We start from the raw sequence: 57,671 nt of genomic DNA, 5'->3' as shown, positions 1-57,671 counted from the left end.
CGGACACGCGCTGGACCTCCGCCAGAGCCTGCTGGCCCTGGGCCTGCTGCTGCAGCCGGTGATCAGTCAGGGGGCCCACCGGCTGGGTCGGATGCTGCGCTTGCCCTTGTGCCGAGACCCGGCCTTGCGGCCCGAAGTGGTGGGCTTCTGGATGTCGCTGTGTGCGGGCTTTCTCACCCGCGGCGCAGCCGAGCTGGCCTTGTGTCTGCCACAGGGGGGGCAGGAGCCACCCGAGCTGTGGCTGGGGTTCCAGGGGGCCCACCCTGGCAGCTTGTTGACCGTGCTCGACCCCGGCACCCATGCCGACCAGGCCGTGAGCCTGACCGACGCCGAATGGGTGGAAGACAACGTGAACACCGATTGGGGGCTGCGCAAGCTGTCGACCTACCTGCAGGATCCGAACCTGCCTTTGCAACAATGCCTGGAAACCTTCCAGGAAGTCTTTCTGGGGGTGTGAGCCATGGGACGATCCGTTCGCCTGGGCGCAGGTCGCGGGGCTGTGCGGCTGGCCTGCCAGGGCCTGCTGCGTGCATGTTTGGGAATGGGCATGGCGGCCGCATGGCACGGGCCTGTGTGGGCGCAAGTGGGGGCGCAGGTGGGGGCGCAGGTGGCCGTACAGCCGTCCGCCCAGGCACCTGCTGCGCCAGGGGCGCCGGCCCAGGTGCAGGGCGCCGGGCAGGTGGTGGTGCGGGGCACCGTGCCGGACGAAAGCACGCGCCAGGCCATCCTGAGCCGTGTGCGCGCGGCGTATGGCGCGCAGCGGGTGGTGGACGAACTCGGTGTGGGGCAGGTGGTGGCGCCGCCTCAATGGAAGGAGCATGTCGACCGACTGCTGCTGGCCGACCTCAAGCAGGTCAGCAAGGGGCAACTCAGCATCCGGGGCAACACGGTCGAATTGCAGGGCGAGGTGGGCAACGAGGCCGTGCGCCAGCAACTGGCCAGCAACATGGCCACTTCACTGAACCCCACGTACACGGTGCGCAACGGATTGCAGGTGGCCAGCCGCGCGCAGGACCTGGTCGATCAGGCCCTGGCCAATCGCATCGTCGAATTCGAGGCGGGCAGTGCGGTGATCACGCCCCGTGGGCAGGCCATCGTTGACGAAATGGCCCTGGCCCTGGCGGGCCTCAAGGGCAAACGGTTCGAGGTGATCGGCCACACCGATGCCGACGGGCACCGTGCGGGCAACCTGGCGCTCTCGCAGCAGCGAGCGCAAGCCGTGAAAGACCTGCTGGTGGCTCGGCAGGTGCCTGCCGATGCCATCACCACCCTGGGGGCCGGCCCTGACCGACCGGTGGCCACCAATGCCACGCCGGAAGGGCGCGCCCGCAACCGCCGCATCGAGTTCAGGGTGCTGCCCTGACGGTGGCCGCCACCCCGGGCTGTGCGGGGCGGAAGGCCCCCCACAGGGCGGTGCGCGGAGGCGCGGTCAGTACGGTGGCGGCGCTTCCGGCTCGATGCCCAGCAGCTCTTGCAGGTGGGCCATCGACCCCTGGTCTTTCACCACGCGGCGCAGCCACTCGTGCAGCGGCATTTCTGCCCAGGCCACGGCCTTGTCGGCCAGGTAGGCCACGGGGCTGTGCGGCTCGGTGCGCTTGAAGAAGGCCGACACCTCACGCAACTGCTGCAGTGCCTGGGCGCGCGACTGCACGGGCACTGGGCCACGGGCGCCAGCACCTGGGGCCGCGAGGTCCCAGGCCGAGGGCGTCGCACCGACAGCGTCACCCGCAGTGGCCGGGGAGGGCTGACTTTCCACAGCCGAGGCGGCTGCCGGGTCTGTGCCCACGCCCATGTCGCGGGCCAGGCGTTCGAACTCGTCCAGCCAGGTGGCCAGGGCCTCCTTGGCTGGCACGAAGCTGGGACCATCGGCTCCCAGGTGCTCGTCGATCAGGTGCTGCCAGGCCAGCAGCGAGGCCTGTGCCTCACGGGCTCCGGTGAGTTGTTCGGCCAGCCAGTCGCGGGGGGTGTCGCGCAGTGCACGCATGAACTGCTCGACCGTGAGCCTGTCGTTGCCAGTGGGCTCGTTGCCGCCGGCGGGCGGACGCTGCGCCTGTTGCCAGGCCCGCAGGTCATGGCGTCCGCCCTGTCGCCCTCGGGTGATGGGCAAGGTGGGCAGCAGTTGCACCATGCGCTGCAGCAGCCAGGCCACATTGCCGGCGCGCTGTGCCTGGTCGCCGTCGTCGGCTTGCGGGTGCAGATCAGCCCAGTAGCGATCGGTCAGTTGCTGGCAGGTTTGCAGGCCCAGGGCCAGGCCCGGCAGGCCACGCGTCAGCATCAGTCCCTCGGTGAGCCACATGGCCAGACGGAGGTCTTTGGTGCGTTCGTTGAGCAACTGGCGCGTGGCATTGACCACACCGGGCCAGTCGGCTACTTTCAGGGTGGTCACCCATTCACCCTGGTCGAGCGTGGGGTCGTCTTCCCTGCGCAATTCGGCGATCTGATCGAATTCTGGGGAGAAGGTCATGTCTTCGCCACATGGCGAAGGGCCCGGCACGGGGGCCAGCAGCGTGTCGAGGTTCATGATGCCCTGGTGTGTGTCTGTGGCAAGTGAGCCTCGCCTGTGGGGCAGGATCATCCCACGACTGGGCCGGTGTCGTCGGGTCGGGCCCCATCCCCCTTGCGGGCGATGACGGGTGATCTGGCGCCCTGGCTCTTTTGATCCGCATCAAATAATTAAATGAGATTGATTCGCAATTGCAACAAGTGCTAGACTGCTGCCATGTCCTCGCGTTTGCTTCACAACCCCAGCCTTCGCCTGCCGCTGGACGCGCCCTCTGATCTGCGTCCTGTGCACCGTGGGGTGCTGGCCGCTTCCGTGCTGGTGCTGCACGGCCTGGGTGCCTGGGCCTGGTCCCACTGGCAGGTCGAGCCGCCTGCGGTGGTGGACACCTCGCCCTTGATGGTGTCCATGATCGCGCCCGAGGCGCCCCAGCGTGTGGCGCCCACCCCGGCGCCGGCCCCGGAGCCCGTCAAGACCCGGCCGGTGGCTGCGCCTTCGGTCACGGTGGCTCGCAGTCCTGCGCCTTCGCCCGCGGCATGGCTGGCTCCGCCGGTGCCTGCCCCTGCCCCTGTCAGCCAGGACGCTCCCCGTGAGGCCGCGCCGGTGGCGCAGGCGGCCGCGCCAGTGGCGGCACCGGTTGCGCCTGTGGCCGACGCACCGCCGCCGCCCCCGCAGCCTCCCAAGCAGATCCAGGCCTCGGCTGTTCGCTACCTGGTGGCGCCTCAGCATGTGTACCCCGAGACCTCACGCCGCCTGGGCGAGTCCGGGCGTGTCAGCCTGAAGGTGCTGGTCGATGAAAAGGGGCGCGCTGTGGACGTGCAGATCACCCAATCGTCGGGCTACACCCGACTGGACCAATCGGCGGTGTCGGCCATGCGCCAGGCCCGCTTCCAGCCTTATCTCGAAAACGGTGTGCCCCGGTCGGTGTGGGCGCCCGCCACGATCACTTACGACTTGCAGGATTGAACGACATGAACGACGTGACCTCTGCGGCCTCGGCCGCCTCGATGCCCGCGCTGGATGCCGCTGCGTCGGCCCCCGTGGCCGTGCAGGCCGCCAGTGCCGTCAGCACTGCGCCTGAACTGGGCTTTGCGCATTTCATCAGCCAGACCGATGCCGTGGGCCAGGGCCTGTTTGGCATCCTGGTGGTCATGTCGATCATCTCGTGGGGCCTGATCGTCACCCGCGGCGTGGCCTTGTACCTGCGCCAGAAGCGCTCGCGTGCCTTCCTCGATTTCTTCTGGAACGCCACCTCACTCGAGGCCGTGCAGCAGGAGATCCAGACCCACGGCGTGCAGGAGCCCTTTGCGCACCTCACGGCCCATGCCATGAACGCCCAGGCGCACCACGCCCGTTATGGCGCGGCCAAGCTGGAAGAAGCCGGTTCGGCGCAAGACTTCCTGACCCGCACCATCAAGAAGGTGCTGGACGAAGAGACCATGCGCATGGAAAGCGGCCTGACGGTGCTGGCCACCATTGGCGCCACGGCACCTTTCGTCGGCCTGTTCGGCACGGTGTGGGGCGTGTATCACGCGCTGCTGGCCATCGGCGCCACGGGCTCGGGCTCGCTGGACAAGGTGGCAGGCCCGGTGGGTGAGGCCCTGATCATGACCGGCGTGGGCCTGGCCGTGGCCATCCCCGCCGTGATGGCCTACAACTGGCTGACCCGCAGCAACCGCGTGTGGGGCGCCCGTCTGGACGCCTTCGCGTTCGAGCTGTTCACCTTCCTGAGCACCGGCCACTCGATGAAGTCGGGTGAGGCGGCCAAGGGCGCTGCCGTGGTGTCGCTCAACACCCAGACCCGCAACTGAACCCGAGGTGACCCATGGCCTTTGCCAGTTTTGACAACAAGGGATCGTCGGCCCCGGTGGCCGAGATCAACATGGTGCCGCTGATCGACGTCATGCTGGTGCTGCTGGTGATCTTCATCGTGACCGCTCCGCTGCTGAGCCATTCGGTCAAGCTGGAGCTGCCCAAGGCGTCGGCCCAGCCCGTGACGGTCAAGGCCGAGAAGATCGATTTTTCGATCGACGCCGCTGGTGTGCGCTACTGGAACGGCCAGGCCATCGGGCGTGATGAAGCCGCCGCGCGCTTTGCCGAAGAGGGCCGCAAGCCGGTGCAGCCAGAGATCCACCTGCGTGCAGACCAGGCTGTGGCCTACAAGCTGGTGGCCGAGACCCTGGCCGATGCTTCCAAGGCGGGTTTGAGCAAGATAGGTTTCGTAACAGATCCGTCGGCAGTTTCTGGCGCCCAGTGAATCTGCTGCCTAGGGTTTTTGCTAGCATGGAAGCCATCTGAAAAATACCTGGGAGGCTGCCTTGACTCGTTCGTCTCTTTCCTCTTTTGTCTGGGTTCGCAAGTCCACACTCGCCTTGGTGATGGTAGCCAGCCCCGTGGCATGGGCTTCCGATGGCACCGAAGCATTCGAGGCCAAGGTGCTGGAGCTGATCAATGCCCAGCGCATGCTCGCTGGCCTGCAAGCTTTGTGGCAAGACACCAGCCTGCAAGCGGCCGCTGACGCGCACTCGCTGGACATGGCAGCCAACAATTGCTTTTCTCATGACAGTTGCAACGGCACTTCGTTTGCAACGCGTGTGAGGGGCTACTACAGCGCCAACACCTCTCTGGGTGAAATCATTGCCGCAGGCTACGCCACACCGGAGGCTGTGGTCGCAGGCTGGATGAACAGCCCTGGCCACCGAGCCAACATCCTGGGTGATGCTTACAAGGTGGCAGGGGTGGGCCTGGTCAATGGCACGGCCAACAGCAGTTACCGCACGTACTGGACGGTCGATTTTGGTGGAGCCACCACCAGCACGTCTGTTCAGCCGGTGCTGGTTCCGGAAGCCAGTTCCTGGGTCATGATGGCCATGGGCCTGGTCGGCATCGCCGCTGTGCGTCGGGCCCGATCGGCCTGATCAAAGTCGCCAGGCAATGCCTGGGGCAAGCCGCTAACATGCTGCCCCATGACGCAACCCACGCACACGCCAGCATTGGCGCCACAGGCCCTCGAAGGCCTCAAGGTCATTGAACTGGGGCAACTGATCGCAGGGCCTTTCGCCGGCAAGACCCTGGCCGATTTCGGGGCCGAGGTCATCAAGATCGAACCGCCCGCGGCCGATGGCACTGCAGGCGGCGACCCGCTGCGTCAGTGGCGCATGCTGCACAACGGCCTGAGCGTGTGGTGGCAGTTCCAGAGCCGCAACAAGAAAAGCGTCACGCTCGACCTGCGCACCGAAGCGGGCCGCGCCATCGTGCGCGAACTGATCGACCAGGCCGATGTGGTCATCGAGAACTTCAAACCTGGCACGCTCGAGAAATGGGGCATGGGCTACGAGGCCCTGAGCCAGACCAACCCGGGCCTGATCATGCTGCGCATCAGCGGCTACGGGCAGACCGGCCCTTACCGTGAGCGCCCCGGGTTCGCCGTGGTGGCCGAAGCCATGGGGGGCATGCGCTACCTCAACGCCGAGCCGGGTCGCACCCCGGTGCGCGCGGGTGTGAGCCTGGGGGACACCCTGGCCGGCCTGCATGGCGCCATCGGCGTGCTGCTGGCCTTGCAGGCCCGACAGCGCAGCATCAGCCCTGAAGCACCCAAGGGCCTGGGGCAGGTGATCGATGTGGCCCTGTACGAGGCCGTGTTCAACTGCATGGAAAGCCTGCTGCCCGAGTACAGCGCCTTCGGGGCTGTGCGTCAGCCGGCCGGTTCGGCCTTGCCTGGCATCGCGCCCAGCAACGCCTACCCGTGTGCCGACGGCATGGTGGTGATCGGCGGCAACGGTGATTCGATTTTCAAGCGCCTGATGCAGGCCATCGGCCGCGATGACCTGGCCAACGATGCGGAACTGGCCCACAACCCCGGCCGCGTGCGGCGCGTGGCCGAGATCGACGAGGCCATTGGCGCCTGGACGGCACAGCACCCGGTGGACCACGTGGTGCAGGTGCTCAACGACGCCAGCGTGCCGGTGGGCCGCATCTACTCGGCCAAGGACATCGCCGAAGACCCCCACTACCGGGCCCGCGAGATGATCGTGCCCGTGACCACCCACGATGGCCTGACCGTCGAGGTGCCTGGCATCATCCCCAAGCTGAGCCGCACGCCAGGGGCCATCACCCGCCGCGGGCCCATGCTGGGCGAAGACAACGACGAGGTGCTGGGCCCTTCGGCGCGCTGACGCGCGTCAGCGCGTGGCGCCGGGTGCTTGTCGGCGCAGGTCCACGAAGGCCTGGTACCACCACGAGCGCATGCCGATCAGCAGTGTATAGGGCAGTTTGCGGTGGTCGGGCAATCGCTGGTCGAGGGCATGTTGCCGGGAGAAATCCTCGGCCGTGCGATGCAGCCGTTCCAGCAGCGATTGCGCATGTTCCGGCGCGAGCGAGCCATGCACCAGCAGCATCAGTTCGTCTTCCCCGCCAAAGCCGCCTGACAGGTACTCGGGGGCCACCTCTTCGCGGAAGAAGGCCATCACAGGCCCATGCGGGCGCCATCGGAATGTTTTGGACAACTGCAACTGATAGCGGTTCAGCGGTTTGAGCCGGATCACCCCCAGCCGATCGAGCTGGGTCAGGCAGGCGATGCATTCGGCCTCGGTCAGGCGGTAGGTGGCCACGATCTGTTCGAAGGTCCACTGGCTCAGGCAGCAGGTGGCCACGAGCAACAGTCGCTTGTCTTTGACCACGGCCTTTTCCTGCGCCAATGTCAGTTCGCGCCGCAGGGGTTGGGCCTCGGCCACCTGCCGCGCCAGGTCAGCGAAGTCGATCTTCAGAACCCGGCAGATGTCATCGATGCGAGACAGCGGCATGTCGCCCTTGGCGAAGATGCGCTTGATGCTGGATTCGGCCAGGCCCAGTGCGATGGCCAGACCAGCGTAAGTCATGCCCGCGGCCTTGAGTTCGCCCTTCAGGGCCTGGATCAGTGCGTCGCTGCTGCTCATGGTGCATTCCTCTATGCGGTATCGAAAAACGATACCAGAAGTGCATGGAAGTGGAACTTCGTATTGTTCTGTTGCTTGTGACGGGTCGTCTCCACACAATCGGCCGCATGTTCAACAACGGAGTTCCCCATGAACTCGACGAATGGTTCACCTTTGGCTCGCCGTGACACCCGAGGCTGGCGCATCCAGGTCTGGGTGTCTTTTGCGCTGGCGGCGTTTCTCAGTGCCACGGGCTTGTTCTGGCTGCCAGGCTCTTTGATCGAGCGCGCCTTCATGCTGATGGCCTACGTCTTCAGCCTGTCTTCGGTGTTTGTGCTGTCCCGCCATGTGCGCGATCAAGCCATTGGCGTGGCGCAGGTGCCGATGTGGGGCGCGGTGGTCTGGGCAGGTTTCTGTTCGGCCTTGTGCCTGACCGCCTGGGGCCTTTGGAGCATGCCCATCAGCCCTGACCACAAGGCTTACCTGATGGTGTGCTGGTTGTTCATGGTGGCGCAGGCTTTCACCTTGGCCAAGACCCTCCGTGATGCACACGAAGACAGTGTTCAGCGGCCTGCAACGCTGAATGCGCTTCATGCCTCTGGCATGAGCGAACGCAACCCTGACCTGGTCTGAGGAGGCCCGTGATGACGATTCCGATGAATGCTGTTCGAGGGGGCATGTCTCGATCGGTGATGCCCTGGTTCGCTGCCTTCAGTGTGGGACTGGCGAGCATGTTGTGTGTCAACACTGCGAGGGCTCACGCGCCGCAGCCTTCCGAGGCCAGTGCCTTGTCGGTGCTGCCGGTGGCGATGTCTGTGGGTGCCTCAGGCCTGATGGTGGTCGGCACGGCGGCCTTTTCGGTGGTGGCCATCCAGGCCACGGCCGAAGGCGTGGTCTGGGTGCTGGAGCGCGCCAGCGACGGGGCTCGCACCTCGGTGCGGTGGGCGGCTTCGTCTGCCGGCGTGGCGTCGGTGGCCGTGGGCACCACGCTGATGGTCACCGCGGTGTCGGCAGGCTGGGTGGTCAGCACCGCGGGCGAGGTGATCGCGCTGGTGCCCAATGCCCTGGGCCGTGCACTGCTGCACCATGAAGAGGTGCAGCGATGAGCCGCAGTGCCTGGAAGCATGCTGGGTGTGTGACCTGGGTCATCGCACTGGCGTGTGCGCTGCCTGCTGCTCATGCGGGGCGTGGCTGCCAGGCAGAGCGCCCGACAGTGGCTGCGGTGCAGCAAGGCCTGGGCCTGGCCGAGCGCACCGTGAAACAGCTCGACGCCAGTGGTGCGCAGGTGGTGGTGCTGGCGCGTGCTGGGCAAGACCTGCGCGCACATGGCTTGCGCTATTCGCACCTGGGCTTGGCGTACAAGGCGCCCGACGGCTGGCGCGTCCTGCACAAGCTTAACGACTGTGGCTCGGCCCAGTCGGCGATCTACCGGCAAGGTGTGGGTGATTTCTTCCTGGACACGCCCTACGAGCATGTGGCGGCGGTGGTGGTGCCGTCTCCGTTGCTGCAGCAGCGCCTGATGCCGGTGCTGCGAGATCCAGGCAGTCGCACGCATCTGCACACCCGGGCCTACAGCATGGTTGCTCATCCCTGGGCTGTGCGTTACCAGCAGAGCAACCAGTGGGCCATCGAGTTGATCGCCTCGGTGATGTCCCCCGATGTGACCGACCGGGCTTCGGCGCAGCGCTGGCTGAAGCAGGCAGGGTATCGGCCCAGCGAGCTTCGTGTGTCGATGTGGAGCCGATTGGGCGCCAGAATGACGATGGCCAACGTGGCCTTCGACGACCACCCCAATGAACTGCGCTACAGCGGGCGCATTCAGACCGTGACCGTCGATTCCGTCTTCACCTGGTTGCAACAAAGCGGGCTGGCTGAGGCCGAGTGGGTGGTGCGGTGAGGGCTGGCCAAGCAGGTTTTGAGGTCCAATCGTGGCTCAAATGACGGAGGATGCTTGTGGTGAATGAATCGGAGGCCCATGCAGGGCAGTTCAGCCTGTTGAGGCAGCGGCGTTTCCTGCCCTTCTTCCTGGCCCAGTTTCTGGGCGCGGCCAACGACAACCTGTTCAAGTTCGCGTTCACCGTGCTGGTGACCTATCAACTTCAGGTGAGCTGGTTGGCACCCCAAATGGCCGGTCTGGTGATCGGTGCCTTGTTCATCCTGCCCTTTGTGCTGTTTTCAGCCATGGCCGGGCAGTGGGCAGACAAGTACGACAAGGCCTTCATCATGCGCAGCGTCAAGCTCATGGAGGTCGCGATCATGGCGCTGGCAGCGTTGGGCTTCTGGTTCAGCGCGGTGCCCTTGCTGTTGGGCTGTGTGTTCCTGATGGGGTTGCACTCCACGTTCTTCGGGCCCGTGAAGTATGCGTACCTGCCGCAGCACTTGCGCGAACATGAACTGACCGGGGGCAATGGCCTGGTGGAGATGGGCACCTTCGTGGCCATCCTGCTGGGCAATGTGGTGGGCGGCCTGCTGATGGGCATGCCAGAAGTCGGTGGGCATTGGGTCGCGGCCTCTTGCCTGGGGGTGGCCTTGGCTGGTTGGGCGTCGGCCCGCGCCATCCCTGCGTCGCCTTCATCCGACCCGGGCCTGCGGCTCAACTGGAACCCGGTGTCCGAGACCTGGCGCAACCTGAAGCTGGCCTGGCAGTACCCCAGTGTGTTCCGCTCCCTGCTGGGCATCTCCTGGATGTGGTTCTTTGGCGCGGTGTTCCTGGCCCAGTTCCCGTCGTTCGCACGCGATGTGCTGCATGGCAACGAGCAGGTGGCGTCCTTGTTGCTGGTGGTCTTTTCGGTCGGCATCGCCATCGGTTCGCTGCTTTGCGAAACCTTTTCGCGTCGGCATGTCGAAATCGGCCTGGTGCCCATCGGGGCGGTGGGCATGTCGGTGTTCGCCTTCGACCTGTACCTGGCGGCGTCTGCCCTGCCTCCGTTCTCGGGGGGCGAGCGTTTCACCGTGAGCACTTTTGTGGCCGAGCATGCGCACTGGCGCGTCATGGCCGACCTGGCCTTGCTGGCCTTCAGTGCCGGCTTGTACAGCGTGCCCATGTACGCCCTGATCCAGCTGCGGGCGCAGCCCAGCCACCGGGCCCGCATCATCGCGGCCAACAACATCCTCAACGCGCTGTTCATGATCGTCAGCAGCCTGTTGGCCGGCGCCATGCTCGGCGCAGGTTTCAGCATCCCCGAGGTCTTCGGCGCCACGGCCGTGCTGAACGTGCTGGTGGTGGGCTATGTGTTCTGGCTCATGCCCGAATACATCGTTCGCCTGGTGATGCTGTTCGTGACCCGCTGCGTGTATCGCTTGCGGGTGAGGGGTGACATGCACATCCCCACCGACGGGGCCGCCATCGTGGTGTGCAACCACGTGAGTTTCGTGGACGCCGTGATCCTGGGCGTGATCAGCCCGCGCCCCATGGTGTTCATCATGGACCACCGCATCTTCCAGAACCCCTGGCTGGGCTGGTTCTTCCGGCTGTGCAAGGCCATTCCGATCGCGCCCCAGAAGGAAGACCCTGTGGCCTACGAACAGGCCTTCGTGCGGGCCCGCCAGGTGCTGGTCGATGGCGACCTGCTGTGCCTGTTCCCCGAAGGCGGCATCACGCGTGACGGGCAGATGGCGCCGTTCAAGGGCGGCATCATGAAGATCCTGGAGACGCACCCCGTGCCGGTGGTGCCGGCGGCGCTGCACAACCTGTGGGGCTCGTTCTTCTCCCGGGTGGACGGCGTGGCCATGCGCAAGCCTTTCCGCCGCGGCGCATTCAACCCGGTGGGCGTGGTGGTGGGTGAGCCCCTGCCGGCGGCCGATGTCACCCCCGAGGTCTTGCAAGGGCGCGTGCAGGCCCTGCTGGACCAACCCATGCCCTGACCTTGCCATCGTCTTGCCATGAGCACCGCCCCTGCTTCCCAGTTCGCGCTGATGCGTCAGCCGCGTTATGCCCCGTTCTACTGGGTGTGCTTCCTGGGCACCTTCAACGACAACCTGCTCAAGTTCGCCATCACCCTGATGCTGACCTATCAGCTGACGGTGCCCTGGCTGCCGCCCGAACAGGTGGGCCCCTTGCTGGGCGCCCTGTTCACGGTGCCCAGCCTGCTGCTGTCGGCCTGGTTCGGCATGCTGGCCGACAAGCACCCGCTGGATGCGCTGACCCGCCTGGGCAAGAGCGCCGAGGTGCTGATGATGGGGCTGGCCGCGTGGGCCGTGTGGGCGCAGGAACCGGTGGCCCTGGTGGCCTGCGTGCTGCTGTCGGGTGTGCACGTGACCTGGTTCGCCACCGTGAAGTACGCCTACATGCCGCGCCACCTGACCGGCCCCGAACTGGTGGGGGGCAATGGCCTGATGGAGATGGGCCTGTTCACGGCCATCTTGCTGGGCACCCTGGTGGGCGGTGCCGTGGCCGAGCAGTGGTGGGCCGTGGTGCTGGCCGTGCTGGGCCTGGCCCTGCTGGGCCGATGGGCCGCGGCCAAGGTGCCCGAGACTCCTGCGGCGCAGCCGGATCTGCAGGTGCGCTACAACCCGCTGGTGCAGTCTTGGCGGCAGGTTCAGGCCGCGAATGCGCAAGGGGCTTTGCCGGCCATTCTGGGCATTTCGTGGATGTGGTTCTTCGGGGCCACCTACATGATGCTGTTTCCTGCGCTCACGCGTGAGGTGTACCACGCCGAAGCCAGCGTGGCCTCGGCCCTGCTGGCGGTGGTGTCGGTGGGCATTGCCTTCGGTGCCCTTTGTTGCGAAGCCCTGGCCCACCGTTTTGGCACCCGGTGGGTGGTGGCGGCAGGCGCCCTGTTGATGGCTGTGTTCGGTGGCGACATCGCCTGGCAAGCCTGGCTGATGCAGCAGCAGCCCTCGCTGGCGGGGCAGCCTTTGTTCACCCTGCAGCGGGCCCTGACGCAAGAGGCGTTCTGGAGGTCGGTGTTGGGCGTCTGGTGCATGTCGATGGGGGTGGGCCTGTTCAGCGTGCCGCTGTATGCGCGCATGCAGGCCCTGGCCTCACCCGCCACGCGGGCCCGTGTGGTGGCGGCCAACAACGTGCTCAATGCCGTGTCGATGGTGCTGTGTGCCGCATTGGCCGGGGCCTTGCAGGCCGCCGGTCTGAACCTGGGCGAGGTGCTGGGCGTGACCGTGGCCCTGCATGGTCTGGCCTTTGCGGCGCTGTGGCGCGCCCGCACCGCCCTCTGAACAGAGGGTGGAGGGGGATTTGCCCCCCATGGTAGAACCGCGCCATGAACTCTTTCATCAGCCCTGCAGCCTTGGCGCGCTGCCTGCCGTTCGTCCTGTTCATGGTGCTGCTGGCCGCGCGCGGTCAGTTGGCCGAGTCACCCATGGCAGGGCTCGATGCCCGCTGGGTGTATGGCGTCTCGGTGCTTGCTGTGTCTGGCGCCATGTGGTGGTTCTGGAAGCAGTACGAAGAACTGATCCGGGCCCATTGGCTGACCCTGCGCGAAACGGTGTTGTCGGTGGCGGTGGGGGTGGTGGTGTTCGTCTTGTGGATCCACCTCGATCACCCCTGGCTGACCGTGGGCGAAGCCACGGCCAGCTTCCGCCCGGTCGATGCCGACGGGCAATTGCAGTGGGGTCTGATCGCCGTGCGCTGGGTGGGCGCGGCCCTGATGGTGCCTGTGATGGAAGAACTGTTCTGGCGCTCGTTCCTGATGCGCTGGATCGACAACCCCGACTTCCAGAAGGTGTCGCCGCGCACGGTGTCGTTCAAGGCCTTGGCGCTGTCCACGCTGGCCTTTGCCACGGCCCACACCCTGTGGCTGGCCGCCATCGTGGCCGGCCTGGCCTACGCCTGGCTGTACCAGCGCACCGGCAAGCTGTGGGCGCCCATCGTGGCCCACGCCGTCACCAATGGGGTGCTCGGCGTGTGGGTGGTGCTGACGGGCAACTGGGTCTTCTGGTAAAGCGCTCAGGCGCCGCGGGCGCGGTCCGCCGCGAACTGCGCCTGGAAGGCGGCAAAGCGGCCTTCGTCCAGCGACTGACGCACTTCCTTCATCAGGTTCAGGTAGTAGTGCAGGTTGTGGATGGTGGTCAGCATGGGGCCCAGCATCTCGCCGCAACGGTCGAGGTGGTGCAGGTAGGCGCGGCTGAAGTTCTGGCAGGTGTAGCAGCTGCAGGTTTCGTCAATGGGGCGCTCGTCTGACTTGTTGCGCGCATTGCGCAGGCGCAGGTCACCGAATCGGGTGAACAGGTGGCCGTTGCGCGCATTGCGCGTGGGCATCACGCAGTCGAACATGTCCACACCGGCGGCCACGCCGGCCACCAGGTCTTCGGGCGTGCCCACGCCCATCAGGTAGCGCGGCTTGTGGGTGGGCAGCTTGGGGCTGATGAAGTTCATCACCCGCATCATTTCGTCCTTGGGCTCGCCCACACTCACGCCACCGATGGCATAGCCGGGAAGGTCCAGGTCGACCAGGCCTGCCAGCGATTCTTCGCGCAGATGCTCGAACATGCCGCCCTGCACGATGCCGAACAGCGCATTGGGGTTCTCCAGGCGCTGGAACTCGGTGATGCAACGCTTGGCCCAGCGCAGGCTGAGTTCCATCGAGGCGCGGGCTTCCTTTTCGGTGGTGATGTGGCCCAGGCTCTTGTCGCCTTTCCAGTAGGGCGTGCATTCGTCGAACTGCATGACGATGTCCGAGTTCAGCACGGTCTGGATCTGCATGCTGATCTCGGGCGTGAGGAACAGCTTGTCGCCATTGACGGGCGAGGCAAAGCGCACGCCTTCTTCGCTGATCTTGCGCATTTCGCCCAGCGACCACACCTGGAAGCCGCCCGAGTCGGTCAGGATGGGCTTGTGCCAGTTCTCGAATTTGTGCAGGCCGCCGAACTGTTTCATGATGTCCAGGCCGGGGCGCATCCACAGGTGGAAGGTGTTGCCCAGGATGATCTGGGCGCCCATCTCTTCCAGCGAGCGAGGCATCACGCCCTTGACGGTGCCGTAGGTGCCCACAGGCATGAAGATGGGGGTCTCGACCACACCGTGGTTCAGCGTGAGTCGGCCGCGGCGCGCGTGGCCTTCGGTCTTGAGCAGGTCGAATTGAAGCATGGTTCAGTGAGCGTTGGTGCGCCCGGCAGGCGCGGCGTGGATCAGGGGCAGCAGGCGTTCGAGCAGGCGCTCGCTGCGGAAAGGTTTGGCCAGCACCGCCTGGCCCGACTGGCTCAGGCGCCCGATTTCGGTGGGGTCGGTGTCACCCGAGATGATGAGTGCATTGACGAGGTGGCCGTGCATGGCCAGCTGGGCCCGTACCGACTCGCACAACTGCAGGCCGTTGATGCCCGGCAGGCGGTAGTCGCTGATCAGCACCTGGGGCAGAGGGCCCAGGTGCGGACTGGACATCATCAGGCTGATGTCGCCTTGCAAGGCTTCGGCGTCACCCCAGGCTTGCACCTGGGCCCCCCAGCGTTGCAACAGTTCGGTCAGGGCGCGACGCAACAGGGCGTCGTCTTCGACCAGCCACAGGGTCACGCCACGCAGGGGTTGCTCAGGGGCGGCGGCGGGTGCCTGGTGGGGATTCGGGGCCTGGTGCAGGGGCAGGTCGAAGCGGAACACCGAGCCCTTGCCAGGCACAGAGCGCACGCTCACCTGTTCGCCCAGCAGGCCAGCGGTGCGCTGCACGATGGCCAGGCCCAGACCGATGCCGCGGGTGCGATCACGCGAGGCGTTGTCGACCTGGTAGAACTCTTCGAAGATGCGATCGAGCTGGTCTTTGGGGATGCCGATGCCCGTGTCCCACACCTCGATCCGCAGGCGCCTGCGACCTTTTCGGCGGGCGGCCACCAGCACGCCACCGCGGCTGGTGTAGCGGATCGCGTTGGACACCAGGTTGCGCAGCACGCTGTGCACCAGCATGGCGTCGGTGGTGACCATGACATGGCCCATGCGGGCCGGTTGTCTGAACCGCAGGCGCAGGCCCTTGAGCTCGGCGGCGCTTTGTTCATGCACGCGCACGGCCTGGAACAGCTCGTGCACCGACACCGGCTGGAACTGGGGTTTCACTGCCCCGGCATCGAGCCGCGAGATGTCGAGCAGGCCCACCAGCAGCGATTCCATCGAGGCCACGGCCTCGTCCAGCATGTTGATGTGGTGGCGTGCTTCGCCTTGCAGACCATTCTGCTGACGCAGCAGCGTGACCAGCAGGCCGATGGCCGCCGTGGGCTGGCGCAGGTCGTGGCTGGCTGCGGCCAGGAACCGGGTTTTGGACTGGTTGGCGATTTCCAGTGCGCGGGTGCGCTCAGCCACACGCTGCTCCAGCTGGGCCTTCGCGTCTTCGGCCTCGGCCATGTCACCCACGAACTTGCGCAGCAGCACCAGCGCATAGCCCACAAAGATGGCCGGCGTGGTGTAGGGCATCCACCGCAGTTCGTCGGCCGCCAGCAGCCCTGCGATCATCAGGTAGTCGTGTGCCGCGCTGGCCAGCGTGGCCACAGGCCCCACGATCATGGCCGTGGCCTCCAGCTTCGGTCGCTGCAAAGCCATGCGCACCACCAGGGCCACCACTGCGGTGCTGCCCAGGATCAGCAGCGGGTACACCACCAGTCGCAGGTTGTGCATCTGCCCTGAGCCGATCGACGCCAGGCCGGCCAGAGGAAGGCCCAGCACCAGGGCGCGCATGGGCCAGACCACGCGCCGCATGTCGAAGCGCGCGTAGCTCAGACCGAACCCGGCCAGGCACCAGGCCGTGAGCACCTGGGCCGTGAAGTACAGCCAGTCGACGATGGGGTCGGGCCACACCGTTTCGGCCACGAAGTACACGGCATTGCGCAGGCCCATCACGGCCATCAGCCCACCGATGAAGGCGAACACCAGGTCGCGCTTGCGGGCCTGCCAGGCCAGCAGCATGAACACGGCCATGCCCGCCACACTCAGGTTGACGCTGTGCGGCACATCCACCGTCCAGAACCGCCAGCGCTCGAATCCAGGGCGCACCGCCTGCATGGGGCCCACCTGCACCGCACTGATGCCGGGCTGCCGGAAGGGCGCGGGCAGCAACTCGATTTCGATCTGGTTGATCCCGGCCTGCAGCATGCTGGGTGGGATGTCGATCAGCGTGGGCAGTGGGTTGATGGTGGTGTTCAGCCCGTCGGCCCGGAAATGATCCAGGAGCACCAGGCCGTTGACTTTGATGCGGTGGATGGACGGCAGGCGGTCAAAGCGCAGGGCCCAGGCCTGAGTGGGCGCCTGTGCCAGCTCGAGTTGCCAGCGATAGCAGCCCCGTGCGAGGGCATGCTGGCCGCGTGTGGACCACAGATCGGGCAAATCCACCTGGGTGGTGACGACGGCCTGGCTGCAGGCGCCGGGCGCGAACCAGGCCTGGGTGAGCCATTGCGTGCCCGCCTGCGCAGCCTGGACCGGCAGCAGGCCGCACAGGGCCCACAGCAGGAACAGGCATGCGCCTTGCCGCACGGTGCGCATGGTGGGCTCAGCGAGGGGCGCGCTGGATCAGCATGGCGTCGCCATAGCTGAAGAAGCGGTAGCGTTGTGCGATGGCATGGGCATACAGCGCCCGGATGTGCTCGTAGCCTGCCAGCGCGCTGACCAGCATCATCAAGGTGCTCTTGGGCAGGTGGAAGTTGGTGATCAGCACATCGACCACCTTCAGCTCAAACCCTGGGGTGATGAAGATGTCGGTGTCGCGGCTGCCGGCCTGCAGGATGTCGGCCGGTGCAGCGCCCAGGGCGGCCGATTCCAGCGCCCGCAGCGTGGTCGTGCCCACCACCACCACGCGGCCGCCTGCGGCGCGGGTGCGGCGAATGGCCTGCACGGTGGCCTCGGGCACTTCGAACCACTCGCTGTGCATCTTGTGCTCGGCCAGGTTGTCGGTGCGCACCGGCTGGAAGGTGCCTGCGCCCACGTGCAGGGTCACTTCGGCGCGGTCCACGCCCTGGTCAGCCAGCTGCTGCAGCAGCGCGTCGTCGAAGTGCAGGGCGGCGGTGGGTGCGGCCACGGCACCCGGGTGCTTGGCGAACACGGTCTGGTAGCGGCGTTCGTCATCGGCTGTGTCGGCGTGCGTGATGTAGGGCGGCAGCGGCACATGGCCGTGGGCGTCCAGCAGGGCCAGCGGGTCGCCGCTGAAGCGCAGGTGGAACATGCCACCGTCGGGGCCCGTGCGGGCGATCACCTCGGCGTCAAACGCGTCGGCAAAACGCACGGTGCTGCCCACCTTGGGCGATTTGCTGGCGCGCATGTGGGCCAGCACCTCATGGCCGGGCAGCACGCGCTCGACCAGGGCCTCCACCGCACCGCCCGTGGCCTTCTGGCCGAACAGGCGTGCCTTGATGACGCGGGTGTTGTTGAACACCAGCAGGTCACCGCGGCGCAGCAGCGAGGGCAGGTCTTTGAAGATACGGTCGACCGGTTGGGCGCCGGTGCCATCGAGCAGGCGCGAGGCGGTGCGTTCGGCGGCGGGCTCCTGGGCGATCAGGTCTTCGGGCAGGTCGAAGTCGAAGTCGCTCAGGGTGTAGGTGTGCAGGCCGTGGCCTGGGGTGTGACTGCTCATGTGTTTGAGGGGCTGACGAGCCCCGTGCCAATTCAACAACCCGGCATTGTCGCCGATGTGCGACATTTTGAGCGTTGAGCACCAGGTGTCTCGTCGAGTTGGGCGGGCAGTCCTGGCGTGGCTCCCGCCGGCTTGCTGATGCGCTGGCCATGGGTTCTGCTGGGTCACCAGCAGGCACAACCAACGCCGTCGCCAGCCAGAGACTGGTCACTTCAGGTTGTAGCGATCCAAGTCGTCGCCCCCCTCACGCACGATCTCTCCGAACGGCCCGCCGGTGGCTCTGTCACGCATGGCCCATCGCATCTTCATGCCATCAGGTGTCCAGAAGATGTAGATCCACAGCGTCTTGTCCGCCACTTTTCCAGGCTGGGCAACACGCTTGGAGGCGATGGCTTCTTCAACGACAGCAGGAGGTATGCGCCGCTTGATTTCCAGGCGCTGCTTCTGACGCGGCAGTGCTCTGTACGCTTCCAAACTCATGTTTGGGTCCTCGGGGTATGGCGGCTCAGACCACTCAAAATCTACCCACTCAGGCAGCTCGCGGTGGTCGCCTGAGGTGGCCATGGTGGCATCTATGCCTCCATTTAACCAAGTTTGCCCTCCTTTAAAGCTGCCCCCTATGCCACCAGGTTGAGGGAACGAGCGCCCATCAGGAAGGTTCGCTTTTTTAATCGATACCCGTTTGCCGTCGATAACGCTCCCGTAAACTAGCATCATCCCGGGCCCGCCAGCACCAACATCCATCGCACGGCATCCTGACGTCGCGCCAATAAAAACAGCCACCGGCAACCCAAAAATCTGTCGTCTCAATGTGTTCATATGGAGTTGAATTGATTAATTTTTGAGCACGCATCCCTTGGGGGCAGCCGGTGTCGAATCAAAAGTCACGCCGATGTCTGACACCCAGGCCTTGTATTTCGTCACGTCGACCAAGCCCACGATGGTGCCGTCATTGCCACACCCGTCTTTGAAGTATTGAATCGACTCGCGTGCTATGGATGTATTTGTCACGCCCGCAGCCAACTGGGCTGCCTCCTGTTTGACCGGAGTGTCGTTGACATAAACCACCCTGAGTGATGGTCAAAGGCAAGCCGCTGGCATTGCGTGCAATGGCTGTCAGCGGTAATCCAAGAAATCGTCCGCCCCCCACAAGTGGGGATTATTGGATGACCACTGACAGCTGGACTAAAACGAGGTACGACCGCACGGCACGATTGAAAAATACCTCCAGCTGAGTTCGCCGCCAAGCACAGTAACCTTACCCCATCCACCACCGACGCAGGATCAGCTAACCTGTAAACCCTTGGGCCTCTCTCCAGCTGATTGGCATGGCTGGCAGTGGAAGGCCATGCAGCCAACCCAAGTATTTGTCCACGTCGATCATGCCAACGGCAGTGGGCTTCATGGGCAGAGAAATTTGCAAGAAAGTGCGGGAACGGCATTTATTTCCTGGCAAACACGTACCACGCGTCAGGCGGAAACGCACCGCAGATCAATGGCTTGCGAGTTGTTCAGGGCGGAATCAGTATCGGGTGTCCAGAAAATCGCCACCAGCCATGGTGTACTCAAAAACATAGGCCCCTGAACGCTGGATGTCCCAACCCAACATGACACCATCGGGCTTGAGGCGGAACTTGATGCGCAGTGCGCCACCGTTTCTTCGAACGTCTTCCAGCACCGCTTCTGGAATTCGGGGTGCCACAGGGATGGTGTAATCTCCGGCTAATGGGCCATCAAAGGTAATGCCTCCTGTTTTTGACCAAAGCGGCTTGTATATGCTTCTCCAAATAACCCGCACCTTTTGCGGAATTCGGGGCAATGGGAAACCCATTTTGTCGATATTTTTGGCATTAGAATGGGCTTTGCCATAAAAAGCGCGATCACTTCCGTCGGAAAACATCTCCACCCCATACATTTCAGCGCCAGCCACTGCATCGACAATCAATTCCGCACCAATTTGCATTCTGTTTTTGTCCGCAAAATAGTTGGCACCTTGCCCTTCGCCTCCAGCCGCGCAGGCACCCACAAAAACAACAGGCAGCACGGCGGTCAATCTCAACGATTTCAGCATCAAGCTCAATTTATTGAACATGCAAATTCCCCAATGTGTACCCGTTGGCTGTCAACCAATCCAGGTATTTCTTCATATTCACCGTGCCTGCTGAGTAATCAGCTGGCTTGGCCGCATACGTGATGATTGGGTTTTCGGCCAAGTCGTATTCAATTTTGCCCACCCCTGGCGGATTGAGTTGAATGATGTCGTCTTTTTGTGTGTCAGCATAGGTCATGCCAGTTCCTGTCATGGACTTGATTTTTGTTTTGGTGCCATTCATGTAGTGAACCTCGCGCTGTTCGTCGGAGTCTGATGGCTTGACCACCTTGTCTCGAGCGTATTGCTCATCGCTCTTGTCGTGAATCACTGCGGATGCATTCACTGTATCAGGGGGTGGTAGAAGTTTGACGCCTGCCAGCTTTGCCTGCTCGATCATCCAAGCCAGAGGCACCTTGGCAAGATCCGTTTGCTGGCCTGTGCCAACATAACCGCCCCCGATGTCTGCATGCGACCCTATGAATCCACGCTCGATTCGAACGCCACCTGCAACAGGTGCTGCTGACCCAACAATGGATTCCAAAGGAAAGGCGCCGGTCGAATTTGGCAAGGTTCGCAATGTGTCGCCACGATACTCATTCAATGCCACTGCCTGCGCCACGTAATTAAACTTTGCCGACACCGATAGATTGTATCCGCTGCCAAAAAACACGCCGTCCGTACTCAAAACAGTGTCCCACAGACCCATGAACCTGAAATTCACCTTCTGGCATTTATTCACCACCTTGCCGGCTCCATCTTTGATGGTGTACTGATAGTAACCATCGGCATTGGTTTTATTTGCAATGATGTTTGCAAACTCCCGTGCCTGTGCGGCGCCACGGCTGAATCCAACAATGTCCACATTCATGGCTTTGTCGTTCTGTACAAACAGCTCAGCCTCTTGGTTGAAATACTCCTCCATTCGTGTGATTCGAGCCCGGCCAGAATAATTGAGTGCCATGTCTTTTTCAACGATGGTAGCAACAGGCAAAAGCTTTGCTGCGAGAGGAACGTAATCTTTCGGGTTGATGGGGCGCGCCGGGTCGCTGGTGTCGATGGTGCCAACACCTGAGATGTACCGGGCCGCCCCATCAGCGTAGAGTTGACGAAACTGCCAGACATTCGAAATGCCATTGCCCAAACTTGCGAGCTGCACAGGATCATTGCTATTACCCGTCCCATCAAACGCAAACAAGATGAGCCCATTGGGGTCTGCGTAGGTGATGGGGTTGTGGTTGGCGTAGGCAAACGGCTGGGTCAGCCAGGGCCCTGCACCACGGCCCCAGTTGGGCGTGGGCCCCAGCGGGTCGGGCTCGAGGTACTGGCCGCGCTGCGGGTCATAGGTGCGCAGCACGTTGTCGTGCCAGCTGGTCTCAGCGTCGAAGTACTGGCCGGGCAGGCGCAGGTTGAGCGCAAAGCCTTTCACGCCATCTTGCGGCGCATGGCCCGGGCGGTGTTCGGTGCGCAGCGCGCGCAACTCACCAAAGGCGCTGTGCTCGGCCTGCCAGAGCAGCTGGCCGCGAGCACCGGTGGCTGCCACGGGCGTGCCGATCTCGTTGCTGTGCAGGTAGGTCAGCTGCGGGGCAGGGGTGGCGGCCACACGCCAGACGGCCTGGGCCCATTGCAGCAGGGCCGACCAGGGGCCCTCGGCGGGCGTGATGGCGCTGGCGCCACCCGGGTGGTCGATCACGGCCACCGGCACGCCATGGGCATACACATAACGCCGGTCAATGGCCTGGCCATGGCCTTCGGCAGCCAGTTGGCCCTGGCTCCACAAGAAGGTCTGCGCCTGGCTGGCTGGCGTTTGGGGCCCCACCAGCTTGCTGATGCGCTGGCCATGGGTGTTGTGGCCGTAGCGGGCCAGCAGCTGGCCGTTCTGGCGCACCTCGATCAGGCGGTGGTCGGGGTTGTAGCGCAAGGCGCGTGTGTGGCCGCCCTGAGTGATGGTCAAAGGCAAGCCGCTGGCATTGCGTGCAATGGCCACCGTGCGCCAGTCATGGTTCTGGCCCTGCGTTCTGCTACGCCGTCGCCAGCCAGAGACTAGTCACTTCAGGTTATAGCGATCCAAGTCGTCGCCCCCCTCACGCACGATTTCTCCGAACGGCCCGCCGGTGGCTCTGTCACGCATGGCCCATCGCATCTTAATGCCATCAGGTGTCCAGAAGATGTAGATCCACAGCGTCTTGTCCGCCACTTTTCCAGGCTGGGCCACACGCTTGGAGGCGATGGCTTCTTCAACGACTGCAGGAGGTATGCGCCGTTTGATTTCCAGGCGCTGCTTCTGACGCGGCAGTGCTCTGTACGCTTCCAAACTCATGTTTGGGTCCTCGGGGTATGGCGGCTCAGACCACTCAAAATCCACCCACTCAGGCAGCTCGCGGTGGTCGCCTGAGGTGGCCATGGTGGCCGCTGGTACGCGTTGCCATTTGGGGAATCGACTGTTAATCCCACCAGATACGCTCCCCGGATTACTGAAACCGAGCCCGTCAGGTAGCGTAGCAGATTTGACAGAGATGCTTCGACCGTTAATCAGGTTTCTGTACTCAATAATCATCCCTGGCCCGTCAGCACCCACATCCATCGCACGGCATCCTGACGTCGCGCCAAACAAAACAGCCACCGGCAACCCAAAAATCTGTCGTCTCAATGTGTTCATATGGAGTCCAATTGATTATTTTTTGAGCACGCATCCCTTGGGGGCAGCCGGTGTCGCATCAAAAGTCACGCCGATGTCTGACACCCAGGCCTTGTATTTCGTCACGTCGACCAAGCCCACGATGGTGCCGTCATTGCCGCACCCGTCTTTGAAGTATTGAATCGACTCGCGTGCTATGGCTGTATTTGTCACGCCCGCAGTCAACTGGGCTGCCTCCTGTTTGACCCGGGTGTCGTTGACATAAACCATCTCGCGGTCGCCGCCATCTGACCACAACCACTCTTTGAACCCTTTGCCAATGCGTGAGTCGTGGACGACGGGGTTGCTGACGACATCCCAGCCCTCATCTGCGATGGTTTTGGTCAAGAACTTAATTCCTTGGTCGTTCGCTTGCTCGATCATCCACATCAAAGCCACGTCACTGAGATCACCCTCAGCATACCCGCCACCGATGTCTGAGTGAGCACCCACAAAGCCTCTTTCGATTCGATTGCCAGAGTTCTTGACCGATGCACTGGCATGGATGGATTCCACATCGAAATCCGCCAAGCCGCCTCGATGCTCATTGACTGCCACCGCATGGGCTGCAAATTTTACCGACGCCGGGATCGAGAAATCGTAGTTCTTCTCATCGCCATGATCGGCCCCCAGGTGAGGCACAGTGTCCCACACGCCAAGAAACCGGAAGTTGATGCAGCGTTTGTTCTTGCCGGTGTTGTTCGTTGAAAATTCTCGAGATGCATTCAATTGTTTTTCGATCTCGGACACCCACGCTCGGGCCTCTGCAGCCCCACGACTGAACCCCACCACGTCCACGTCAAGCCGGGTTCCGCTGTTGGCTGAGTCTTGATTGATGAATTGCTCAAGGAACTTGGTGCCGAGATCCAGGCGTTCACGGAAGCCTGTACCAACAGCTTCGCTGCCTTTGACGGGCATGTCTTTGTTTGTCGTGCCTATGCCAGTGATATAAAAACGATCACCGTTTGCTGCAATGTCATAGGCCTGATAAAACTTTTGTACGTTGGATAGGCTGCTACCTTTTTGGGCAGGGTCGCTGTTCCCCGTCCCATCAAACGCAAACAATATCAGCCCAGTGGGGTCTGCGTAGGTGATGGGGTTGTGGTTGGCATAGGCAAAGGGCTGGGTCAGCCAGGGCCCTGCACCACGGCGCCAGTTGGGCGTGGGCCCCAGCGGGTCGGGCTCGAGGTACTGGCCGCGCTGCGGGTCATAGGTGCGCAGCACGTTGTCGTGCCAGCCGGTCTCAGCGTCGAAGTACTGGCCGGGCAGGCGCAGGTTCAGGGCAAAGCCTTTCACGCCATCTTGCGGCGCATGGCCTGGGCGGTGTTCGGTGCGCAGCATACGCAACTCACCAAAGGCGCTGTGCTCGGCCTGCCAGAGCAGCTGGCCGCGAGCACCGGTGGCTGCCACGGGCGTGCCGATCTCGTTGCTGTGCAGGTAGGTCAGCTGCGGGGCAGGGGTGGCGGCCACACGCCAGACGGCCTGGGCCCATTGCAGCAGGGCCGACCAGGGGCCCTCGGCGGGCGTGATGGCGCTGGCGCCACCCGGGTGGTCGATCACGGCCACCGGCACGCCATGGGCGTACACGTAACGCCGGTTAATGGCCTGGCCATGGCCTTCGGCGCTGAGCCGGCCCTGGCTCCACAAGAAGGTCTGCGCCTGGCTGGCTGGCGTTTGGGGCCCCACCAGCTTGCTGATGCGCTGGCCATGGGTGTTGTGGCCGTAGCGGGCCAGCAGCTGGCCGTTCTGGCGCACCTCGATGAGGCGGTGGTCGGGGTTGTAGCGCAAAGCGCGGGTGCGGCCACCCTGGGTGATGGTCAAAGGCAAGCCGCTGGCATTGCGTGCAATGGCCACCGTGCGCCAGTCGTGGTTCTGGCCCTGGGTTCTGCTGGCCAGCATCTGCTCGCCTTGTGCGCCGGTGCCATAGGCGTAGAAGTCGGTGGTTTGGGCATCTGTGCCCTGGTCCTGCTGCGCCACCAGCAGGCGCCCAGCGGTGTCGTAGGCGTAGTGGCTGTTGCCCTTGCTGATCAGGCGGCCCCAGGGGTCGTAGGTGTAGGCCCAGTCCATGCCGGCGGGGGGCGGGGCAGTTGGTGCTGTGCCTGTGGGTGCTGTGCCTGTTGGGGCGGTGGGCTGCGAGGCAGCCTCGCCGGCTGGCTGGCTGGCTTGCGCCGTGGCCATGGGCAGGCTGTCCCACAGGGGCTGCCACCAGGCCACCTGTTGGGTGGGGGCGCTGTAGCGCAGGCTGGCCAGTTGGCCCTGGGCGTTCAGGCGCCAGCGCACGGCCACGCCATTGCCCCAGCGGTAGCCCCGCTCGGCTTGAAGTAGCGCTTGCAGGCTGGCGGGCAGCGTGCCGGGCGCGGTGGGCTGCGCCTGAGCCTGTTTGGCGGTGGTTGGCGAGCCTTCAGGCAGTGGCTCGATCAGGGTCTGGCGGCCCAGGCCCAGCCATTGCGCCAGCGTGGCGCCCAGCACGGCGCTCAGGCGCCCGTCTTCCATGTCGATGCGTTGCAGCTGCCGCCTCGGGCCCCAGGTGTAGAGCAGGGCGCCGCCCTCGGGCAGCTCATGGCGTGTCAGGCGGTCGGCCACGTCATACGCAAAGCGCTCGCTCCAGCGCTGGGCCGGTTGTGTGGCCGTGGCCGCGCGTTCAATGGTCTTGAGCACCACGCGCCCCAGCGCGTCGTGCTGCATGTGCTCGCTTTCTTGCGGGTGCGTGATGCGCACCAGGCGCACGCCCTGGTAGGCCAGGGTCGGAGCAGTTGGGTTCAGGGCCGAATCTGCCCTGCGTGCTGGTCCTTGCGCCCTTACCAATCACCGCCACGCTCTATGTCGCGCCAGCCGCCAACAGGTTGGCCATTGACAAAAGTGCCCTCCTTCAGGACCCATCTGACTTTGATCGGAACCTCGCCAACTGAAACACCGATGGCGAGTCGAGAATCCCTGCTCCCTTTGACGCGCTCTAGAACATGTGCTGGTATTTTTGATCGCAATCTGATTTCGAATGGACCAACCAAATCGCCAGAATATTCTTCTTGACCGGGTTTGGCTGGTAGGCGCCATGTCAAAACTGCTGTCTCGGGTACTTTATGAGCTGCGTCTGATGGGATTGCGCTTCCTCCTGCACCATCCCAACCATTCGAGCCAGGGTAACGTTCTCTTCTGGTGCTGCCGCGGCCCCCATCCAGTATTTTATCTCCAGTAATAAGGGTAGGGGAGTAAATGGCGGTGTGCTCATTGGCATTCCAAACCCTGTAGGAAACAGCCTCCCCGCTCCCTAGCGATCCACACGCAGACAGCAGCGCACTTATCAGTGCCCCGATGCAATTTTTCATCCATCTCATTGTTGCTGGCATGTCATTCCCGTTCCATACTGTGAGTTGACCCATTGAATGTATCCATTTGTGCCGCACAGATTAACCTTGCCGACACGGGTCTCAAAAAGATCGGTGATGCCCAAGTTGGCATATTCAATGTACTTGAGGCTTTCTGAGTATTTCATGCCGCCTTCAAAAGTCACATCTTTGGCATTGCTGGTGCCCGGCCCCGCTGTGCTCGCTCTGTCGGTGCCACGGAACCGAACTTGCCTATCGCTGGACAGCCCACCAAAACCAGGCGTGCGCCAGAGGGCTGATCGGCTCTCGTCGTGCACGGTCGGGTTTGTCACCACCTTCAAATCTGGTCTAAGCTCTTTCATTTTTACACCTGCCTGGGTGGCTTGTCCAATCATCCAGTTCAGTGCCACATCGCTCAAATCCCCACCATCGCAGCCTGATGTGCAGTTGTAGCCACCGCCAACATCGCTGTGCGCGCCAACGAAACCACGCTCAATCCTCCTGGCACCAAGCCCACCAGACAACGCGGCTTGTGATGGTGCTATGGATTCCAGTGGAAACAATGCTCTGTATTCATTCACTGCGACCGCATGCGCAACAACGCCCACCTGCTCTGGAATTACCATCCTGAATGCCTGCCCACCAAAATCAGCGGTTGTGGTGCTCAAGACGGTGTCAAAAAGCCACATGCCTCTGATATTCAAATTCACGCAGCCTCCAGTGAGCTTGTTGTAATAGCCTGAGTCAATTCTGTCGGTTACTATGTTTGCGAATTCTCTAGCGGCAGCAGCCCCCCGGCTGAAGCCTGTGATGTCGAGTGTTACTTTTATATTTTTCTTTTCATTTGTTTGTGCTTGTGAGGTGCTTGATTGCTCTTCGCTCCATTTGGCGTAGTCTCTGACGTAAGCGTCAAGATCCAACAGTTGTTGATTGATTCGATCACGCAATTGAATTGCAAACGCACCGCCTGTCACTGAGTTGTCCCAAATGCCGCCTTGAGTTGAAACTCCTTGGATGTAATAAGTGTCGCCTGATTTGTTTGTTGCCCGGTCAAATGCATTGAAATCATCGTACGCCTGCGCGAACTCTAGGACATTGGTTCTTGAGTTTTGATCATTCCCCGTCCCATCAAACGCAAACAATATCAGCCCAGTGGGGTCTGCATAGGTGATGGGGTTGTGGTTGGCATAGGCAAAGGGCTGGGTCAGCCAGGGCCCTGCACCACGGCTCCAGTTTGGCGTGGGCCCCAGTGGGTCGGGCTCCAGGTACTGGCCGCGCTGCGGGTCATAGGTGCGCAGCACGTTGTCGTGCCAGCCGGTCTCAGCGTCGAAGTACTGGCCGGGCAGGCGCAGGTTGAGCGCAAAGCCTTTCACGCCATCTTGCGGCGCATGGCCCGGGCGGTGTTCGGTGCGCAGCGCGCGCAACTCACCAAAGGCGCTGTGCTCGGCCTGCCAGAGCAGCTGGCCGCGTGCACCGGTGGCCGCCACGGGCGTGCCGATCTCGTTGCTGTGCAGGTAGGTCAGCTGCGGGGCGGGGGTGGCGGCCACACGCCAGACGGCCTGGGCCCATTGCAGCAGGGCCGACCAGGGGCCCTCGGCGGGCGTGATGGCGCTGGCGCCACCCGGGTGGTCGATCACGGCCACAGGCACGCCATGGGCGTACACATAACGCCGGTCAATGGCCTGGCCATGGCCTTCGGCGCTGAGCTGGCCCTGGCACCACAAGAAGGTCTGCGCCTGGCTGGCTGGCGTTTGGGGCCCCACCAGCTTGCTGATGCGCTGGCCATGGGTGTTGTGGCCGTAGCGGGCCAGCAGCTGGCCGTTCTGGCGCACCTCGATCAGTCGGTGGTCGGGGTTGTAGCGCAAGGCGCGTGTGCGACCACCCTGGGTGATGGTCAAAGGCAAGCCGCTGGCATTGCGTGCAATGGCCACCGCGCGCCAGTCGTGGTTCTGGCCCTGCGTTCTGCTGGCCAGCATCTGCTCGCCTGGGGTGCCGAATCGTTGCGCACAATGCGCGTCGTCTCACTTACGCCATACCTCTGGTGACGCGGTGATCGTCACATCTTCGCCCTTGAACACCACCATCAGCTTGAGGTTGGTATTGGCACGGTTGGCGCGTACCTGGGTCACGAGTTCAGGGGTGAGAATAGGGGTTAGATCGATTCGACGCGTATAGTTGTTTCTCAGCCTATAAGCATCATCAAGCAACTTCTTTCGGCTTGCTTGTTGCTCAACAGAAACCTTGCCCGACAACTTTGGGATACGGCTTAATGCTGCCTCGGCTTGTGGCGTAGATTCTGACCAAACTACATCCACAAACTCAGGTGCTCCCCGTTTGCTATCGCCTGACATGAATGACATTTGCGCCCCCCCTCCTCGCTCAGGGGTCAGGAGTTTGGCATCAGAGCCCAAAAATCCTGGCACAGGGCCGCGGTGTCCATCAGGATCAAAGCGTTCCACAAGGATTGAGTTGCCCCCCATATTCAAGAATAACAGTGTCATTCCCAATGAAGGTTCAGCGTGCGCGCAACCAAACAACGTGGAAACCCAAGTGGCCATACCAAGCTTCACTGATAGGCGACGGTTAAGTTGTAATTGTCTTTGAGCCATTTTGCGTATTTTTCCATGTTGACTGTCCCGTCGATGGGCGTGCTTCCATCGGCGTCTTTACCCAGCTTGTCACTGTAGGTGATGAATCCCTGATCGGCAATTTGCTTCGTCGTCAAGCCACCGGGATTTGAGTTTTTGCGCAAAGTGCAGTTGGTTGCCCACACCTCGTTGTTGGCACGCAAGCAGAAGTCACTGTTCATCAAATCAAAGCCCTTGCCATGCACAACAGGGTTGGTGACAATGCCCCATTCTTCATGATTGATTTCTTGCCAATCTTTCATTGCAACCCCACTGCCCTTGGCTTGATCCACGATCCAGTTGAGCGCAACATCAGACAAATCGCCCGTGCCGTAGCTGCCGCCAATGTCAGCATGCATGCCCACAAAACCGCGTTGCACACCTCTCCCAATGGCCTCGCCAGGAAATAGGTAACGGTTTTCATTCATGGCCACTGCGTGAAAAGCATGCTGAACCTCAGCAGGCACCGCCAGTTGCCAAAAACCATTGGCTGCCCCATTCGCACCAAACTGTGCCACTGTGTCCCACAAACCCAAGAATCGCAAATTCACTTTGCGGCTGGCGCATTGCGACCCCGTGTCATACGAGTAGTAGCCACCATTTAACTTGCTGGCAATGCGATTTGAAAAATCTCTGGCCATGGCTGCCCCGCGGCTGAAACCCACCATGTCAATGTTGACCTCCTCGCTGCCTTTGAACTGATTGGTTTTCATGTACTCCTCAAATTGCGCCACCATGTAGTCCACTCGGGCGCGAGCGGTATTGGTGTTGTATTGGTCTTCTAGGTTGGTGAAAATCTTGCTGTCTGGGTCATCTCGGCCTATGCCGTTCATGTACCACTTTCGTCCATTTGCCTCTTGGTCATACGCCAGATAGAACTTGTAGACATTGGAAAAATCATCCACACCGGGTGGTGGGTTGCTGTTGTTCGTCCCATCAAACGCAAACAATATCAGCCCGGTGGGGTCTGCATAGGTGATGGGGTTGTGGTTGGCGTAGGCAAACGGCTGGGTCAGCCAGGGCCCTGCACCACGGCCCCAGTTGGGCGTGGGCCCCAGCGGGTCGGGCTCGAGGTACTGGCCGCGCTGCGGGTCATAGGTGCGCAGCACGTTGTCGTGCCAGCTGGTCTCAGCGTCGAAGTACTGGCCGGGCAGGCGCAGGTTGAGCGCAAAGCCTTTCACGCCACCTTGCGGCGCATGGCCCGGGCGGTGTTCGGTGCGCAGCGCGCGCAACTCACCAAAGGCGCTGTGCTCGGCCTGCCACAGCAGCTGGCCGCGTGCACCGGTGGCCGCCACGGGCGTGCCGATCTCGTTGCTGTGCAGGTAGGTCAGCTGCGGGGCAGGGGTGGCGGCCACACGCCAGACGGCCTGGGCCCATTGCAGCAGGGCCGACCAGGGGCCCTCGGCGGGCGTGATGGCGCTGGCGCCACCCGGGTGGTCGATCACGGCCACGGGCACGCCATGGGCATACACATAACGCCGGTCGATGGCCTGGCCATGGCCTTCGGCGCTGAGCTGGCCCTGGCTCCACAAGAAGGTCTGCGCCTGGCTGGCTGGCGTTTGGGGCCCCACCAGCTTGCTGATGCGCTGGCCATGGGTGTTGTGGCCGTAGCGGGCCAGCAGCTGGCCGTTCTGGCTCACCTCGATGAGGCGGTGGTCGGGGTTGTAGCGCAAAGCGCGGGTGCGGCCACCCTGGGTGATGGTCAAAGGCAAGCCGCTGGCATTGCGTGCAATGGCCACCGTGCGCCAGTCATGGTTCTGGCCCTGGGTTCTGCTGGCCAGCATCTGCTCGCCTTGTGCGCCGGTGCCATAGGCATAGAAGTCGGTGGCGGCTGGGTCTTGGCCCTGGTTCTGCTGGGCCACCAGCAAGCGCCCAGCGGTGTCGTAGGCGTAGTGGGTGTCGCCCTTGCTGATCAGACGGCCCCAGGGGTCGTAGGTGTAGGCCCAGTCCATGCCAGCGGGTGCCGTGCCTGTTGGGGCGGTGGGCTGCGAGGCAGCCTCGCCGGCAGACTTGCTGGCTTGCGCCGTGGCCATGGGCAGGCTGTCCCACAGGGGTTGCCACCAGGCCACCTGTTGGGTGGGGGCGCTGTACCGCAGGCTGGCCAGTTGGCCCTGGGCGTTCAGGCGCCAGCGCACGGCCACGCCATTGCCCCAGCGGTAGCCCCGCTCGGCTTGCAGTTGCGCTTGCAGGCTGGCGGGCAGCGTGCCGGGCGCGGTGGGCTGCGCCGCTGCCTGGGCCTGTTTGGTGGTGGGTGGGGTGCCTTCAGGCAGTGGCTCGATCAGGGTCTGGCGGCCCAGGCCCAGCCATTGCGCCAGCGTGGTGCCCAGCACGGCGCTCAGTCGCCCGTCTTCCATGTCGATGCGTTGCAGCTGCCGCCCCGGGCCCCAGGTGTAGAGCAGGGCGCCGCCCTCGGGCAGCTCATGGCGTGTCAGGCGGTCGGCCACGTCATACGCAAAGCGCTCGCTCCAGCGCTGGGCCGGTTGTGTGGCGGTGGCCGCGCGTTCAATGGTCTTGAGCACCACGCGCCCCAGCGCGTCGTGCTGCATGTGCTCGCTTTCCTGCGGGTGCGTGATGCGCACCAGGTGCACGCCCTGGTAGGCCAGGGTGGTCACCAATGAGGCCTCACCCGCCTTGCTGGCCTCATGGCGCACGATGCGGCCCAGTGCGTCGCGCTGCCAGCGCCACACGGTGCCATCGGCCAGCTTGCGTTCAACCATGCGTCCATTGGCGTCAAACTGCCGCACTTCCAGGCCAGTCACGGCGGTTTGCAGGGCCACCAGCCTTCCGAAATCGTCCACCCAAGCTTTCTGGCCTTGCCAGGGGGGGGCAAGCTGCGGCTCAAGCGCTTGGGCCTGGGGTGCGGCGGGCAGCAGCGTGCTGGGTGGCACCACCCAATGCATGGCGCCGTCCTGGCGCACCGAGGCCACCGCACCCGATTGGGGCTCATAGGCCAGCTTCTGCACCTCGCCGTCAGGCATTTCAATGCGCACAGGGCGGGCCAGCGCGTCGCGCGTCACCGTCACGCGTGCTTCGCCGCGCTGCCAGCTGCTGGGCTCACCCGTGGGCAGGTGGCTGTGGTGCACAGGCACCCCATCACTGGGCACTTCCGTGCGTATGCGGCCGGCTTCGTCATGGGTGAACGAATGCTTCAACCCCAGTGGGGCCTGGATGCTGATCACCTGGTTGCCGCGTGCGTCCCACACATAGCGCGTGGTGTCGTCGGCACCGGGCAATGGGCCGTCGACAGCAACCAGCACACTGCGGCCATTGACCTTGGCGTGGCTGATTTGAATGCTGCGGCTCAAGGGCGTTGCTTGCTCAGGGCTTTGCGCCACCTGGCCTGCCCGCGTCAGTGGGCTGTAGCCTTCCTGGCGCACCTCCACCACCTGCCCGACGTCGTTGTATCGCAGATGGGTCTTGCGCTCCAGGCCGTTGATCACACTGGGTTCGGCAATCAACACGGGCTGCCAGGTGGTGGGCGTGGCTTGCACGTCAGGGCCATACACATAGCGGGTGTAGTGGCGTTCGACGGGTGCGCCCTGGCCGGGCGTGCGCCATGCCCACTGCCCAACGCGAAGCAATCGGCCCAGTGGGTCGTAGGTGTAGCGCTCGCTGCGCACAGGTGTGCCTGTCGTGGTGCGTTCGGTTTCTTCGACCAAGCGCCCCCTGTCGTCGTACCGGTAGCTGCGGTTGGCGGCCGGGCAGTTCCAGTGGCTCGGGCAGGGTGCGCCCTCGGTGCGCACGATGCGGTAGTGCCCAGCCACCTGGCTGCCGTACACCTTCAGGGTCAGCCCTTGAGGCCGCTCGGCGGTCTGGCTGTGCGCCAGCACGGTCAGGCCCGAGGGGTGTTCAACGTCTTCCCGAAGGCCTGCACGCTCCAGTTGTTTGACCTCCAGCACCCTGCCGCCGTGTTCGTTGCGCTGGCCCAGACCTCGCTCGTCATAGGCAAATCGTGTCAGCCGCACCTGCTGAGGTTTGCCGTCGCTGCCATTGCCTTGCACGCTGATGCCTGTGAGCAGTGTGGGGTGCCTGGGGTCTTCGTGGTGGTAATGGCGTGTCACTGAGCTGAGGGTGGTGCCTCGGCTGGTCAGTGGGTGCGCGGGCTTGTCGGCCTGGTAAGCGGTGGGCAAACGCACGGCCATCAAGGTGCTCACTTGTGCACCGGTTCCGTACTGGTATTCGAAGCGGCCCACTGGCGTGTCGATGCTTTGCACCCCGCTGAATCGGGTGCCATCGTTGTCTTTGCGGTCGAGGTAGTTCAGCTTCAGGCTGCGGCCTTGCGGGTCGGTCACCTGCACCAGCAGACCACGGCGGTCGTGCTGCAGGGTGACAAACTCGCCTGTGGGTGCGGCAATCTGTTCCAGCAGGCCTTCCTGATTGAATTGCAGGCGGCGGCCGTTGGCCCACACCCATGTGTAACGCGTGCGCGTGCCTTGCTTGTCGATCAGCACACGCCCCTGTTCTGGCAGGGCGCTGCTGCACACCTCAGGGTTCAGCAGGCCCGGCGCGAATCCCAGCCTTGAGCCATCGGCCTGCACAATCTCGATGTTCCGGCCCTTGGCATGCAAGCGGGTTTCATACGACAAGCGCCAGCCCAGACCCACCAGGCCATTGGGCATGTTGGGCGTGCTTTGCACACTGTTGTAATGCCTGACCAGCTCCAGGCCCAGCACGCCGGGCAGGGCGGGCATGTCTTGTTCCAGCTGGTACTTGTTGCCGGTCAGCACATTGAATGGCTGTCCAGCACCAGAGTTGGTTTGCTGAACGTTGGTGGTGGCAGGGCCGCTGCTGCCGCAGCCGGTCGCGCCCGCGTTGCCTGGGCCACAGGTGCTGCTCGGGGTGGTCGCTGCGGAACTGCTGGTGGACACCACCTGCGATTGCGCCAGCGCATGAAAGCCATGGCCGATGCAGGCCAGGCTCAGCAGCCAGGACGCCATCTGTCGTGCGTTGTGATGAAAGCGTTTCGTTGTCATGGCGTGCTCACGATTTGGCGGGGAAGGACAGCACCACGCGGCGGTTGGCCGCAAGGCAGTCCTGCAGGGCTTTGTCGGTTTTGCCTGAACAGGCGTCCAGGGTCACCTCGGGCTCACGAGAACCGCGCCCCTCGGTGGTGATGTCCTTGCCTGGGAACCCGTTCTTTCTCAGGTAGTCCGCGACAGCGTCCGCTCGGCGCTTCGACAAGGCATCGTTGACCGCATCTGTTCCGATCTGGTCGGTGTGTCCGATCACTTTCAGGCCGTCCAGGTTCGCGCCAGACTGCGCCGCTGACTTGGCTTCGGCAATCACCTGATCGAGCGCCTTGATGCCGCTTGCAGTGAGGGTGGCTTTGTCAAACTCAAAAAGGATGTCGGCTGGCAGTTTCGTGTCTTGCGGCGGGATCGGGCAGCTCTGGCAGTCGCCTGGCTTGCACGGTGTGGGGTTGCCTTGCCCGCCGGGGGCGGTGGGACGGGGCACCGACGAGCAGCCCGCGGTGGTGCACCACGGTGCCGGTTGATTCGACGACGGGGGTGGTGTGCCCGGGTCTTTGGGCGCTCCGTCATTGCCCATCCCCGGACTGGACACATTGGCGCCTTCGATGGCGTCGGTGTGCATTTGCACCGTGACATGGCTGACGACCGGGATGCGCCCCTGGCTGAGCAGCGTGGTGGCGAACGCGTCGTTGCCGGTGTCCAGCCAGCGCAGGAATCGGTTGTAGACCATGCCCATCAAAGGCACGCTGGGCCTGTAGCCATGGGTGATGCGGATCTTCAGCAAGTTGGCGTCAGACAGGCTCTGCCCGGATTTGGTTTTCACCCACGAACCCGCCACTTCTCGCACACTGCGTTGGTCACCCAGGCTCTCCAGCTTGGCACGGTCACCCAGGTTGCGAGCCAATTGGCGGTTCGGGATGACCCGTTTGCCATTGGTTTTCAAGGGGGCTTGCAATTGAGGGTCGTGCCAGTCGTCGAAGCTTTCCCGGGTGGGGTTCAGCAGTTCGATTCGGCTGTTGGTGGCAAAGTCGGCGCCGGCACGCCCCAGTGATTCAGCAATTTCGGTGGCGTTGCGGCCACCGCCATACAGCGGGATCAGGCCGCGCACGTAAGCGGTTCGCACGGCGTCAATGCGTGCATTCGACATGGACCCAGCCCGTGCTCCCATGAACGACGCATGGTTGATCACGTTCTTGGCGTTGTACAGAAGCCCATACTGAACGCTGGCCAAGCCTAGCAAGATCAGGATGGGTCCCGCGATGGCGAACTCGACCATCGCCACGCCTCGTTGTGCCTTGGATGTCGCGCTGGACACCGTGCAGGCTGCAGGGCGTTCCTGCCCATTCGGCTCGGCCTGCCAACTCAGTTGCATGCCAACCTGTATCCCCATGCGCGAGACTTCACCTGCTGCCATTTCCAGGGTGTCGATGGGGCCAGGTACGCCCAGTCGCTCGTCAGCACGGCAGGCACTGGCTCGCCAGGGCATCACACGGTGGCGTGTACCCAGTACCTTGCCGGTGGCGTCGAGGTACACCAGATCGATGGGAAACCGCATCCATGCGGTGTGCACGCTGTCGCACCGTTTGAGCAGCAGGGCCTGTCCGCGTGGCAGCGTGCTGCGTCCCATCAGCCCCTTGAACCTGGACCAGAAGGTGTCAGCAATTTCGACCTGAAGCGATGCCGGGCCGGCACGTGTGGTCAACCACGCGCAGTGCATGGAAGTGGTCATGGATCCCTCTTGAATGATGGGTGGTCATGAATCCCCGAGGCGCCATTCAGAGCCCTGAGTTCATGAACTTCACAACGATCGGAAAAAACAGAATCAGGAACGTGCAAGGAAAGATGAACGCGATCAGCGGGAAGAGCATCTTCACTGGCGCTTCCATGGCCTTCTTCTCTGCCCGCAGGAAACGTTCGGTGCGTCGGTGATCTGCTTGTGCGCGCAGCACGGGACCCAGGCTCATGCCCATGGATTCGGCCTGGATCACGGCCTGCACAAACGCTGTGATGGCAGGCTCACGCAGCCGGGCAGCCATGTTGCGCAAGGCTTCTGCACGCTGCTTGCCGGCTCTGATGTCTCGCAGCACCCGCAGGAACTCTGCCCGCATGATCCCTTTTGGGCCTTTGGCCACGGCCTGCGCCATGGCGCCCTGCAGGTTCAGCCCGGCCTCGACGCACAGGGTGATGATGTCCAGGAAGAAGGGCAAAGACTTCAGCAGCTCGGTCTTTCGAGCCGCGATGCGGTCATTGAGCCACAGCACCGGGTAGAGAAAGCCACCCATGGCACCAGCCAATGCGGCCTGCCAGTAAACGCTGCTGGCCCAGCTGCGATGGCTGTCCAGCAAGGACACCACGAGGCTGAAAAACAGCGCGGTGCAAAGGGCGCACACCAGCCTGCCTGCAAGAAACTGTGCGGGAGACAGGCTGTACTCCAGCCCCGCGTTCATCAGCTTTCGTTGCTGCCGCTTGGTGGTTTTGTCGCCCATCCAGGGTTCAATGTAAAAACTCAAGGGCTGGATCAGCGGCCACAGCAGCCTGAATCCTGCAGGGGGTGGATCCTTGTACTCGCGGTCCTCGTCTGGGACATCAGACAAGACCTTGGCGAGCCACCATGCGAACAGCGCCGCGCTGGCCCCGGTCACCACCGTGATCAGTGTCAGGACAATGAATGAAGAGTCGTTGTTCATGATCAGGCTGGTGATCAGACGTCGATCGTCACGATTTTGCGGATGATGTACAGGCCCATCACCTCCAGGAACACCAGGATGGCCAGTACACCCCAACCCATCGGGGTGTGCCAGAGCTGAGACATGGCCTCGGGCTCCATGTGATCCAGAACGACCATCAACAGCACAGGCAGCAGCCCAACCACCCAAGCCTGCATCTTGCCTTGCGCGGTCAGGGCCTTGATCTTGCCTTCCATCTGGAGGCGGCTTCGGATCAGGTGCGCGGTGCGCTCCAGCGTTTCCGAGAGACCACCCCCGGTTTCAGTGGCCACGCGCATGGCCGACACCACGAGCACGGTGGTTTGTGTGGGCACACGGCGGGCCAGGTTGCTCAGGCTTTGCTCGGCCGTGACGCCCAGCCTCTGCTCCCGCAACAGCAGCGAGAACTCCTGCTGGATCGGGGGGCGGGATTCAGCCACCAGTTGTTGCAGGGCTGAGCTCAAGCCAACCCCTGCTCGCATGCCGCCCGCCAGGATCATGAGCGCGTCAGGCAGTTGTTGCTCAAACTTGTCCAGCCGTCGCTGGCGCATCACTTTGTAGATCAGGCGAGGTGCCAGCCCCAGCAGAACCAATGCCACCAGGCACAGCACCCAGCTGCCTGTGAGCAACCAGACCACCACCACCGACAAGGCCATCACCCCGATGTTCATGAGGAACAACTGACGGGGGTCGAGGAATAGGAAAAACTCGCGCGCCTGAAACTGCACCCGCCCGGTGAACTGCTGCTTGTACTTGTGCACCCCCCGTGTGGCGACATTGACCAGCAGCCAAAACAGCAGCCCGACCGACAAGGCCACAATCAGCGACACCAGCAGGATCATGCCTTGATCGCTCATGCCCTGGTGCCTCGGCGCTTGGGTTCATCGAAATCGCCGAAATCGCTGTCACTGCTGGGGTCAGGAACTTGCATCCATGGCTTGAAGATGCTCATGTCCAGGTGCATGCCTGTGGATTGCAGCTCTTCATAGAAGGTGGGCACCATGTCGCAACCTGTGAAGACGCCTTGCACGCGACCGGTTTCCGGGTCATGCCCCTGGCGCACGAACCTGAAAAGCTCTTGGACCTGGATCGTTCCGCTTTCGATGCCGGTGATTTCTGCGATGTGCGTGACACAGCGTTTGCCACAGGCAAAGCGCGTTTGTTGAACAATGATGTCGACAGCCGAGGCAATCTGTTCCCGGATGGCCGTCAGGGGCAGGTCCATGCCTGCCATCAGCACCATGGTTTCAAGCCGAGCCAGGGCGTCGCGGGGCGAGTTGGCGTGCAGCGTGGTCAACGAACCGTCATGGCCAGTGTTCATGGCCTGCAGCATGTCCAGGGCTTCTGCGCCCCGGCATTCACCTACCACGATCCGGTCCGGGCGCATCCGCAGGGTGTTGCGCACCAGATCACGAATGCTCACGCCGCCTTTTCCCTCCACGTTGGCGGGCCGTGATTCCAGCGAAATGAGGTGTTCGTGGCCCAGTTGCAGTTCAGCGGCGTCTTCCACTGTGATCACGCGCTCACCCTGTGGGATGAAGTTGGACAGGATGTTCAGCAAGGTGGTCTTGCCTGAGCCTGTGCCTCCTGAAACCACCACGTTCTTTTTGGCCTCGACGCAGATCTGCATGAAATGAGCCATCTCCGGGCTCACCGATCCATAGGCCACGAGGTCGCTGGCGCTGAGCTTTCGCTTGGAGAACTTCCGAATGGTCAGGGTCGGCCCCTTCAGGGCCAGCGGCGGGATGATGGCGTTGACCCGGGAGCCGTCTTTCAGCCGGGCATCGACCATCGGGGATGACTCATCGATCCGACGTCCCAGTGGCGTCACGATGCGTTCGATCACCCCCAGCACGGCCTGGTCCCCTGTGAAGGTGAGGGCGTGTCGGACAAGACGTCCGGAGCGTTCAACAAAAATCTGGTCATGACGGTTGACCATGATTTCCGTCACGCTCTCATCAGCCAGGAGATCCTCCAGGGGGCCCAGGCCGATGGCTTCATTGAGCACTTGCTGACACAGGGCATTCCGGTTGATCGAGGATGGGATCTCGCCGCCCTTGTCTTCGATCAGCTTGCGAATGACCGATTCGGTCTCTTGTCGCAGCCTTTCGTCGGACATGCGTGAGACGTCCTGCCTGCGCAGATCCATGGTTTCGAGCAACATGGCGTGGATGCGTTTGCGCCACTCGAATTCCAGGGCCTTTTCTTGAGGATCGGCGGCGACCATGAGAGGGTAACTGGCTGCCGTCTTGGCGTTCGTCTCCTCACTCGGCTTGCTCGCCATCACTTGTGATTGCACGCGCAATGCGTGGGCTCTCGACTCTGCGATGGCCTGCGTCGCGGCCTGATTGCGGGCGGCCACGGTCGAGGACCGCGACCGTTCGCTGGTTGCCTTCACAGCCAGGGGAGGCTGTTTGCTGGTGGCTGTTTCATCGACAACGTTCAGCTTGTATGGCCCAACCGAGATCACATCGGTGGGTTTGAGCGGGCCAAACTGGACATCCACCTTGCGGCCATTGACCTGGATGCCACCGAACGTCCCCAAGTCTTCGACCAACGGTCCGGCCGGCGTCATGAACAACCTGGCGTGTTCTTTGGATACCCGCCAGCTGTCCAACCGGACCTCGCAGTCCATGCCTTTGCCAATGATGCTGTCGTCAGGGATGTCCAATACCTGGCTGTCCCCGTTCGGGTGTGTGACAGTGATCTGCATGGTCACCTCTGCATGGGTTCAAGCCATTGGCTCGCGACCCAGCCAGCTTGACCGTTGAACGAGACCGCCCTCCAGGGGCCCACAGGCGCTTGGGTGGTGGCGTCGACTCTGCTGTCTTGGGGAATGCTGGTGAGGATCGCTGCATTGATGTCAGGTGCAACGCGAAGCGCCAGTCGCGGAAGCGTGACTTTGTAAGAAGCATTCGATGCCGTGGGCGGCGCGCTGGGCGGTTCCGCCAGAACCGGACGTTCCACCGAAGCGCTCGGAATGGCGTGCGTTTTGATGCCTTCTGCGCCCTGGCCTGTGTGACCAGCCAGAGCGCCCAGTCGGATCACACGCCGCTTGGCAGCAGGCTCCACGGTGTCTGCGGGAAGCCAGCCAGTCATGGCGCCCACTGTGACTCGCCGCCAGCGGGTCCCGCCCGCATCCACGGTGTCCTCTGGTGTCATGTGCACCGTGGCATCGCGCTGAAGGCTCAACATCGTTTGCGAGCTGGCTTCTGGGGCTGCCTTGAGTTCGGTGCTGAGCGTTGTGACCCGCAGAGGGCTGCCCTGTGCGCCTGTGGCGAGTGGCTGAGCAGGTGCAGGTGCAGGTGCGGGTGCAGGTGCAGGTGCAGGTGCAGGTGCAGGTGCAGGTGCAGGTGCAGGTGCAGGTGCAGGTGCAGGTGCAGGTGCGGGTGCGGGTGCACCGATGGGTGTCAGTGTGCGCTGGTTGGCGTTCACTTCGGACAGTTTGCGCTCAGTCTCACTGATGCGAGTGGCTTGCTCGGCATCCCCCGGCTCCGTCAGCTTTGGGGTGACAAGGACCACCAACTCTGTTTCGTTGTTGCGGAACCGGTTCGATCGGAACAGGGCACCCAACACCGGGATTTCTCCCAGCAGTGGCAGCTTGTCCGTGGACATTCCGTGCTCTGACGACAGCATCCCGCTCAGCACGATCGTCTGGCCGCTTTTGACATTGAAATGCGACTGCGTCGATCGGGTTCTCAGACCTGGACCGTAAACGGTGGACGCTGCCGAGTCGATGCTGCTGACCTCGATGTCCACCTCAGCGCGGATGTAGCCTTCACGGTCAACGGTGGGCGTGATCTTCAATGTGACACCGTACTCCTTGAACAAGACGGTGGTGCCGTTGTCTGAGGCGACGCCGTACGGAATTTCGCCGCCTGCGCGGAATTCCGCCGATTTGCCGCTGCGCGTCGACAGTTGCGGCTCCGCCAGAATGGCGGCCTTCCCTTCCTGAATCAGCGCTTCCAGGGAGGCATTGATCCCGAGGTTGAGGCCGCCGATCACGTTGAGCCCCTTGGGCAAAGTGGCGGGCTGGCCGTCGGGTGCTGTGATGGGCAAACCGGCGCCACCTCCTTGGATGTTCAAGGCATAAGGGCCGTCATTGCCTGCGCGTGTCGGCAGCCAGATGGCACCCATGGTGCCCCCACCCGTGGGTGTCCAGTTCAATCCCAGGTTCCTCAAGTAGTTCTTGGGGAACTCCAGGACCTTCACGTCCATCATGACCATCTTGTCCCACCCGCCGGGGTGGGTGAAGTTCAGCAGTTGCGGATAGACGCGCTCCAGCCGCTTGATCTTCTCCAGATCTTCTTTGCCGACGCGTTCGCCGTCGACGATCACATTGCTGCCGATGATGGAGACCTTCGCCCCAGGAAATTTGGAGACAAACGCAGCCACTTCGCGCGCAACACGGGAGGTGTCTCCTGGCACCACATTGATCTTCAGGCGTTGGTACTGGCCACGGTCATTCCAGATGAACAGGGACGAGGTGCCTTGTTCGTTGGCGAACAGCAGAATTTCTTTGTTGTCCAGCACGGCCGCCGTCAGCATCTTGCCGTTGCCAACGGCCACACGCCCGACCCCTGGTGCAGGAAGTACCCTCGATTCGCCCACAAACATCTCGATTTCCGGCACGACCGTGCCATCGTCGAAGGTCTTGACTGGCGCATAGGCGGCCGGCGATTTTCGGGCAGGCGTTGCAAGGTTTCGGGGCAGCCCTGAGCCACTGGCTTGCTGGGGTGGATGGCTCTGAGACGATGGCGTGTTTTGTGCTTCAGAAGGCAGCCATTGAAGAGACGGCAGCACCAGACACGTCAGAAAGAGCTTCCTGGCCCAAGGGGGTGATTGATCGAAATGACGACGGTTCATGGCTGTGCGCTGCCTTGCATGGCGGCTGGCATGGGGGCAGTGGTGCGGCTCGGCTCTGTGTTGGTGGATTGAGCGGTGGCCGATTGGGTGATGGCTCGCAAGGCGTTCATCAGCGGATTGCCTTTGCCCAGATTGAGTTGCTCAGGCGTGAACTCTGCTTGCTGCCCTCCGTAAAGAATGGGTACTCCGGCTTTGGCGGCGCCCGATGCAGCCAAGGGGGCTGCAGCAGCCGAAGGCGCATCGGCCAGCAGACCCTCCAGGTTCACAGATGTTTTGTCGATGGCGGTCTTGTCCTGCGGATTCCTCAGCAACGCCGTGATGCGACCCTGCTCTCGGACCGCGATGACCTGATGGGCTTGTTCAGGTGTGGTGTCCAGCGTGACCGTGGAATAGTCTCTGCGCTCACCACTTTTGGGATCGCTCTGGGAACGTTGCCCCGTGGCGAGCACCTTGACGTTTTGCAGCAGAGGGAACGTCACCTTCTTGCCATTGCGGTCAAGCGATGCCAGCAGATCGATCATGTCGCCAGGCTCCAGCATGCCGGAGATGGAGTTGATTTCGTCCACGGGGACGGTCATGGCGCGACGACCCACTTCCACCTGATGTGCAAAGGAAGGCGCGCGTTTTTCCTCCAGCATGGGCCACAGGACCATCTGGCCGCCCTTGACAGAAAACGCAAGCACCTCGCCCTCGGCGTTGTTGAAGTTTTCGGGCAGGATGGCCTGCTCGTGTGCGTAGGCTTGGGGAACCTGTCGGATGGCCACGGTTTCTTCAGACAGCACGGCCCCTTTCTGAAGATCGGTCTTGGCGACCACCACTTCGATCGTCGGACCCTTGGTGTCTGCTTCGAGTTGTTCGATCCGGTTGCTCATGTACGAACGAGCGACCAGGGCGGCGGTCAGCCCCAGCCCAGCCGCAGAGAGCAGCATGGTGGCTTGACGGTTGGGCTTGAGTTGCCTCAGTTTGTCCAGCATCAGCGATCACTCCGGCAGCGAAATTGATGCAGACGTGCGTTCATAGCCTGCCTGGAAGTTGCTGATCAGCAAGCGGATGGTCGACATGCTTCTGCCGCTGCCGTCATTGAGCGGCAGTGGCCAGAAAAGAGCCGTGCAAAGTGCCGCTGCGACGACCACGAACTCGACCATGGATTGCCCCGTTTGTCGGGTGCTGTGCTTCATTGAATCTCCCTCTGACTGCTTGGCTCAATGGCTGGCTGTGTGTGTGATGGTGTCGACCTTGATGTACGACTTTCCATCTCGGTGTCGAAATGCGGTGACGACGGCTTCGTGCCCACCGTCTTTGTGGAACGTGGTCACCAGCGCGTCGTCTGTTCGACCCCGCGCGGCAGGATTCGCCTCGGCTGTGAAGCTTTGGTCCGTCTGGTAGCCTCGCCGTTTCAAAACCATCTGGGCCTGGCGAAGTGCTTGGGTTGGGGAAGTTTGCAGGGCCAGCAGCAAGGATTCATTGCGCGTTCCCGCCACCTCTGAAACGGCGTGATCCACCAGCAAGGCCTGAGGTCCGAAAGCTTCGGTCCAGGCTTTGATTCGTTGCGCCGAGGCCTGGCTGGCGCTGGCGATCTGGCGCGTGTCGATGATCGACATCAGCCCCCGCGTGCCACCCGGTGTTGGCGTCAGTTTCACGGTGATGAAGTGATCGGCGCTTTGCTTGCCCAACACGATCGATTGGTCTGCCTGAGGGGTGGCCACAGCCTTCCATTCATTGACGTACTGTTGTGCCAGTTGCTGAGGCTGCATGGGTGTCTGGAACGCCAGCATGCGGGCAGGCACGCCTTGTATGGACACCGTGCCTTCAATGTGCGTGACCGATGCCGAGTGAGGAAGAACAGTCAGTCCACCAGGCAAGCTGACCTGTGCCCACGCGATACAGCAGGGCACCCACAGGCTCAAGAAGGCCCATACCATTGATTGACGGCCCATGGCTCACCTCAGCCTGTCTGGCGGGACGACATCCCGCCAGTAATCCAGCCCGCCAAGGCGAGGACCCCGGATCGAACTCAGCCCGATCAGGTCACCGTCTGCCGCCCGAACCAGCAGGTCCACCGGGGTGTTCAAGAAGGCGAGTGCTCGCCCTGGATGGACCACGGTGTTGTCCAGGCGCCGCTGGACCGTGAATGCATCAGGCGCAGCCCATGGGTCAATGAGTGTGCTGCTCGACCGGGTGATGACCAGGTTCAATGTGTCAAACGGACGTGTGAAGCGCAGGTGAGCCGGAAGGTTGGCCACCGAGACACTGACATTGGCGGTGTAGATGCCCTGTCGCGTCAGCCCGAAGTTGTTGAAGCTCAAGCCTGGGATGCTGAACGGTGCGCCATCCGAACCGGCTGAAAAGGCTTGCCCGTGGGTTGGGCGACGTGCTGGACCAAAGCTGACCATCACGTCGCGGTCAATGTCAGTGATCAGGGGGTTGCCGAAGCCGTCGGTCCATGCCAAGTTGCGGTGAGCTGCGAAGTTGCCCGCTGAATCGTTGGTTTTGATCGGTGCATTGCTGTTGCTGAAGAAGCGTCGTCTCACTTCTTGAGCCAACTGGTTCTCGGGCTTCCAGTTGTTGCTGCCTGGGTTGCGAATGGTTGCTTCATGTGCCACATACCGACTGGCCATCAGTGTGGAGTGCGCCATGTCCTGATACTTGCCGATCATGGGCATCAGCATGAACAGCGGGACCAGCACCAAGCAGGCCACGATGGTTTCTGTCAGGGCCTGACCGCGTGGCCGACGGCCGGGGGCGCTGAAGCGCTGGAGTCGCATGGCGTTGCGCCTCACTGTGGGTTCACTTGCATGCCTGGCACCGCATGCGGCCAGAACAGACGTGGCTCGACCCTGAACGCCAGTTTGATGTCCACTGCTTCAGCGGACATCTTGCCTTGGCCCATCTCTTCTTTGAGCGTCAATGCCAGATGACCCGGTGGCAAGAATGCGTTCCGGGTGAAGCCCATGAAGCCTCCCGCTTTGACGTGGCAACTGTTGAGCGAGTCTTCAGCCGATGCCCCAAACCTGACTTTCTGGCATGAGTGTCCGAGCACAGAATCAAACTCATTGAGGACGCGGTACAGGCCACCAGGCATCGTGGGCGGCGGTGCCTCTGGGCGCTTTTGCTTGACACCTGAAGTGGGTTGAAGCGGCTTTTTGGGCATGGCAGGGCAATCCCCTCTGGCCACCTGATCGGTGAAGTCGATCTGGCACATGCCGGACGCGGTGTGCAGCATGGCCCCTCGCCGCAGGTCTTCCTTGATGGCGCAACTGTTGTCTGGTTCAGTGCCCAGGCTGTATCGGGTCATCGTGGTGTACACGACGTAGGCACGCTCGGAGACATATTCGTCATGGACATACCGGACCACGTGGTCTGGCCATGCGGCGATGGGCTTGACGGGCCAGTTGTTGGCGCGGGCTTGTTGCACGCAGTCCTGATGGTCCGCGCGCAATTGCTTCACGCCGTCGCGTGCTTCCTTCTCGTTGGGCAAGTAGGCAAGCTTTCTCACCCAGTTCACCATCTCGCCGCTCGCACTGTTGAGTTCAGCGTGAGGGGGAGGGGCTTGCCGAGCTTGGGTCTCGGCTTGCGTCGCGGCCTGACTTGCCTGTACCTGACACAGCACAGCACAGGCCATGCCCCACAGTCGCTTCGAGTGTGTATGGCGCATCATCTTCAGTTCATCTGGAGGGCAGTGGCGGCCGCAATCGCTGCATCGGATCGCACCAGCCTGACCTGCCAAAATGGGTTGAACTCGTTGGGCAATTCAGTGCGACCGTCTGCACGCGCTGTCGGTCGGTCAAAGAACACTTCAGACGTGGCCACTGCAGCGTATTGCCCCCGCATGGGCGCCCCACGATAGTCATTGATGCCATAGGCCCGCTGTCCGGTGCTGCGCACCAGCGATCGACCCTCGGCGTTACGGATCTCTGAAGGTCGACGTGTGACCCGTATCGACAAGCGCAGCGTGAGGTTGCGACGATTGACGTCGGCCTGTTCGGGGGTGTACGACAGCGCCGCGTTGGACAAGGACATGAAGTTGGGGAGGCCACGGTAGGCCTGCCACTCGCGTGTGCTGAATGCAGAGCGACTGGCGCGCGGGTTGATGGCTCGAGAGCGTCCGAACGCGTTGGTGTCGTTGAACTCGGCATCATTCGTTCTGAATGCCGCGCTTTGTCCTCCCGCGATCACCTGCTCACTGTTTTCGACGCAACGCCCCTTTCTCATGCGGAAAGAGTAGCGAGAAGCCGAGTCAACGGCTTTCCACTCGTCGAAGCCGATCAGGTTGGTGCCGCCAGCTCTTTCCACGCGGTTGAATCGAAAGCCATTGATGCCCACGCAACTGGGCAAAAGGCTGCGGTCGCGCCAGTTTCTGTTGTTGTTGAAGCGATCTTGTGACGCACTCTGGACCGCCACGGCAGCGAATCGGTTTCGCTGGTTGTTGGGCACGACGCGCAGGACAGGGGCTCCTTCGAACAGGAAAAATCCGTCTTGCAGGGGAATCGTGTCGACGTCCACCTGGCCGTCGCCTGCAAAGTTGGCTGACGCGACCTCTTGCATGACCCGATGACGCCCTCCGGCCACCATGCGAATCATCATGTTGGCCTGAGCGGCTTGCAACAGAACCTTGGATGCTTCAACGCCTGCGATGACGCCAGGCGCCACGACGTTCACTTGGTTGCTGATGCTCGTGATGGCGGGCTCGCTCCACGCAAGTGCCATGCAAAGCGGGGCGTACCGAAGGAATGTGTCGGAGACCGGCAGGTTCCAGGGTGTGCGACAGCCGAAAAGGTTGGCCATCTGTGCATGACGGCTTTGGAAGCGCAGCCATGACGTCAGGCCGACGGTTTGTGCAACCGTCATCTCGTTGGCCAACAGCGCGCGATTGGTGTAAGCCGCGTAGTTCAGTGCGCGCGCTTGCATGAGGCCTCCGCTGTAGGCGGCGGCATCGGCTGCGTTGACCAGTTTGCCTTTGTCGTGGATCAGTTGGCCCGCATTGAACACGTAAAGCAGCGACGCCAGTCCCGCGGCCAAAACGAAGATTCCGAAGATCAGCGCTTGCCCACGCTGACGGCGTCGTGCGTGTGTGGAGGGCCAACTCCGACTGGAGTTGGCGTTTTTCATGCTTCAGCAGTGGCTGCCGAGGCAGGCTTCAACGAGAGTTGTCGTTGTCGTAGGCGCCGAGACCTTTGCGGGTTGTGCCCTGTGTTTGCGCATCGTTGGCGCGAGCACGGCCTTCGTTGATGGCCTGCGTCGCATCTTGTCCCGACAGTTCGCGTGCAATGCCCGCAGTTTGGCTGCGAACGGTTTGACCAAAGAATTGGTAGGTTGCGATGGCCGCCACGGCAATCAGCGCGACGATGACGATGTATTCCGTCATGCCCTGGCCGCGTTGCGAGCGCTTGTTCAGATTGGCTTTCATGGTGGACCCCTGTGAAAAGATTTAAGTGGCCGGAGTTTAAGGATCACCTATCTGTTTGGCATCCCCACTTTGGCGGGGTCTATGTTTCGAAATGAAACTGACTGACGCGAGAGCTTGCGCGCCAAGTACCCATGCCAGGGTCCCCGGCAACCCCATCTGCAACCACGGTGTCAGGCCATGAGTTGGCTGGACCGAGGCGGTCAACACCGTGGCGCCTGGAAGCACTTTTTGGCGAACACCCCCACTCGAGTCGATCAATGCGCTGCCTTCTCTGTTGGCGGCTCGGATGATCGGGCGGCCTGTTTCAGCAGCCCTGACCCGGGCGATCTGAAGGCGTTGTGCACTGGCCAGTGGTGCGAACCAAGCCAGGTTGGTTGGATTGATCAGCAATTGGCTTTGCAGTGCCCTTTGTCTTGCCGCGCTGGGCAGCAGGTCTTCATGACAGATGAGGCCATGTGCCTCGATGTTTCCAGGAAGCTTCAGTGAGGATTGATTCGCTTTTCCAGGCGCCAGGTCATTGAGCGGAACGTTCAGCGCGGCCATGTTGCGAGATGCCAGAGCCGGGGTGAACTCGCCAAAGGGCATCAGGTGTTCCTTGGCATAAGCCTGCCCTGTGAGCCCTTGGGCATCGAGTTCCACGATCGCATTGTGAAGAGCGGTGTCCACGAAGATCGGGGCGCCCAGCAGCAGTCTGGCTTGTGGTGTGGGCAACGCTTCGACAAGTGAGGACTGGGCGGCGTAGGGCAGTTCCGCCAGGGGGGCGGGCAAAGCGGTTTCAGGTGTCACGACGACTTCGCCTTGTGACTGCTTGAGCAACAACACCAGTTGCTGGACTGTTTCTTCGAGTGAGTGCGGCTGGAACTTTTCTCTGGGATCAATGTGAGTTTGGACCACCGAGACACTCAAGGGCATGGCGTGTGGCTTTACCCATTGCATGCCGCCTACTCGCACGGCGGCACCGCATGAAAGCAGCGTCACGGCGGTGAAGGCGATCCATGGCAGAACAGGGCTCTCTGACTTCAAGGTGTGCCATGTCAATGCTGGGATGGTGGCCAGCAGATAGATCTGCCAGCTGGCAAGCCACACCGAACCCAGGGGGAGCAAGGGTGCGAAAGGGGTGTCGATGGTGGCGTAACCGGGCGTCATGGATGAAAACCCCGCCAAGCTCTGGCTTCGAAGCAGCTCTCCAAGCAGCAAGGCCAACGGCAGCATGCTCGTGAAAGCCGAACGGATGGCCCATTTTTGACGGCTGGCTAACCATCCCCAAAGAACGACGGGCAGGCTGCTCGCCATGGATGCATAGCCCACCACGGCACACACGATGGCGATGGCTTCAAGGGTCGAGCCGCCTCTGTCGACCAGCAGCGCAGCATAGGCCCAGTGATGTCCGGCCACCTGTGTTGCGGCGTGGAAGAACAGTGCGCACACCGCAACGGCACCCGCTGTGCGGGCACGTGACAACACCCAGATCCAAGCGGCTGGACACCCCAGCGCCAGCCACCACCAATTGACTGGGGCAAAAGCCAGCGGGAGTGTGGCACCGGCGGCCATGGAGACGATCGCTGCGACGATGTGATTCATGGCGCCATTGTTTCGCTGTTCTGGGTCTGGGCGGGTCCTCCCGAGTGGGGGGGCGTCTTGTGGGTATCCTTGCGGTTTGTGTTCTGGATCAGCACGTGACTGCCCCGTCTTTCAGCCAGCAAGGTTCAACAGACAGGCCTGGTAAGGCCTTGTCCGCGCCTGCCAAGGCCATGCTGCGCATGGGCCTGCAGCGTGACATCGACCTGGCCCTGCACCTGCCCCTGCGCTACGAAGATGAGACCCGCCTGGTGCCCATCAGCACCCTGCGTGATGGCCAGACCGCCCAGGTGGAAGGCGAGGTGGTCGACAACCGGGTGGACCAGCGCCAGCGCCGCCAGTTGCTGGTGCGCCTGGACGATGGCAGCGGCGAGGTGCTGCTGCGTTTTCTGAACTTCTATGGCTCTCAGCAAAAGGCCTGGACAAAGGGGGTGCGCCTGCGGGTGCGCGGCGAAGTGCGCCACGGCTTTTTCGGGCGCGAGATGGTGCACCCCACGGTGAAGGTGGTGCAGGAGGGCACGCCCCTGGCGGCCTCGCTCACGCCGGTGTACCCCACCACCGCAGGCCTGCCGCAAAGCTACCTGCGCAAGGCCGTGGCCTCGGCCCTGCAGCGCGCTCCCCTGCACGAGGTGCTGCCGCCCGGCATGGTGCCCCGTGGCTGGCCCACCCTGCGCGAGGCCCTGCATGCGCTGCACCACCCGCCGGCCAGCATGTCGGCCGAAGCGCTGGAAGCGCCCCACCATCCGGCCTGGCAGCGCCTGAAATTCGAAGAGCTGCTGGCCCAGCAGACCTCGCAACTGCAGGCCCGTGGTGAGCGCGCCCACCTCAAGGCCCCCGTGCTGCCCACCCGGCCGGGCGGTCTGCAGGAGCGCCTGCTGGCCGTGCTGCCCTTTGCGCTGACCGGTGCGCAGCGTCGAGTGGTCGAAGAGATCGCCCAAGACCTGAACCGGCCCATGCCCATGCACCGCCTGCTGCAGGGCGATGTGGGTTCGGGCAAGACCGTGGTGGCTGCCCTGGCGGCGGCCATCGCCATGGAGGCGGGCTGGCAATGCGCTCTGATGGCGCCCACCGAGATCCTGGCCGAGCAGCACTTCCGCAAGCTGGTGGGCTGGCTGGAGCCGCTGGGCGTGAAGGTGGCCTGGCTGACCGGCAGTCTGCGCAGCAAGGTCAAACAGGCCCAGCTGGCTGCGGTGGCGTCGGGCGAGGCGCACCTGGTGGTGGGTACCCATGCCGTGATCCAGGAGCAGGTGGCCTTCCAACGCCTGGGCCTGGCCCTGATCGACGAGCAGCACCGCTTCGGCGTGGCCCAGCGGCTGGAGCTGCGCCGCAAGCTCGAAGCGCAAGACCTCGAGCCCCACCTGCTCATGATGAGCGCCACGCCCATCCCGCGCACCCTGGCCATGACCTACCTGGCCGACCTTGACGTGTCGACGATCGATGAGCTACCTCCTGGCCGAACCCCCATCGTGACGCGGGTGTTCGGCGATGCCCGCCGCCCCGAGGTGATCGAACGCATCCGCGACGAAGTGGCCAAGGGCAGCCAGGTGTACTGGGTGTGCCCCCTGATCGACGAGACCGAAGCCTCCGACCAGGCCGCCGACGAGCAGGCCGGGCGCGCTTCTCAGCGCCGTGCGCCGCTCGACCTGTCCAACGTCACGCAGACCCATCAGGAGCTCAGCGAGGCCCTGGCGGGCCACGGGGTGGGCCTGCTGCACGGGCGCTTGCCCGCGGCCGAAAAGGCCGAGGTGATGGCGAAGTTTTCCGCCGGTGAGTTGTCGGTGCTGGTGGCCACCACCGTGATCGAAGTGGGGGTGGACGTGCCCAACGCCAGCCTCATGGTCATCGAACACGCCGAGCGTTTCGGCCTGAGCCAGCTGCACCAGCTGCGTGGCCGCGTGGGCCGTGGCTCGGTGGCCAGCGTGTGTGTGCTGCTGTTCAGCGCGCCCTTGTCTGACCAGGGAAAGCAGCGCCTCAAAGCCATGGCCGAAACCACGGATGGCTTCGAGATCGCGCGGCGCGATCTCGACATCAGAGGCCCGGGCGAGTTCATGGGGGCGCGGCAATCGGGCGCCGCCCTGCTGCGCTTTGCCGACCTGATGGCCGACCAGGACCTGCTGGATCGCGCCCGCGAGGCCGCCGAAACCCTGTTGCGCGACCACCCCGAGGCCGCGCGCCAGCACATCGCGCGGTGGCTGGGCGGCAAGGAAGAGTTCCTCAAGGCTTGACCACTTGACCAGGGGCCCCTGCGCTTTCCCCTAAGATGCCGGCATGACCCTGACCGAACTTCGCTACATCGTCGCCGTGGCCCGCGAGCGCCATTTCGGCCGTGCCGCCGAGGCCTGCTTTGTGGCCCAGCCCACGTTGTCCGTGGCCGTCAAGAAGCTCGAAGAAGAGCTGGACGTGAAGATCTTCGAGCGCGGCAACGCCGAGGTCAGCGTCACGCCGCTGGGCGACGAGATCGTGCGCCAGGCCCAGGCCGTGCTGGAGCAGGCCGCCGCCATCAAGGAGATCGCCAAGCGCGGTAAGGACCCGCTGGCTGGCGCTTTGCGTCTGGGCGTGATCTACACCATCGGCCCCTACCTGCTGCCCGACCTGGTGCGCCAGAGCATCGAGCGCACGCCGCAGATGCCACTGATGCTGCAGGAGAACTTCACGGTCAAGCTGCTGGACATGCTGCGCACGGGCGAGATCGACTGCGCCATCCTGGCCGAGCCCTTCCCGGACACGGGCCTGGCCATGGCGCCTCTGTACGAAGAGCCCTTCATGGTGGCCTTGCCCAAGACCCACCCGCTGGCCGCGCACGAGGCCATCGACGCCGAAGAACTCAAGCAGGAGACCATGCTGCTGCTGGGCTCGGGCCATTGCTTCCGTGACCACGTGCTCGAGGTGTGCCCCGAGTTCGCACGATTTTCCAGCAATGCCGAGGGCATTCGCAAGAGCTTCGAGGGATCTTCACTGGAGACCATCAAGCACATGGTGGCGGCCGGCATGGGCGTCACGGTGGTGCCCATGCTGAGCGTGCCCCGCGAGCCGCAAAGCCATGTGGTGTACCGGCCGTTCAAGGGCTTGCCCCCCACGCGCCGGGTGGTGCTGGCCTGGCGGCGCAGCTTCACGCGTTACGAGGCCATCGCGGCCTTGCGCAACGCGATATACGCCTGCCCCTTGCAGGGCGTGACCCGGCTGTCAGACTGAGCGGTTGTCGTCGCGGTCTTCAGGACCGTCTGCAGGCGGGTGACCGGGGCCCTCAAGCCCTTCCTGCCTGGGCTCGAAGCAGTCCACCACGGTGAAGTACAGCGAGGCATAGAAGGCCGAGGCCACCCACATGCCTGCGAACACGGTGATCACCTGGGCCACAAAGGGCACCGGGATCAGGGTGTCAATGGCACGCACCAGCAGCCCCATGGCCACCAGCACGCCCATCCAAACCGCCCCGTACACCATGAAGGCGCCCAGGTTGCGCCAGCTGGCCACCGCGCTGAAGAACAGCGCCTTGACCGGCGGGATGCGGCCCCAGAACATCAGCGCGGGGGTGTGCCAGAACGCCAGGCTCAGGGGCAGGGCGAGCAAGGCGCGCCATGCCATGCTTTCCAGCATGACCGTGTCGGACAGCAGGTCGGCGTTTTCGTTGCTGGCTTCGAGCACCTTGGCCATGTCTTCGGCGTCGGGCCCCACGAAGCTTGAAAGCACCACCACGAGCAAGGTGCCTGCGGCATACAGACCGCCCAGCTGCAGCCAGCGGATGCGGTCTTCAGGCGCACGCCAGGGCTCGATCAGCACCGCAGGTGAAATCTTCTCGTTGGCCATCACACGGCGCACGGCCAGCATGAAGCTCATCCACAGGGCCGGCATGGCCACGACCACGGCGATCAGGCCCAGGATCTGCAACGCCATCAACAGCATCACCAGGGTGGCCACCAGCCCGAACAGGCTCACGAAACCCAGGGGCTGGTTGATGCACATCTGCAGGCCCTGGCGGGCCCATTGATAGCCGCGGCTGGCGGGAACGACGATCAGTTTCATCGCTGCCAGGCCCAGGGTTGGGTGCGACGCAGGGTCAGCACGCGTTCAAAGTGGGTCGGGTCATGCGGCTGCAGCATGCTGGCCTCGCGGGGCAGGTGAAAGTCCCACAGGCGCGAGGTCCAGAAGCGCAAGGCGCCGGCACGCAAGGCGTCGGGCAGGGCTGCCACTTCGGTGTCGCTCAGGCGGCGCTGCTGGTCATAGGCACGCACGAAGGCGTCGGCCCGGGCAGCGTCCAGGGCGCCTTTGGCCAGGTCGATGCACCAGTCGTTCAGGCACACCGCAATGTCGAACACGAAGGTGTCGCAGCCCGCGAAGTAGAAGTCGAAAAAGCCCGCCAGCGTGGGGCCGTCGAACATCACGTTGTCGCGGAACAGGTCGGCGTGCACGGGGCCGCGAGGCAGGCTCTGGTGAGCGGTGGTGGCGGCCAGTTGCTGCTGGTGGGCCAGTTCGGTGCGGATCAGTTCGGCCTGGGCCTCGTTCAGGTAGGGCAGCACCACCGGCACGGTGTCGGTCCACCAGGCCAGGCCGCGCAGGTTGGGCTGCTGCAGCGGGTAGTCCTGCCCGGCCAGGTGCATGCGCGCCAGCATGGCGCCCACCTGGGTGCATTCGTTCACGCCGGGCTGCAGCTGGTTTTGGCCGGCCAGGCGCGTGACCACGGCCGCTGGCTTGCCCTTGAGCGTGTGCAGGATTTCACCTTGTGCATCAGGCTGCGGCGCGGGCACCGGGATGCCCTTGAGGGCCAGGTGGCGCATCAGCTGCAGGTAGAAGGGCAGCTGTTCGAAGCTCAGGCGCTCGAACAGGGTCAGCACGTAGCGGCCCTGGTCGGTGTCGGCGAAATAGTTGGTGTTCTCGATGCCCGAGGTGGCGCCTTTGAGCGACTGCAGTGTGCCCAGCTGGAGGCGGGTCAGCAGGCCTTGGGCCTCGGCAACGGTGACTTCGGTGAAAACGGCCATGATTGAGCGTAAACCCTCAGGGGGGGCGGGCAAGCGAGAGCGTGATTGTAGGTTTGGCTGTGGCAGACTTCATTGGTTGTCGCCCCTGAATGGGCGGACTGCCCTCACACACCCTCAGCCCTCACCATGAAAAGCAAAACCCGTCCCGCCCAATCTTGTCGCCTGCACCGCCTGCAGTTGGCCGCAGTGGCCGCGCTGATGTCGATGGCTGTGGTCTCTCCCTCGATGGCTGCTGAAGACAGCGGCTTTGATCTGGACAAGTATGTGCGACCCGGCACCTTGTATGCCGCCGCGAGCATCGGTTTGCTGAACACGGGGTTTGATTGCAAGGATCCATCGGGCAATTCGTATTTCTCGTGCTCACGCCCACTGATTGGGGGCAAGGTGTTTGGTGGCTACCGCATGACGCCGAGCCTGGCCACCGAGGTGAGCTTCTATTACCTGGGTGGCAGTGAAGTGGCGACAGCCGGCGCAGCCTCTCCTGTCACTGAGAATTACCGCAAGAGTGCCACCCGCGCGATGGCGATCGGCATCGACTGGACCAACGAACTGTTCCAGGTCATGAACCAGCACATCCGGTTTGGTATTGCCCGTGTGTATTCGACAAACAAGCTGGGTTACACCAATGGCACGTCTGGCGTTCAGAAGGACAACGTGATCGCCCCTTACGTGGGACTGGGCATGTCCTACCTGTTCAACGACCACGTTCGGTTCTATTCAAGCTTCGACCTGTTGCACACCAAAACCGAGGGCAATATCCAGGTCTTCTCGATGGGGCTGGGCATCGAAAACTGATGGCTGAGCATTCGCCAGCAAACGCCAAGCCACCTTAGGGTGGCTTTTTCATGTCTGTTGCGCTGGAACACTCGGCGCAGCCCCAGTCAAGGTTCCATCGGTGCGAGACAATCACGCCATGACCGATACCGCCACCCCCGCAGTTGCCGCAGCCCCCGAAAACGACCGCCCCGTGATGCTGCTGGTCGACGGCTCCAGCTACCTGTACCGGGCCTTCCATGCCATGCCCGATCTGCGGGGCCCGGGCGGCATCCCGACCGGGGCCATCCATGGGGTGGTCAACATGATGGCGTGGATCCGTGACCACATCAACGCCGAGCACGCGGTGTGCGTGTTCGACGCCAAGGGCCCCACCTTCCGCGATGCGTGGTACCCCGAGTACAAGGCCCACCGCCCGCCCATGCCCGATGATTTGCGTGCGCAGATCGAGCCCATCCACGAAGTGGTGAAACTGCTGGGCTGGCCCGTGCTGGAAGTGCCTGGCATCGAAGCCGACGACGCCATCGGCACGCTGGCGCGCATGGCGGCCGATGCCGGGCACCGCGTGGTGGTGTCCACCGGCGACAAGGACCTGGCCCAGCTGGTGAACCCGCATGTCTCGCTGATCAACACCATGGCCAAGCCGCCCGAGGTGCTTGACGAGGCTGGGGTGCTGGCCAAGTTTGGCGTGCCGCCCGAGCGCATCATCGACTACCTGACCCTCATCGGTGACGCGGTGGACAATGTGCCCGGCGTGGAAAAGGTGGGCCCCAAGACGGCCGTGAAGTGGCTGGCCGAGCATGGTTCGCTTGACGCCATCATCGCCGCGGCTGCCAGCTTCAAGGGCGCCACCGGTGAGAACCTGCGCAAGGCGCTCGACTGGTTGCCCCAGGGGCGTCGCTTGATCACCGTGAAGCTCGACTGTGACCTGGCGGGCCATGTGCCGCAATGGCCCTCGCTCGATGCCCTGGCCTTGCGGGCGCCCGACCTGCCCGCGCTGCTCGATTTCTACACCCGATTCGGATTCAAGAGCGCCAAGGCCGATCTGGAGCGTCAGCTGGGCGGCGGCAAGGCCGCAGCCTCCAAAGCCAGCCGCGCAGACAAGGCCGCCGCCAGCGGCATGGACGACCTGTTCGCGCAGCCCGAAGTGCAGGACGAGCCAGCCCACGCGGCGCCCCCCGCGCCGTCGAACACCCGCTACGACACGGTGCTCGACTGGCCGATGTTCGACGCCTGGCTGGCCCGCCTGAATGCGGCCGAACTCACCGCCTTCGACACCGAGACCGACAGCCTGGACCCCATGCAGGCCCGCATCGTGGGCCTGTCGTTCAGCGACCGGGTGGGCGAGGCCTGCTACATCCCCTTGCGCCATGAGGGGCCTGATGCGCCCGTGCAATTGCCGCTCGACGAGGTGCTGCGCAAACTGCGCCCCTGGCTGGAAGATGCCGGCAAGCCCAAGGTGGGCCAGAACATCAAGTACGACACGCACGTGCTGGCCAACCATGGCATCCAGGTGCAGGGCTATGCCCACGACACCATGCTGCAAAGCTATGTGCTGGAAGCCCACCGCAAACACAACCTGGAAGATCTGGCCTTGCGCCATGCCGGCCGCAGTGGCCTGAGCTATGAAGAAGTGGCAGGCAAGGGTGCCCAGCAGATCCCGTTTGCCCAGGTGTCGGTGGAGCGCGCCGCGCAATACTCGTGCGAAGACTCTGACCTGACCCTGCATGTGCACCAGGCCCTGTGGCCGCGCCTGCAGGCCGAGCCGCAGTTGCTGGACATCTACCAGCGCTTTGAAATGCCCACCTCGCGCGTGCTGCAAAGCATCGAGCGCCAGGGTGTGCTGGTCGACCCAGGCCTGCTCAACAAGCAGAGCCACGAACTGGCCCAGCGCATCGTGGCCCTGGAGCAAGAGGCCTACGAGCTGGCCGGGCAGCCCTTCAACCTGGGCTCACCCAAGCAGCTGGGCGAGATCCTGTTCGTCAAGCAGGGCCTGCCGGTGGTCAAGAAAACCGCCACGGGCGCCCCATCGACCAACGAAGAGGTGCTGGAAAAGCTGGCCGAAGACTACCCGCTGCCCGCCCGCATTCTCGAATACCGCGGCCTGGCCAAGCTCAAGTCCACCTACACCGACAAGCTGCCCCTGATGGTGAACCCGCAGACCGGCCGCGTGCACACCAACTACGCCCAGGCGGTGGCCGTGACGGGCCGCCTGTCGAGCAACGAGCCGAACCTGCAGAACATCCCGGTGCGCACTGCCGAGGGCCGGCGCATCCGAGAAGCCTTCATCGCGCCCCCGGGCCACGTGATCGTCAGCGCCGACTATTCGCAGATCGAACTGCGCATCATGGCCCACATCTCGCAAGACGAGAACCTGCTCAAGGCCTTTGCCGAAGGCCTGGACGTGCACAAGGCCACGGCCGCCGAGGTGTTCGGTGTGCCGGTCGAACAGGTCAGCAGCGAACAGCGGCGCTACGCCAAGGTCATCAACTTCGGCCTGATCTACGGCATGAGCGCCTTTGGCCTGGCCAGCAACCTGGGCATCGAACGCAGCGCAGCCAACGCCTACATCGACCGCTACTTCCAGCGCTTTGCCGGTGTGAAGCGCTACATGGACGACACCCGCGCCCAGGCCAAGGCCCAGGGCCATGTGGAAACCGTGTTCGGCCGGCGCCTGTGGCTGCCCGAGATCAACAGCCCCAACGGCCCCAGCCGCGCCGGCGCCGAACGGGCGGCCATCAATGCGCCCATGCAGGGCACGGCCGCCGACCTGATCAAGCTGGCCATGGTGGCCGTGCACGACACCCTGGCCCAGCAGGGCCGGAGCAGCCGCATCATCATGCAGGTGCACGACGAACTGGTGCTGGAAGTGCCCGAGGCCGAGCTCGACTGGGTGAAGGCCGAGGTGCCGCGCCTGATGGCCTCGGTGGCCACCCTGCGGGTGCCGCTGCTGGCCGAGGTGGGGGCTGGCCCCAACTGGGAAGCCGCGCACTGACACGGCATCATCGCTGTCACATTCCCCTTGATGGGTGTCACAGGTCTGTCATCAGGGCTTGTCACAATCCATCGAGGGAGTTGTTGTGCCGAAAGTGATGTGCTGTGAACCCATCTGAAGTGCCTGATTCGTTGTCTGCCACGCCCGAGGGCGAGCCGGGCCCTTCGCACCTGCCGCAGGAGGCCCGTGTGTTGAAGCTGCTCAGCCGTGAACAGGCCATCCTGGAGTTCAATCGCCGGGTACTCAGCCAGGCGCGCCGGCATGACGTGCCGCTGCTCGAACGCCTGCGCTACGTGTGCATCATGGCCTCGAACATGGACGAGTTCTTCGAGGTGCGCTACAGCGACCTGCTCGAAGCCGTGCATGTGAAGGGCACGGGCATCGGCCCTGAAGACATCGACGCCATCGTGGCGGCCGCCCATGAGCTGGTGCGCGAGCAGTACGCCGTGTTCAACGACACATTGCTGCCCCACCTGCACAAAGAGGGCATCGACATCCTCAACCACGCCGACCGCAACGAGGCGCAGCGTGACTGGGTGGCGGGCTTCTTCCGCAAGCAGGTGCAGCCCCTGCTCACGCCCATCGGGCTCGATCCGTCCCACCCCTTTCCTCAGGTGGCCAACAAGTCGCTCAACTTCATCGTCAAGCTGGGCGGGCGTGACGCCTTCGGCCGTGACAACGCCATTGCCATCGTGCGCATCCCGCGCGTGCTGCCGCGCGTGATCAAGCTGCCGCCCAAGGTGACGGGCAACCGCCAGGCCTTTGTGCTGCTGTCGAG

The 57,671-nt window shown here is 63.3% G+C and carries 47 protein-coding genes (2 of these 47 running past the window's edge); 18 read left to right on the top strand and 29 right to left on the bottom strand.

Features of this window, described 5'->3' with window-relative positions:
• Together tagF and EYS42_RS07260 are read left to right on the top strand one after the other, a co-directional pair.
• A protein-coding gene (gene tagF, locus EYS42_RS07265) for a type VI secretion system-associated protein TagF (protein WP_130967209.1) crosses the window boundary here: on the top strand, positions 1-457 show its 3' end. It extends 623 nt beyond the left edge of the window; only the last 457 of its 1,080 coding nucleotides appear in the window; its start codon lies off the left edge, out of view; its stop codon occupies positions 455-457.
• A gap of 3 nt (positions 458-460) precedes the next feature.
• A complete protein-coding gene (locus EYS42_RS07260) occupies positions 461-1,363 on the top strand; it encodes an OmpA family protein (protein ID WP_207301121.1) in 903 nt (300 codons plus the stop codon).
• A 66-nt stretch (positions 1,364-1,429) separates the two neighbouring features.
• On the opposite strand, the gene tssA is transcribed toward EYS42_RS07260, so the two are convergent.
• Positions 1,430-2,521 carry a type VI secretion system protein TssA gene (tssA, locus tag EYS42_RS07255; protein WP_165456662.1) on the bottom strand — a complete coding sequence of 364 codons (1,092 nt, stop codon included), beginning with the start codon at positions 2,519-2,521 and terminating at the stop codon, positions 1,430-1,432.
• A 198-nt stretch (positions 2,522-2,719) separates the two neighbouring features.
• Between tssA and EYS42_RS07250 the strand changes: the two genes are divergently transcribed.
• The 5 genes from EYS42_RS07250 (at position 2,720) to EYS42_RS07230 (ending at position 6,675) form a co-directional block, all read left to right on the top strand.
• The gene (locus tag EYS42_RS07250) at positions 2,720-3,466 is read left to right on the top strand and encodes an energy transducer TonB (RefSeq protein WP_130967206.1); all 747 of its coding nucleotides are present in this window, start codon (positions 2,720-2,722) and stop codon (positions 3,464-3,466) included.
• A 5-nt stretch (positions 3,467-3,471) separates the two neighbouring features.
• The gene (locus tag EYS42_RS07245) at positions 3,472-4,311 is read left to right on the top strand and encodes a MotA/TolQ/ExbB proton channel family protein (protein WP_165456661.1); all 840 of its coding nucleotides are present in this window, start codon (positions 3,472-3,474) and stop codon (positions 4,309-4,311) included.
• A 14-nt stretch (positions 4,312-4,325) separates the two neighbouring features.
• Positions 4,326-4,757: an ExbD/TolR family protein gene (locus EYS42_RS07240; protein ID WP_130967204.1), complete on the top strand. Its 432-nt coding sequence runs from the start codon at positions 4,326-4,328 to the stop codon at positions 4,755-4,757.
• Between the two features lie 136 nt (positions 4,758-4,893).
• Positions 4,894-5,418: a CAP domain-containing protein gene (locus EYS42_RS07235; protein WP_165456660.1), complete on the top strand. Its 525-nt coding sequence runs from the start codon at positions 4,894-4,896 to the stop codon at positions 5,416-5,418.
• Positions 5,419-5,466: 48 nt separating this feature from the next.
• On the top strand, positions 5,467-6,675 hold the full coding sequence (locus EYS42_RS07230) for a CaiB/BaiF CoA transferase family protein (protein ID WP_130967200.1): 1,209 nt from the start codon (positions 5,467-5,469) through the stop codon (positions 6,673-6,675).
• 6 nt (positions 6,676-6,681) lie between these two features.
• Here EYS42_RS07230 and EYS42_RS07225 read toward each other — a convergent pair whose 3' ends face one another.
• A complete protein-coding gene (locus EYS42_RS07225) occupies positions 6,682-7,434 on the bottom strand; it encodes a helix-turn-helix domain-containing protein (protein ID WP_130967198.1) in 753 nt (250 codons plus the stop codon).
• Between the two features lie 129 nt (positions 7,435-7,563).
• On the opposite strand from EYS42_RS07225, the gene EYS42_RS07220 reads away from it, so the two are divergent.
• Genes EYS42_RS07220 through EYS42_RS07195 form a run of 6 tightly spaced genes read left to right on the top strand, consistent with a single transcriptional unit; the run spans position 7,564 to position 13,310 of the window.
• The gene (locus EYS42_RS07220; protein ID WP_130967196.1) at positions 7,564-8,046 is read left to right on the top strand and encodes a YiaA/YiaB family inner membrane protein; all 483 of its coding nucleotides are present in this window, start codon (positions 7,564-7,566) and stop codon (positions 8,044-8,046) included.
• Between the two features lie 44 nt (positions 8,047-8,090).
• Entirely contained in the window at positions 8,091-8,519 is a 429-nt protein-coding gene (locus tag EYS42_RS07215; protein WP_165456659.1) for a hypothetical protein, read from the top strand.
• On the top strand, positions 8,516-9,310 hold the full coding sequence (locus EYS42_RS07210; RefSeq protein WP_130967192.1) for a DUF2145 domain-containing protein: 795 nt from the start codon (positions 8,516-8,518) through the stop codon (positions 9,308-9,310). The genes EYS42_RS07215 and EYS42_RS07210 overlap by 4 nt, the downstream gene beginning before the upstream one ends.
• Positions 9,311-9,360: 50 nt before the next feature.
• Positions 9,361-11,277, top strand: a complete 1,917-nt coding sequence (locus EYS42_RS07205) for an MFS transporter (RefSeq protein WP_130967190.1) — start codon at positions 9,361-9,363, stop codon at positions 11,275-11,277.
• A gap of 18 nt (positions 11,278-11,295) precedes the next feature.
• Positions 11,296-12,585 carry an MFS transporter gene (locus tag EYS42_RS07200; protein ID WP_130967188.1) on the top strand — a complete coding sequence of 430 codons (1,290 nt, stop codon included), beginning with the start codon at positions 11,296-11,298 and terminating at the stop codon, positions 12,583-12,585.
• Positions 12,586-12,629: 44 nt separating this feature from the next.
• Complete coding sequence (locus tag EYS42_RS07195) at positions 12,630-13,310, top strand: CAAX prenyl protease-related protein (protein WP_130967186.1); 681 nt, start codon at positions 12,630-12,632, stop codon at positions 13,308-13,310.
• A 5-nt stretch (positions 13,311-13,315) separates the two neighbouring features.
• On the opposite strand, the gene tgt is transcribed toward EYS42_RS07195, so the two are convergent.
• The 25 genes from tgt to lnt form a co-directional block, all read right to left on the bottom strand.
• Complete coding sequence (gene tgt, locus EYS42_RS07190) at positions 13,316-14,455, bottom strand: tRNA guanosine(34) transglycosylase Tgt (RefSeq protein ID WP_130967184.1); 1,140 nt, start codon at positions 14,453-14,455, stop codon at positions 13,316-13,318.
• A gap of 3 nt (positions 14,456-14,458) precedes the next feature.
• Complete coding sequence (locus EYS42_RS07185; RefSeq protein ID WP_130967183.1) at positions 14,459-16,822, bottom strand: ATP-binding response regulator; 2,364 nt, start codon at positions 16,820-16,822, stop codon at positions 14,459-14,461.
• 7 nt (positions 16,823-16,829) lie between these two features.
• Positions 16,830-17,906, bottom strand: a complete 1,077-nt coding sequence (gene queA / locus EYS42_RS07180) for a tRNA preQ1(34) S-adenosylmethionine ribosyltransferase-isomerase QueA (protein WP_245503536.1) — start codon at positions 17,904-17,906, stop codon at positions 16,830-16,832.
• Positions 17,907-18,113: 207 nt separating this feature from the next.
• The gene (locus EYS42_RS07175) at positions 18,114-18,725 is read right to left on the bottom strand and encodes a hypothetical protein (RefSeq protein WP_130967181.1); all 612 of its coding nucleotides are present in this window, start codon (positions 18,723-18,725) and stop codon (positions 18,114-18,116) included.
• Between the two features lie 15 nt (positions 18,726-18,740).
• Complete coding sequence (locus EYS42_RS07170; protein WP_130967179.1) at positions 18,741-18,974, bottom strand: hypothetical protein; 234 nt, start codon at positions 18,972-18,974, stop codon at positions 18,741-18,743.
• Between the two features lie 454 nt (positions 18,975-19,428).
• On the bottom strand, positions 19,429-19,998 hold the full coding sequence (locus EYS42_RS07165) for a hypothetical protein (RefSeq protein ID WP_130967177.1): 570 nt from the start codon (positions 19,996-19,998) through the stop codon (positions 19,429-19,431).
• Positions 19,988-21,982: a phospholipase effector Tle1 domain-containing protein gene (locus tag EYS42_RS07160; protein ID WP_130967175.1), complete on the bottom strand. Its 1,995-nt coding sequence runs from the start codon at positions 21,980-21,982 to the stop codon at positions 19,988-19,990. The genes EYS42_RS07165 and EYS42_RS07160 overlap by 11 nt, the downstream gene beginning before the upstream one ends.
• A 60-nt stretch (positions 21,983-22,042) precedes the next feature.
• The gene (locus EYS42_RS07155; RefSeq protein ID WP_130967173.1) at positions 22,043-22,654 is read right to left on the bottom strand and encodes a hypothetical protein; all 612 of its coding nucleotides are present in this window, start codon (positions 22,652-22,654) and stop codon (positions 22,043-22,045) included.
• Positions 22,655-22,669: 15 nt separating this feature from the next.
• Complete coding sequence (locus tag EYS42_RS07150; protein ID WP_130967171.1) at positions 22,670-25,357, bottom strand: phospholipase effector Tle1 domain-containing protein; 2,688 nt, start codon at positions 25,355-25,357, stop codon at positions 22,670-22,672.
• Between the two features lie 646 nt (positions 25,358-26,003).
• Positions 26,004-27,974, bottom strand: a complete 1,971-nt coding sequence (locus tag EYS42_RS07145) for a phospholipase effector Tle1 domain-containing protein (protein WP_130967169.1) — start codon at positions 27,972-27,974, stop codon at positions 26,004-26,006.
• 45 nt (positions 27,975-28,019) lie between these two features.
• Complete coding sequence (locus EYS42_RS07140) at positions 28,020-28,556, bottom strand: hypothetical protein (protein ID WP_130967167.1); 537 nt, start codon at positions 28,554-28,556, stop codon at positions 28,020-28,022.
• An 8-nt stretch (positions 28,557-28,564) separates the two neighbouring features.
• Positions 28,565-33,598, bottom strand: coding sequence for a phospholipase effector Tle1 domain-containing protein (locus EYS42_RS07135; RefSeq protein WP_130967165.1), 5,034 nt, complete (start codon positions 33,596-33,598; stop codon positions 28,565-28,567).
• A 7-nt stretch (positions 33,599-33,605) separates the two neighbouring features.
• Entirely contained in the window at positions 33,606-35,324 is a 1,719-nt protein-coding gene (locus EYS42_RS07130; protein WP_130967163.1) for a DUF192 domain-containing protein, read from the bottom strand.
• 46 nt (positions 35,325-35,370) lie between these two features.
• Complete coding sequence (locus EYS42_RS07125) at positions 35,371-36,282, bottom strand: type II secretion system F family protein (protein WP_130967396.1); 912 nt, start codon at positions 36,280-36,282, stop codon at positions 35,371-35,373.
• A 14-nt stretch (positions 36,283-36,296) separates the two neighbouring features.
• Positions 36,297-37,157 carry a type II secretion system F family protein gene (locus tag EYS42_RS07120; RefSeq protein WP_207301120.1) on the bottom strand — a complete coding sequence of 287 codons (861 nt, stop codon included), beginning with the start codon at positions 37,155-37,157 and terminating at the stop codon, positions 36,297-36,299.
• Positions 37,154-39,013 (bottom strand): TadA family conjugal transfer-associated ATPase, encoded by a 1,860-nt coding sequence (locus tag EYS42_RS07115; RefSeq protein ID WP_130967161.1) that lies wholly within the window; start codon positions 39,011-39,013, stop codon positions 37,154-37,156. The genes EYS42_RS07120 and EYS42_RS07115 overlap by 4 nt, the downstream gene beginning before the upstream one ends.
• Positions 39,014-39,015: 2 nt before the next feature.
• Positions 39,016-41,166 (bottom strand): secretin GspD/PilQ domain-containing protein, encoded by a 2,151-nt coding sequence (locus tag EYS42_RS07110; RefSeq protein WP_130967160.1) that lies wholly within the window; start codon positions 41,164-41,166, stop codon positions 39,016-39,018.
• Positions 41,163-42,140 carry a Flp pilus assembly protein CpaB gene (gene cpaB / locus EYS42_RS07105; RefSeq protein ID WP_130967158.1) on the bottom strand — a complete coding sequence of 326 codons (978 nt, stop codon included), beginning with the start codon at positions 42,138-42,140 and terminating at the stop codon, positions 41,163-41,165. The genes EYS42_RS07110 and cpaB overlap by 4 nt, the downstream gene beginning before the upstream one ends.
• Before the next feature lie 6 nt (positions 42,141-42,146).
• Positions 42,147-42,344, bottom strand: coding sequence for a hypothetical protein (locus EYS42_RS07100; RefSeq protein WP_130967156.1), 198 nt, complete (start codon positions 42,342-42,344; stop codon positions 42,147-42,149).
• Positions 42,345-42,368: 24 nt separating this feature from the next.
• Positions 42,369-43,103 (bottom strand): hypothetical protein, encoded by a 735-nt coding sequence (locus tag EYS42_RS07095; RefSeq protein WP_165456658.1) that lies wholly within the window; start codon positions 43,101-43,103, stop codon positions 42,369-42,371.
• 3 nt (positions 43,104-43,106) lie between these two features.
• Entirely contained in the window at positions 43,107-43,835 is a 729-nt protein-coding gene (locus EYS42_RS07090; RefSeq protein ID WP_130967154.1) for a hypothetical protein, read from the bottom strand.
• Between the two features lie 107 nt (positions 43,836-43,942).
• On the bottom strand, positions 43,943-44,662 hold the full coding sequence (locus EYS42_RS07085) for a hypothetical protein (RefSeq protein WP_165456657.1): 720 nt from the start codon (positions 44,660-44,662) through the stop codon (positions 43,943-43,945).
• A gap of 164 nt (positions 44,663-44,826) precedes the next feature.
• Positions 44,827-46,275, bottom strand: a complete 1,449-nt coding sequence (locus tag EYS42_RS07080) for a Tad domain-containing protein (protein ID WP_130967152.1) — start codon at positions 46,273-46,275, stop codon at positions 44,827-44,829.
• A gap of 28 nt (positions 46,276-46,303) precedes the next feature.
• Positions 46,304-46,573 carry a hypothetical protein gene (locus EYS42_RS07075; RefSeq protein ID WP_130967151.1) on the bottom strand — a complete coding sequence of 90 codons (270 nt, stop codon included), beginning with the start codon at positions 46,571-46,573 and terminating at the stop codon, positions 46,304-46,306.
• Between the two features lie 36 nt (positions 46,574-46,609).
• Positions 46,610-48,154, bottom strand: coding sequence for an apolipoprotein N-acyltransferase (gene lnt, locus EYS42_RS07070; RefSeq protein WP_130967149.1), 1,545 nt, complete (start codon positions 48,152-48,154; stop codon positions 46,610-46,612).
• Positions 48,155-48,324: 170 nt separating this feature from the next.
• On the opposite strand from lnt, the gene recG reads away from it, so the two are divergent.
• Complete coding sequence (gene recG / locus EYS42_RS07065; protein ID WP_130967392.1) at positions 48,325-50,376, top strand: ATP-dependent DNA helicase RecG; 2,052 nt, start codon at positions 48,325-48,327, stop codon at positions 50,374-50,376.
• Positions 50,377-50,419: 43 nt separating this feature from the next.
• Positions 50,420-51,343 (top strand): hydrogen peroxide-inducible genes activator, encoded by a 924-nt coding sequence (locus EYS42_RS07060; protein ID WP_130967147.1) that lies wholly within the window; start codon positions 50,420-50,422, stop codon positions 51,341-51,343.
• Here EYS42_RS07060 and EYS42_RS07055 read toward each other — a convergent pair.
• Positions 51,335-52,171, bottom strand: a complete 837-nt coding sequence (locus EYS42_RS07055; protein ID WP_130967146.1) for a BPSS1780 family membrane protein — start codon at positions 52,169-52,171, stop codon at positions 51,335-51,337. The two genes, EYS42_RS07060 and EYS42_RS07055, sit on opposite strands and share 9 nt — an antisense overlap.
• Entirely contained in the window at positions 52,168-53,124 is a 957-nt protein-coding gene (locus EYS42_RS07050) for a homoserine kinase (protein WP_130967144.1), read from the bottom strand. The genes EYS42_RS07055 and EYS42_RS07050 overlap by 4 nt, the downstream gene beginning before the upstream one ends.
• A 126-nt stretch (positions 53,125-53,250) precedes the next feature.
• Between EYS42_RS07050 and EYS42_RS07045 the strand changes: the two genes are divergently transcribed.
• The 3 genes from EYS42_RS07045 to ppk1 all read left to right on the top strand — a co-directional run.
• Complete coding sequence (locus EYS42_RS07045) at positions 53,251-53,919, top strand: outer membrane beta-barrel protein (protein ID WP_130967142.1); 669 nt, start codon at positions 53,251-53,253, stop codon at positions 53,917-53,919.
• Positions 53,920-54,037: 118 nt separating this feature from the next.
• Positions 54,038-56,893: a DNA polymerase I gene (gene polA / locus EYS42_RS07040; protein ID WP_130967140.1), complete on the top strand. Its 2,856-nt coding sequence runs from the start codon at positions 54,038-54,040 to the stop codon at positions 56,891-56,893.
• Between the two features lie 131 nt (positions 56,894-57,024).
• Positions 57,025-57,671, top strand: the beginning of a protein-coding gene (gene ppk1, locus EYS42_RS07035) for a polyphosphate kinase 1 (protein WP_425358872.1). 1,444 nt of this gene lie beyond the right edge of the window; only the first 647 of its 2,091 coding nucleotides appear in the window; its start codon is at positions 57,025-57,027; the stop codon falls past the right edge of the window.

Source organism: Aquabacterium lacunae (genome assembly GCF_004310865.1).
In the GTDB taxonomy this organism is placed as follows: domain Bacteria; phylum Pseudomonadota; class Gammaproteobacteria; order Burkholderiales; family Burkholderiaceae_C; genus Aquabacterium; species Aquabacterium lacunae.
Note: the sequence above shows the minus strand (reverse complement) of the source record. Positions and strands in the feature narration are given on the sequence as shown.

What these genes read in the sequence shown, in the direction of transcription:
- EYS42_RS07260 (WP_207301121.1), top strand. Translation starts at nt 461, where the DNA reads ATGGGACGATCCGTTCGCCTGGGCGCAGGTCGCGGGGCTGTGCGGCTG.
- tssA (WP_165456662.1), bottom strand. Translation starts at nt 2,521, where the DNA reads ATGAACCTCGACACGCTGCTGGCCCCCGTGCCGGGCCCTTCGCCATGT.
- EYS42_RS07250 (WP_130967206.1), top strand. Translation starts at nt 2,720, where the DNA reads ATGTCCTCGCGTTTGCTTCACAACCCCAGCCTTCGCCTGCCGCTGGAC.
- EYS42_RS07245 (WP_165456661.1), top strand. Translation starts at nt 3,472, where the DNA reads ATGAACGACGTGACCTCTGCGGCCTCGGCCGCCTCGATGCCCGCGCTG.
- EYS42_RS07240 (WP_130967204.1), top strand. Translation starts at nt 4,326, where the DNA reads ATGGCCTTTGCCAGTTTTGACAACAAGGGATCGTCGGCCCCGGTGGCC.
- EYS42_RS07230 (WP_130967200.1), top strand. Translation starts at nt 5,467, where the DNA reads ATGACGCAACCCACGCACACGCCAGCATTGGCGCCACAGGCCCTCGAA.
- EYS42_RS07225 (WP_130967198.1), bottom strand. Translation starts at nt 7,434, where the DNA reads ATGAGCAGCAGCGACGCACTGATCCAGGCCCTGAAGGGCGAACTCAAG.
- EYS42_RS07220 (WP_130967196.1), top strand. Translation starts at nt 7,564, where the DNA reads ATGAACTCGACGAATGGTTCACCTTTGGCTCGCCGTGACACCCGAGGC.
- EYS42_RS07215 (WP_165456659.1), top strand. Translation starts at nt 8,091, where the DNA reads ATGTCTCGATCGGTGATGCCCTGGTTCGCTGCCTTCAGTGTGGGACTG.
- EYS42_RS07210 (WP_130967192.1), top strand. Translation starts at nt 8,516, where the DNA reads ATGAGCCGCAGTGCCTGGAAGCATGCTGGGTGTGTGACCTGGGTCATC.
- EYS42_RS07205 (WP_130967190.1), top strand. Translation starts at nt 9,361, where the DNA reads ATGCTTGTGGTGAATGAATCGGAGGCCCATGCAGGGCAGTTCAGCCTG.
- EYS42_RS07200 (WP_130967188.1), top strand. Translation starts at nt 11,296, where the DNA reads ATGAGCACCGCCCCTGCTTCCCAGTTCGCGCTGATGCGTCAGCCGCGT.
- EYS42_RS07195 (WP_130967186.1), top strand. Translation starts at nt 12,630, where the DNA reads ATGAACTCTTTCATCAGCCCTGCAGCCTTGGCGCGCTGCCTGCCGTTC.
- tgt (WP_130967184.1), bottom strand. Translation starts at nt 14,455, where the DNA reads ATGCTTCAATTCGACCTGCTCAAGACCGAAGGCCACGCGCGCCGCGGC.
- EYS42_RS07185 (WP_130967183.1), bottom strand. Translation starts at nt 16,822, where the DNA reads ATGCGCACCGTGCGGCAAGGCGCATGCCTGTTCCTGCTGTGGGCCCTG.
- queA (WP_245503536.1), bottom strand. Translation starts at nt 17,906, where the DNA reads ATGAGCAGTCACACCCCAGGCCACGGCCTGCACACCTACACCCTGAGC.
- EYS42_RS07175 (WP_130967181.1), bottom strand. Translation starts at nt 18,725, where the DNA reads ATGAACACATTGAGACGACAGATTTTTGGGTTGCCGGTGGCTGTTTTT.
- EYS42_RS07165 (WP_130967177.1), bottom strand. Translation starts at nt 19,998, where the DNA reads ATGTTCAATAAATTGAGCTTGATGCTGAAATCGTTGAGATTGACCGCC.
- EYS42_RS07155 (WP_130967173.1), bottom strand. Translation starts at nt 22,654, where the DNA reads ATGAACACATTGAGACGACAGATTTTTGGGTTGCCGGTGGCTGTTTTG.
- EYS42_RS07150 (WP_130967171.1), bottom strand. Translation starts at nt 25,357, where the DNA reads ATGCAGCACGACGCGCTGGGGCGCGTGGTGCTCAAGACCATTGAACGC.
- EYS42_RS07145 (WP_130967169.1), bottom strand. Translation starts at nt 27,974, where the DNA reads ATGCTGGCCAGCAGAACGCAGGGCCAGAACCACGACTGGCGCGCGGTG.
- EYS42_RS07140 (WP_130967167.1), bottom strand. Translation starts at nt 28,556, where the DNA reads ATGGCCACTTGGGTTTCCACGTTGTTTGGTTGCGCGCACGCTGAACCT.
- EYS42_RS07135 (WP_130967165.1), bottom strand. Translation starts at nt 33,598, where the DNA reads ATGACAACGAAACGCTTTCATCACAACGCACGACAGATGGCGTCCTGG.
- EYS42_RS07130 (WP_130967163.1), bottom strand. Translation starts at nt 35,324, where the DNA reads ATGACCACTTCCATGCACTGCGCGTGGTTGACCACACGTGCCGGCCCG.
- EYS42_RS07125 (WP_130967396.1), bottom strand. Translation starts at nt 36,282, where the DNA reads ATGAACAACGACTCTTCATTCATTGTCCTGACACTGATCACGGTGGTG.
- EYS42_RS07120 (WP_207301120.1), bottom strand. Translation starts at nt 37,157, where the DNA reads ATGAGCGATCAAGGCATGATCCTGCTGGTGTCGCTGATTGTGGCCTTG.
- EYS42_RS07115 (WP_130967161.1), bottom strand. Translation starts at nt 39,013, where the DNA reads ATGCAGATCACTGTCACACACCCGAACGGGGACAGCCAGGTATTGGAC.
- EYS42_RS07110 (WP_130967160.1), bottom strand. Translation starts at nt 41,166, where the DNA reads ATGAACCGTCGTCATTTCGATCAATCACCCCCTTGGGCCAGGAAGCTC.
- cpaB (WP_130967158.1), bottom strand. Translation starts at nt 42,140, where the DNA reads ATGCTGGACAAACTGAGGCAACTCAAGCCCAACCGTCAAGCCACCATG.
- EYS42_RS07100 (WP_130967156.1), bottom strand. Translation starts at nt 42,344, where the DNA reads ATGAAGCACAGCACCCGACAAACGGGGCAATCCATGGTCGAGTTCGTG.
- EYS42_RS07095 (WP_165456658.1), bottom strand. Translation starts at nt 43,103, where the DNA reads ATGGGCCGTCAATCAATGGTATGGGCCTTCTTGAGCCTGTGGGTGCCC.
- EYS42_RS07090 (WP_130967154.1), bottom strand. Translation starts at nt 43,835, where the DNA reads ATGCTGATGCCCATGATCGGCAAGTATCAGGACATGGCGCACTCCACA.
- EYS42_RS07080 (WP_130967152.1), bottom strand. Translation starts at nt 46,275, where the DNA reads ATGAAAAACGCCAACTCCAGTCGGAGTTGGCCCTCCACACACGCACGA.
- EYS42_RS07075 (WP_130967151.1), bottom strand. Translation starts at nt 46,573, where the DNA reads ATGAAAGCCAATCTGAACAAGCGCTCGCAACGCGGCCAGGGCATGACG.
- lnt (WP_130967149.1), bottom strand. Translation starts at nt 48,154, where the DNA reads ATGAATCACATCGTCGCAGCGATCGTCTCCATGGCCGCCGGTGCCACA.
- recG (WP_130967392.1), top strand. Translation starts at nt 48,325, where the DNA reads ATGCTGCGCATGGGCCTGCAGCGTGACATCGACCTGGCCCTGCACCTG.
- EYS42_RS07060 (WP_130967147.1), top strand. Translation starts at nt 50,420, where the DNA reads ATGACCCTGACCGAACTTCGCTACATCGTCGCCGTGGCCCGCGAGCGC.
- EYS42_RS07055 (WP_130967146.1), bottom strand. Translation starts at nt 52,171, where the DNA reads ATGAAACTGATCGTCGTTCCCGCCAGCCGCGGCTATCAATGGGCCCGC.
- EYS42_RS07050 (WP_130967144.1), bottom strand. Translation starts at nt 53,124, where the DNA reads ATGGCCGTTTTCACCGAAGTCACCGTTGCCGAGGCCCAAGGCCTGCTG.
- EYS42_RS07045 (WP_130967142.1), top strand. Translation starts at nt 53,251, where the DNA reads ATGAAAAGCAAAACCCGTCCCGCCCAATCTTGTCGCCTGCACCGCCTG.
- polA (WP_130967140.1), top strand. Translation starts at nt 54,038, where the DNA reads ATGACCGATACCGCCACCCCCGCAGTTGCCGCAGCCCCCGAAAACGAC.